General features: G+C 63.6%; 40 protein-coding genes and 2 pseudogenes (2 of these 42 only partly in view). 21 read left to right on the forward strand and 21 right to left on the reverse strand.

The features are described from left to right. A protein-coding gene (locus L1O02_RS28385; protein ID WP_173664399.1) for a lipopolysaccharide kinase InaA family protein crosses the window boundary here: on the forward strand, positions 1-45 show its 3' portion. It extends 522 nt beyond the left edge of the window; only the last 45 of its 567 coding nucleotides appear in the window; the start codon falls outside the window, past its left edge; the stop codon is at positions 43-45. Here the strand turns inward: L1O02_RS28385 and L1O02_RS28390 are convergent. From L1O02_RS28390 to glnE, 14 genes are all read right to left on the reverse strand, one after another. Further along, positions 34-1,128, reverse strand: coding sequence for a glycosyltransferase (locus tag L1O02_RS28390; protein WP_108545937.1), 1,095 nt, complete (start codon positions 1,126-1,128; stop codon positions 34-36). The genes L1O02_RS28385 and L1O02_RS28390 overlap by 12 nt on opposite strands. Positions 1,129-1,265: 137 nt before the next feature. Then, a complete protein-coding gene (locus L1O02_RS28395) occupies positions 1,266-2,222 on the reverse strand; it encodes a glycosyltransferase (RefSeq protein ID WP_060842301.1) in 957 nt (318 codons plus the stop codon). 85 nt (positions 2,223-2,307) lie between these two features. Further along, positions 2,308-3,711 (reverse strand): PIG-L family deacetylase, encoded by a 1,404-nt coding sequence (locus L1O02_RS28400; RefSeq protein ID WP_108545936.1) that lies wholly within the window; start codon positions 3,709-3,711, stop codon positions 2,308-2,310. 8 nt (positions 3,712-3,719) lie between these two features. After that, the gene (locus tag L1O02_RS28405) at positions 3,720-4,616 is read right to left on the reverse strand and encodes an antimicrobial resistance protein Mig-14 (RefSeq protein WP_060837225.1); all 897 of its coding nucleotides are present in this window, start codon (positions 4,614-4,616) and stop codon (positions 3,720-3,722) included. Further along, entirely contained in the window at positions 4,616-5,746 is a 1,131-nt protein-coding gene (locus L1O02_RS28410) for a glycosyltransferase (RefSeq protein ID WP_235759137.1), read from the reverse strand. Before L1O02_RS28410 ends, L1O02_RS28405 begins: the two co-directional genes overlap by 1 nt. After that, positions 5,730-7,487, reverse strand: coding sequence for a carbamoyltransferase (locus L1O02_RS28415; RefSeq protein WP_016968301.1), 1,758 nt, complete (start codon positions 7,485-7,487; stop codon positions 5,730-5,732). The genes L1O02_RS28410 and L1O02_RS28415 overlap by 17 nt, the downstream gene beginning before the upstream one ends. 201 nt (positions 7,488-7,688) lie before the next feature. Continuing rightward, positions 7,689-9,143, reverse strand: coding sequence for a lipopolysaccharide kinase InaA family protein (locus tag L1O02_RS28420; protein WP_235759139.1), 1,455 nt, complete (start codon positions 9,141-9,143; stop codon positions 7,689-7,691). Next, positions 9,143-9,895 carry a lipopolysaccharide kinase InaA family protein gene (locus L1O02_RS28425; RefSeq protein WP_060837222.1) on the reverse strand — a complete coding sequence of 251 codons (753 nt, stop codon included), beginning with the start codon at positions 9,893-9,895 and terminating at the stop codon, positions 9,143-9,145. Before L1O02_RS28425 ends, L1O02_RS28420 begins: the two co-directional genes overlap by 1 nt. Next, positions 9,892-10,626 carry a lipopolysaccharide kinase InaA family protein gene (locus L1O02_RS28430; protein ID WP_060837221.1) on the reverse strand — a complete coding sequence of 245 codons (735 nt, stop codon included), beginning with the start codon at positions 10,624-10,626 and terminating at the stop codon, positions 9,892-9,894. The genes L1O02_RS28425 and L1O02_RS28430 overlap by 4 nt, the downstream gene beginning before the upstream one ends. Then, positions 10,626-11,432, reverse strand: coding sequence for a lipopolysaccharide core heptose(I) kinase RfaP (gene rfaP, locus L1O02_RS28435; protein ID WP_060837220.1), 807 nt, complete (start codon positions 11,430-11,432; stop codon positions 10,626-10,628). Before rfaP ends, L1O02_RS28430 begins: the two co-directional genes overlap by 1 nt. Then, complete coding sequence (locus tag L1O02_RS28440; RefSeq protein WP_060837219.1) at positions 11,429-12,553, reverse strand: glycosyltransferase family 4 protein; 1,125 nt, start codon at positions 12,551-12,553, stop codon at positions 11,429-11,431. Before L1O02_RS28440 ends, rfaP begins: the two co-directional genes overlap by 4 nt. Then, positions 12,553-13,614: a lipopolysaccharide heptosyltransferase I gene (gene waaC / locus L1O02_RS28445; protein ID WP_108545934.1), complete on the reverse strand. Its 1,062-nt coding sequence runs from the start codon at positions 13,612-13,614 to the stop codon at positions 12,553-12,555. The genes L1O02_RS28440 and waaC overlap by 1 nt, the downstream gene beginning before the upstream one ends. Before the next feature lies 1 nt (position 13,615). Further along, positions 13,616-14,650 (reverse strand): lipopolysaccharide heptosyltransferase II, encoded by a 1,035-nt coding sequence (gene waaF / locus L1O02_RS28450; RefSeq protein WP_108545933.1) that lies wholly within the window; start codon positions 14,648-14,650, stop codon positions 13,616-13,618. Positions 14,651-14,783: 133 nt separating this feature from the next. Further along, complete coding sequence (gene glnE, locus L1O02_RS28455) at positions 14,784-17,723, reverse strand: bifunctional [glutamate--ammonia ligase]-adenylyl-L-tyrosine phosphorylase/[glutamate--ammonia-ligase] adenylyltransferase (RefSeq protein ID WP_235759141.1); 2,940 nt, start codon at positions 17,721-17,723, stop codon at positions 14,784-14,786. 383 nt (positions 17,724-18,106) lie between these two features. Here glnE and aceE point away from each other — a divergent pair, with 383 nt between their 5' ends. The 4 genes from aceE (at position 18,107) to msrA (ending at position 26,425) form a co-directional block, all read left to right on the forward strand. Beyond that, entirely contained in the window at positions 18,107-20,752 is a 2,646-nt protein-coding gene (gene aceE / locus L1O02_RS28460) for a pyruvate dehydrogenase (acetyl-transferring), homodimeric type (RefSeq protein WP_060837216.1), read from the forward strand. 11 nt (positions 20,753-20,763) lie between these two features. Further along, the gene (gene aceF / locus L1O02_RS28465) at positions 20,764-22,695 is read left to right on the forward strand and encodes a dihydrolipoyllysine-residue acetyltransferase (RefSeq protein WP_060837215.1); all 1,932 of its coding nucleotides are present in this window, start codon (positions 20,764-20,766) and stop codon (positions 22,693-22,695) included. A 312-nt stretch (positions 22,696-23,007) separates the two neighbouring features. Continuing rightward, positions 23,008-25,701, forward strand: coding sequence for a GGDEF and EAL domain-containing protein (locus L1O02_RS28470; protein ID WP_060837214.1), 2,694 nt, complete (start codon positions 23,008-23,010; stop codon positions 25,699-25,701). Positions 25,702-25,774: 73 nt separating this feature from the next. Further along, positions 25,775-26,425 carry a peptide-methionine (S)-S-oxide reductase MsrA gene (gene msrA / locus L1O02_RS28475; RefSeq protein ID WP_060837213.1) on the forward strand — a complete coding sequence of 217 codons (651 nt, stop codon included), beginning with the start codon at positions 25,775-25,777 and terminating at the stop codon, positions 26,423-26,425. 85 nt (positions 26,426-26,510) lie between these two features. On the opposite strand, the gene rlmJ is transcribed toward msrA, so the two are convergent. Further along, complete coding sequence (rlmJ, locus tag L1O02_RS28480; RefSeq protein ID WP_060837212.1) at positions 26,511-27,347, reverse strand: 23S rRNA (adenine(2030)-N(6))-methyltransferase RlmJ; 837 nt, start codon at positions 27,345-27,347, stop codon at positions 26,511-26,513. Positions 27,348-27,476: 129 nt separating this feature from the next. Here rlmJ and L1O02_RS31180 point away from each other — a divergent pair. The 3 genes and pseudogenes from L1O02_RS31180 to L1O02_RS28490 form a co-directional block, all read left to right on the forward strand. Further along, positions 27,477-27,632: pseudogene (locus L1O02_RS31180) on the forward strand (glycerol kinase); the annotation flags it as partial. A 198-nt stretch (positions 27,633-27,830) separates the two neighbouring features. Beyond that, on the forward strand, positions 27,831-29,102 hold the full coding sequence (locus L1O02_RS28485) for an aminotransferase class V-fold PLP-dependent enzyme (protein ID WP_108545930.1): 1,272 nt from the start codon (positions 27,831-27,833) through the stop codon (positions 29,100-29,102). Between the two features lie 128 nt (positions 29,103-29,230). Then, complete coding sequence (locus L1O02_RS28490; RefSeq protein ID WP_060837205.1) at positions 29,231-29,725, forward strand: DUF2165 domain-containing protein; 495 nt, start codon at positions 29,231-29,233, stop codon at positions 29,723-29,725. 507 nt (positions 29,726-30,232) lie between these two features. Here L1O02_RS28490 and putP read toward each other — a convergent pair. After that, the gene (gene putP / locus L1O02_RS28495) at positions 30,233-31,717 is read right to left on the reverse strand and encodes a sodium/proline symporter PutP (protein ID WP_060837204.1); all 1,485 of its coding nucleotides are present in this window, start codon (positions 31,715-31,717) and stop codon (positions 30,233-30,235) included. A 466-nt stretch (positions 31,718-32,183) separates the two neighbouring features. On the opposite strand from putP, the gene putA reads away from it, so the two are divergent. Both putA and L1O02_RS28505 read left to right on the forward strand, forming a co-directional pair. Further along, positions 32,184-36,137, forward strand: a complete 3,954-nt coding sequence (gene putA, locus L1O02_RS28500; RefSeq protein WP_060842288.1) for a trifunctional transcriptional regulator/proline dehydrogenase/L-glutamate gamma-semialdehyde dehydrogenase — start codon at positions 32,184-32,186, stop codon at positions 36,135-36,137. Positions 36,138-36,301: 164 nt separating this feature from the next. Continuing rightward, on the forward strand, positions 36,302-38,104 hold the full coding sequence (locus L1O02_RS28505; RefSeq protein ID WP_060837202.1) for an acyl-CoA dehydrogenase: 1,803 nt from the start codon (positions 36,302-36,304) through the stop codon (positions 38,102-38,104). A gap of 357 nt (positions 38,105-38,461) precedes the next feature. Here the strand turns inward: L1O02_RS28505 and L1O02_RS28510 are convergent, their stop codons facing one another. From L1O02_RS28510 to L1O02_RS28520, 3 genes are all read right to left on the reverse strand, one after another. Continuing rightward, positions 38,462-40,399: a methyl-accepting chemotaxis protein gene (locus L1O02_RS28510; RefSeq protein ID WP_235759143.1), complete on the reverse strand. Its 1,938-nt coding sequence runs from the start codon at positions 40,397-40,399 to the stop codon at positions 38,462-38,464. Between the two features lie 118 nt (positions 40,400-40,517). After that, positions 40,518-40,820 (reverse strand): cell division protein ZapA, encoded by a 303-nt coding sequence (locus L1O02_RS28515; protein ID WP_060837200.1) that lies wholly within the window; start codon positions 40,818-40,820, stop codon positions 40,518-40,520. Then, positions 40,817-41,047, reverse strand: a complete 231-nt coding sequence (locus L1O02_RS28520; protein ID WP_016962666.1) for a hypothetical protein — start codon at positions 41,045-41,047, stop codon at positions 40,817-40,819. The genes L1O02_RS28515 and L1O02_RS28520 overlap by 4 nt, the downstream gene beginning before the upstream one ends. Before the next feature lie 311 nt (positions 41,048-41,358). Here L1O02_RS28520 and L1O02_RS28525 point away from each other — a divergent pair, with 311 nt between their 5' ends. The 5 genes from L1O02_RS28525 to selO all read left to right on the forward strand — a co-directional run bounded on the left by L1O02_RS28525 (position 41,359) and on the right by selO (position 51,647). Further along, complete coding sequence (locus L1O02_RS28525; protein ID WP_235759145.1) at positions 41,359-42,984, forward strand: methyl-accepting chemotaxis protein; 1,626 nt, start codon at positions 41,359-41,361, stop codon at positions 42,982-42,984. Between the two features lie 196 nt (positions 42,985-43,180). Then, positions 43,181-44,806, forward strand: coding sequence for a methyl-accepting chemotaxis protein (locus tag L1O02_RS28530; protein ID WP_082729808.1), 1,626 nt, complete (start codon positions 43,181-43,183; stop codon positions 44,804-44,806). A 166-nt stretch (positions 44,807-44,972) separates the two neighbouring features. Then, on the forward strand, positions 44,973-46,715 hold the full coding sequence (locus tag L1O02_RS28535; RefSeq protein ID WP_060842284.1) for a potassium/proton antiporter: 1,743 nt from the start codon (positions 44,973-44,975) through the stop codon (positions 46,713-46,715). Between the two features lie 65 nt (positions 46,716-46,780). After that, positions 46,781-50,134, forward strand: a complete 3,354-nt coding sequence (gene mscK, locus L1O02_RS28540) for a mechanosensitive channel MscK (protein ID WP_060837196.1) — start codon at positions 46,781-46,783, stop codon at positions 50,132-50,134. A 49-nt stretch (positions 50,135-50,183) separates the two neighbouring features. Further along, positions 50,184-51,647, forward strand: a complete 1,464-nt coding sequence (gene selO, locus L1O02_RS28545; protein WP_060837195.1) for a protein adenylyltransferase SelO — start codon at positions 50,184-50,186, stop codon at positions 51,645-51,647. A 1-nt stretch (position 51,648) separates the two neighbouring features. Here the strand turns inward: selO and L1O02_RS28550 are convergent. Next, a pseudogene (locus tag L1O02_RS28550) lies at positions 51,649-51,950 on the reverse strand (transcriptional regulator); the annotation flags it as partial. A 119-nt stretch (positions 51,951-52,069) separates the two neighbouring features. Here L1O02_RS28550 and L1O02_RS28555 point away from each other — a divergent pair. The 4 genes from L1O02_RS28555 (at position 52,070) to trxC (ending at position 55,042) form a co-directional block, all read left to right on the forward strand. Next, on the forward strand, positions 52,070-52,510 hold the full coding sequence (locus tag L1O02_RS28555) for an IgaA/UmoB family intracellular growth attenuator (protein WP_060837194.1): 441 nt from the start codon (positions 52,070-52,072) through the stop codon (positions 52,508-52,510). An 84-nt stretch (positions 52,511-52,594) separates the two neighbouring features. Next, entirely contained in the window at positions 52,595-53,539 is a 945-nt protein-coding gene (locus tag L1O02_RS28560) for a hypothetical protein (protein WP_060842281.1), read from the forward strand. A 26-nt stretch (positions 53,540-53,565) separates the two neighbouring features. Beyond that, on the forward strand, positions 53,566-54,516 hold the full coding sequence (locus L1O02_RS28565) for a hypothetical protein (protein ID WP_060842280.1): 951 nt from the start codon (positions 53,566-53,568) through the stop codon (positions 54,514-54,516). A 91-nt stretch (positions 54,517-54,607) separates the two neighbouring features. After that, positions 54,608-55,042 carry a thioredoxin TrxC gene (gene trxC / locus L1O02_RS28570; protein ID WP_060837191.1) on the forward strand — a complete coding sequence of 145 codons (435 nt, stop codon included), beginning with the start codon at positions 54,608-54,610 and terminating at the stop codon, positions 55,040-55,042. A gap of 51 nt (positions 55,043-55,093) precedes the next feature. On the opposite strand, the gene L1O02_RS28575 is transcribed toward trxC, so the two are convergent. Beyond that, positions 55,094-55,864 carry a ParA family protein gene (locus L1O02_RS28575; RefSeq protein WP_060842278.1) on the reverse strand — a complete coding sequence of 257 codons (771 nt, stop codon included), beginning with the start codon at positions 55,862-55,864 and terminating at the stop codon, positions 55,094-55,096. Between the two features lie 345 nt (positions 55,865-56,209). Between L1O02_RS28575 and L1O02_RS28580 the strand changes: the two genes are divergently transcribed. Continuing rightward, positions 56,210-56,929 carry a beta-ketoacyl synthase chain length factor gene (locus L1O02_RS28580; protein ID WP_235759148.1) on the forward strand — a complete coding sequence of 240 codons (720 nt, stop codon included), beginning with the start codon at positions 56,210-56,212 and terminating at the stop codon, positions 56,927-56,929. Continuing rightward, positions 56,905-57,671, forward strand: partial view of a lysophospholipid acyltransferase family protein gene (locus L1O02_RS28585; RefSeq protein ID WP_060837188.1) — the 5' portion only. The gene runs 55 nt beyond the window's last position; 767 of the gene's 822 nt are visible here — the first part of the coding sequence; it begins with the start codon at positions 56,905-56,907; the stop codon falls past the right edge of the window. The genes L1O02_RS28580 and L1O02_RS28585 overlap by 25 nt, the downstream gene beginning before the upstream one ends.

Raw genomic sequence — 57,671 nt, forward strand, 5'->3', positions numbered from 1 at the left:
CGCTTTCCAATGCAGGCACTGGAACAAGCGCTGTTACCGGCATGAAAACAGCCGCCGCGAGGTTTCAGTGAAATCTGTCCAGGCCCGCTCCGGCGCCAGCGCTCGCGACTGACCGTCAAGGATCACCTCGGCAGACGCTGAAAATGCGCGCTCCATGAGGTTGCTCCAGGCACCGGCATCGTCCGGCGGCGCATACCAGCCGGCCTCAGCCAACTGCTCCCGGAATACCGCAAGCTCACTGGTGAGCACCGGAACTCCCGAGATCACCGCCTCTTGCAAGATCAAGCCCAGCCCCTCGTCCAGCGATGGAATGGCTACCCAGTCAAACGCTCGATAAAGCGTTGCGGCCTCTGGCAGATGACCTGGGAGAAAAACTTTGCCACTCAAGCCCAAACGCTCGATTCCGGCTTCAAACGAGAGCCGCTCGGGGCCCTCGCCGACAATGACCAAGCGCGCATCGGGTCGATGTACCGACGCGGCAGCAAAGGCCTCCAGCAGACAGGCAAAGCCCTTGCCACTCACCAAGCGGCCTACCGCACCCAGCACCGGCGAGGCTTCCAATGGCACTCCCAAGCGAGCTCGAGCCTGCTCACGAGACAGCGACCCGGCACGAAAAGCGACCGGGTCGTAGGCGCTGCGCAAGACTGCAACAGGCCGGCGCGTGTCACATTCAAGGGATTGGGCGAGAGTGTTCGACACAGCAACCAGCGTCAGCTCAGAGTCCGAGAACCTCTCAAACAGTTTGAGATCGCTCCCGCGCAGGCGAGTGGTGCCATGAAAAATGACCACAGCACGCACCCCTGGCACAGCCCTGAGTACTGGCAGTAACGCTCGCGCAACACCGATACCATCCAGAAGCACCACTTCCACGTCTTTCGGCAGGGCCTTTTTAAAACGCATGCGCATCCAGGGAGCCAGCAACTTCCAGATGCGCCGCTCCTTGAGCTGGTCAGAAGAAAGATTCCACTCGACAACGTGGTTGCCCAGATCGCCAACGCCCGCACTTCCTTGAAGCAGCCAGGTGTTGATCGATGCACAGCCCTCAACGCGAGAAAGTATCTGTTGATGTACCTTCTGCACCGAAGCAAAGGCAGAGCCGCCGGCCCACATGATGTTAAGAATGCTCATTGAAAAAATGACCTTGATACGTGGTTTCGCAAGCCCGCCATGTGCAATTCAGTGATGCCTGGTCGACCTTTGATCAAATAACTGAACCCGACGCGGACGATATCAAAAAGCCACTAAACATTCCCGACAAGTCGATATCAAACACCCAATCGCAACCGCAATCTTTCCACCAGACTCAAGGGAGCACGCGCTCTCAAGGGCGGTTGGAGCGCATCTACGATACGCCGGCCAATCTGGGCAAAACTGAACTGTTTGACCGCAAGTTCCTGTCCATTACGAGCAATATCTGCCGCCAGTAACGGATTCATGCGCAAGTGGACCAACTTCTCCTGCAACTGAGGGATGTCCTTGTAAAACACGACGTTGACCATGTCTTTGAAACCCAAGGCCTCATTCTCGGCAGCCCCTTGATCGAAGGCCAGCAAAACACAGCCACAAGCCATCGCTTCAAAGTTCTTGATCATGTACTCGCCCATACCCACGTCGGCACTGACGAAAAAACGAATCCGATTGAGGGTCGCGCAGTACTCTTCGCCTGACTTGGTTCGCGTGACCACCAAAGGTTCAACCCGCGCCAGCTCATCCAGCAATGCCTTGCGGCCGCTATAGGCAACACTGTTGGTACTGCCGACAAAGGCCAGTTCGATATCACGCTCACGCCCTTGCTCCTGCAAAAGCGCCTGATCGTAACCCTTGGGTACGAACACCGCGTCGAAACCTTCCTCGCGCAAGCGCTCGGTCACCATATGCCCTGAACTGATCACCCGCGCCCAAGGCAAGCGGCGGTAATGGGCACTGAACTTGCCCGTGTACTTGCAGGGAATGTAATTCTGATAAGCATCGTGCTCGAGAATCACCAAGTTGGGCACGGTGCGAATGAACCCGACCTGGCGTATCTCCTGCTTGAAGCGCAGGAAGAAGATGATGCGGTCATAACGGGAAACATCGACCTCCCGCCGGAAGTAACGACGCAAGTTGCGTTGCTCGTCGCTGCTCAGCCAGCGCACATCGCATTCACAATTCTCGGCGACGCCTTCGTACAAACGATCCAGGATGGCTCGCTGTTCTTTCTGCACCAGAAATAAAACCTTCATCATCTTCCTTTCGACGCTGAGCAGTCCGAGAAAAAAATCGACATTGCCCTGTTGTCTTGGCACAAGGCAGTTTTAAAGCAACAACTCACAAACGCCAGAACAACTCATGCCTGCGAACCGCCTTGCGGAAAAACTCGTTTTCACCGTAAGTCGACCCTGAACGGCCGGCCAACCAACGCTGCAGGTATCGTCGGACACGTCGTTTGAAGGGCGCTGATGGCTGCAAATCATGCATCATCCCCAGCGCCATCGCCTTGTCAAACTGCTCGGCCTGGGACAGCGACAGGCACCACGGACGCAAGGCGGCCGTCGCATCGAAGAGCGGTGGCAAGGCGACGCCGGCTCCAGAATCGCCCATGGGCCAGCGGTCGTTGTCATGCAGATGGTTGGCGTACCCGAGCACGCTGTGCGGTTGCCAGTCCAATCCTTGCAAGGCCTGCATCACCGCCGCCTGGGCGCAGATATGGTCGGGATGCGGGTCCAATGACGGGTGCGGCAGCACTATCACTTCAGGCCGGGCCTTGAGCAACAGCGCCCGCAGATCCGCCAGCAGGTTGTCCCAGGTCGGCAGGCCGTCCCGGTCAGCAGGCAAGGGGAACGGATTGAACTGACGGAACAGGCGGATATCGCTCAACTGCGCCTCACGCGAGGCTACCGGCTGCTGCGGATCGGCCTGCATGGCCGGCAGTTGCAGGCAGAAATACCCCAATTGCACGCAGTGAGCCTCGGGCACGCCGGCCCAGCGAGGCACGGCGATACTGTCCCAGGCCCGCAAGCGGCCCTTGATACGCGCCGCCTCGACCGGGCTCATGCCCATGGCCTGATAATGTTCGGCCTCGATTTCACCCGCCGTCAGGGTCACGATCCAGGCTTCGTCAGCCTGACTGTACAAGCCGAAGGCTGCCAGTTCGGCATCATCGGCATGGGGTGCGATCACCATCACCCGCTGACGCCGGTAGTCGGGGTCGCGCCAAGCCAGCAACCGAGGCTGGACCTGAATCCGGCAGAAGCGCCCGCGCAGTTGCAGCTCGCCGCGAACCAGGGGACCGGCCAGGCCACTGAGGTTGAGATAGCGCAGGCCATTGACCCCGCGCTCGAACGCCTGGCGATCAGCGCTCGGACCACCCAGCACCTCAATGGCCGGGTCGAGAAATCGCCCGATCCAGGAGCTCTTGACCTGCACTCCGAGAATCAGGGTTTCATCCGCGCCCAACTCTGGCGCCGGATCCAGCAACAAACGCCCCGCCTCCAGACGCACCGCGACCTGCCGGGCTTCATGACCGAAGTCGTAGCAGTAGTCATCCTTGGGCGAGTAGAACAGGTGATCGGCAAACCAGGCCTCATGAGCCAGCCAGCCAAGCACCGCCAACAGCAGCGGCAACCACCAGGCCACCAGCCCCCCCACCAGCAGCAACAGGACCAGACCCGCCAACAGGACGATTCGTTTGTTGCGCCGGTGGCGCTTGAGCAATTGCTGCTTGCGACTCATGGACGGACTCACACCTGGAAAACCGGCACAGGATTGCACCAACGATCCTTGTATTCACGATCGGCGCGACCGAAGGAAAAACGCAGCGGCTTGTTCAAGGCCCGGGCCTGCTCCCAGGCGCTCTGGGTATTGAGGAAACTCAGCACACTGCCGGGGCTGAACTCCCGCGTCTCGGGATCGACCCCCCCATTGACGTACTCGACGCTGATCCACTGCGGGGCTTCGACCCGGTAGATCAACTGCACGGCTATCGGCGCATCGTTGAGAAAGATCACCGAGCCAATCAGCAGCTCGCGCAGGCGCTCCAATACCTCGGCCATGCGCTCGGCCCCCGTCGCGGCAAAACCCCAGCGACGCTGGAACAGATCACAGTAGATTGCCGCCAGCTCAGCACTGCTGAAATCAGTGACTGCACGCACAACGCCGCCGGCCTCCTCCAGCAGGCGCAGTTCGCGGCGCTGGTTGTAGCGAAACTTCTTCGATAACTCTTCCGGAGTGCGGGCCATGGCCAATTGTTCGGCTTGGGGCCTGAGGGCGGTGAAGCGCCCTTGGTTGAGCGCGGAAAGATAACGTCCGCGATGGCGCAGCACGGCCTGGGCCTCCGCGGCGGCCGGCAGGATCAGCTCGGCATTGCCGATATCGAACAATCCCTTCTTGCCGGCACGCTTGAGCACGTCCTTGGACAGCGCCAGATCACGCCCCCACGTGGCGATGGCCGCCTGCAGCTGGCCGTTGTGTTCCCAGGCCAGATAACGCACGGGAATCTGCGCCAGGTCCGCCAGTTGCTCGACCACCAGCGGGTGAGTCGCCACGCTGCCACCAAAGCGCTGCCAGGCATCGGCATAGGTCGATGCGTCAATGACTGACCAGCCGCGTTCGCGCCAGCCTTGAAATCGATTGAGCATCAGCCCCTCGCGGTCAGATCGGTGACTTGTGGCAAACGCCAGAATACGTCGCGTACGGCACGGTCGGAGAAACGCTCACGCAGGCGATCAAGCATCAATTCGGCGCAGACCCGCCGCTGATGATCATCCATCGCGGCCAGGTGCTGCAGCCCTTGCGCCATGTGCTCGACGTCACCCAGCGGAAACAGGATACCCACACCCTCGACCACTTCCTTCGCACCACCACAGGCGGTGGCCAAAAGGGGCACGCCGGCGGCCATGGCTTCCAGCAGGACCATGCCAAAGGGCTCGTGGTCGGAGCTCAGGGCAAACACATCGAACGCGCGGAAGTAGCGCCGGGCCTGCGGCACCTGCCCAAGGAACAGCACGCGATCGGCGATTCCCAGTTCCCGGGCCAGGGATTTCAGCCCCTTCTCCAGGCGGCCGGTACCCAGGATCGCCAGCTGGCTGTGTGGCGGCAATTGCGGCACGGCGGCAGCAAAACCCCGCAGCAGAGTGGCCTGGTCCTTGTCCGGATGCAGGCGCCCGACATTGCCGACAATCCAGGCCTCAGCGGACAGGCCCAGCTCGCTGCGGGCCTGGGCCGCGCTCAGTTGTTCGGCTTGCAGCGCCTCAAGGTCGATACGGTTGTACAGGGTCTGAATGCGCTGCGCCGGCCATTTCGGCAGGCAGGCGCGCATATCGTCACGCACCGCATCCGACACCCCGAGCAGGCTCAAGCGTTTGCGGAACAGCTGGGCGAACAGCTTGCGGCTGCCACGCTTGTAATCGGAAAACGCATGATGGACGCCAATCACCGGCAAGCCCGTGCCCAGCAGGGCAATGTAGATCGGCTTGAAGCGATGAGCGATGCAGAAGCTGAAATCGCGCGAGGCCGCAATCTTGCGCAAGTCACGGATCGCGCCCAGCTTCAGGCCACGAATGGCCTTGGAACTGTATTCCATGAACAGCACTTCATCTGACGCACAGCCCGCCGCCACATCGGCATCGGCGGCCCCGGTCAGAAACACCGTGGTCACCCGATAGCCGCTGCCGGCGAACAGATTGGCGTATTGCCGGGCGCAGTCCAGGAACGGCCCGTCATAGCCGTGACAGAACTGCAGCACATGGCGTTCAGCCGAGCGTGTCATAAGGGTCCACGCCGTCTTTGACCACCAGAATGTCTTCCATGATCAGGTACTGCAGATCGGACCCATAGAACATGTTCAAGGCGTCGGTAGGCGAACAGATCATCGGCTCGCCGCGGCGGTTGAGCGAGGTGTTCAGCGACACGCCGTTGCCGGTCAGGACTTCCAGGGCCTTCATCATGTCGTAGTAGCGCGGGTTGTATTCACGCTTGAGCACCTGGGCCCGGGACGTGCCGTCCTCGTGGACCACTTCCGGCACGCGGGTCTTCCACTCTTCAGCCACTTCGAAGGTGAAAGTCATGAACGGCGCCGGATGGTCGACCTTGATCATTTGCGGACCAACGGTGTCGAGCATCGACGGGCAGAAAGGCCTCCAGCGCTCGCGGAACTTGATCTGCTCGTTGATCCGGTCGGCCACGCCCGTGGCGCTCGGGCAACCAATGATCGAGCGACCGCCCAGGGCCCGCGGACCGAACTCCATGCGCCCCTGGAACCAGGCCACCGGGTTGCCGTCCACCATGATCTTGGCGATGCGTTCCGGGGTGTTGTCGATCTGCCGCCAGGCCGGTTTGTTCGGGTGGCGGGCACAGGCGGCGATCACGTCTTCGTTGCTGTAGGACGGGCCGAGATAGACGTGTTCCATCTTCTCCACCGGCACCCCACGGGCATGGGAAACGTAGGCCGCGGCACCGACGGCGGTACCGGCGTCGCCGGACGCCGGCTGCACGAACAGTTCCTTGACCTCGGGACGGGCAATGATCTTCTGGTTCAGCTTGACGTTCAGCGCACAGCCACCGGCGAAGGCCAGCTTGCCGGTTTCCTTGAGGATGTCGCCCAGGTAGTGGTCGATCATCTGCAGGGCCAGCTTCTCGAACAGCGCCTGCATGCTCGCCGCGTAGTGGATGTAAGGCTCGTCGGCGATGTCGCCTTCGCGCTTGGGCCCCAGCCACTCGATGAGTTTTGGCGAGAAGTAGAAGCCCTTGCCCTTCTCTTTGTAGCGGCGCAGGCCGATGACGTTGGCGTAGTCGGTGTTGATCACCAGCTCGCCGTTTTCAAAGCTGGCCAGACGCGAGAAATCGTACTTGCTGGCATCGCCATAAGGCGCCATGCCCATGACCTTGAACTCGCCATCGAGCATTTCGAAACCGAGGAACTCGGTGATCGCGCCATAGAGGCCACCCAGGGAGTCCGGATCGAAGAACTCCTTGATCTTGTGGATCTTGCCGTTCTCGCCATAGCCGAAGAAGGTGGTGGCGTACTCGCCCTTGCCGTCGATCCCGAGGATCGCGGTCTTCTCCTTGAAGCCCGAGCAGTGGTAGGCACTGGAGGCGTGGGCCAGGTGGTGCTCCACCGGCTCGATCTTGACCTTTTTCGGGTCAAAGCCCAGTTGCTCCAGGCACCAGACGATCTTCTTGCGGTAGCGCTTGTAGCGACGGTTGCCCATCAGGATCGCGTCCAGGGCGCGGTCCGGGGCGTACCAGTAACGCTTGGCGTAGTGCCAGCGGGCCTTGCCGAACAGGCTGATGGGTGCAAAGGGGATCGCTACCACGTCAACGTCGGAAGGCTTGATCCCGGCCTGTTCCAGGCAGAACTTCGCCGACTCGTAGGGCATGCGGTTCTTTGCATGCTTGTCGCGCACGAAACGCTCTTCTTCAGCAGCCGCGATCAGCTTGCCGTCGATATACAGGGCTGCTGAAGGATCATGGCTAAGGGCGCCGGACAGGCCAAGAATCGTCAATGCCACAGGGGTCTAGCCTCGTTTAGTCTGCATGCGGGCGCGATGCGCCTTGAAAATAAAGTGTGCTCGCAAGGGGCGAGAAACAACGAAAGGGCGCGATTATAACTGAAAAGCAGGGGCAAGCCTCTAGCCGCAAGCGGCAAGCCAGGGCGCCGCGGCCACCAGGGCCCGCAGCCGCTGCCAGCAACAGCGGCCATGGGTCGCAGGTCAGGCTTGGGTGGAATGGACAGTCTTGGGCAAGCGCTGATCAATCACTTGATACAAATTGCTGCTTTCGGGCCAATTGCGCATGAAGCGCGCGCGATCCCGGGCATAAGCCGGGGCGAAACTGCTCAGGCTGGCGTGCTGGCACATGGAGTCAAGATCGATCAACGCCCAGCGATCCTGGTGCCAGAACAGATTGTGGCCCTTGAAGTCGCCATGACTGATGCGTTCCTTGATCAGCTCGGCAAACAGCCGGTCCAATGCCAGCAACTCCGATTCCGGCGCTGCGCCGCTGTCCACGAACGGCGCAAAACGCTCGATGATGTCGGGCCCCGGCAGGTATTCGGTGACCAGGTAGGCGCGCCGGCGCAACCAGAAACAGCGCTGTTCCAGCAGTGCCAGGGGCTTGGGGGTGGCAATGCCGAGAAACGCCAGGCGATTGCCTTCGCGCCAGGAGTGCCAGGCCCGGCTCGGGCGCCAGAAACGCTTGAGCCAATGGGCGAAGCCCTTGATGTTGTAGCGCTTGACCACCAGGGTCCGACCCGCCACCACGACCCGGCCGACGCTGGCCGCTCCGCCGGTCTTGTACAGATGGCCCTGGTCGAGCAAGGCATCGGCCTGCTCCAACACCGGCCGCATCGCCGCCTCTTCTTCGCGACGGATCGCCCGCAGGGCGAACGGCCCGCGCTGCACGCTGAACAGGGTGCAATCACGGCCGACCTTGTTGAGAAAATCCCGCAGCCGCCAGCCACGCACCTTGTTCACCTGTTTTTCCAGGGCTTCCAGGGGCAAGGCATGCTCGGCATTGCCGAGCAGGTAGTGCACCAGCAGCTCTTCGGTGAAGGGCTCCAGGCTCTTGGGCAACTGGGCGAAGAACACCCCAAGGTTCTCCAGCACCCGGGACCGGGACAGCGGCTTGCCGGCCTCTTCGACGCAAATCCCTGCGCCATCGATCAAATACAACTGGCCGGCATGGCGCAGCAGATTGTCCAGATGCAGGTCTTCCTGCCACAGGCCCTTGGCGTGCAACTGGGCAATCGCCCCGAGCGCCTCGGCCAGCACCGCCGTCTGCTCATCGGCCAGCACCGGCAGGTTCTCCACCTGCTGCCAGGCCTCGCCCAGGCTCTGCGCCCCTTGCAGAAACTCAAAGAGCAGCCAGCCGCCCTCGCCTTCCTGCAAGCCGTCGGCCAGCAGCAGAGGCGTGGTCAGGCCTTGCTGCGCCAGCAGGCGCACGCCGTTCAACTCTCGCTGAAAATGCCGCGCGGCCTTGGGCCCCACCAGCAACTTGGCCAGCACCGGGCGGCCTCGCCAGACCCCGGCGCCCACATAGCGCTGCCCCGGCAACACCCGCAGCAAACTCAGCAATTGCAGTTGCGCCGGGCCAGCGGCATCCGCCAGCTCCAGGCTCAGGGGCAGGGCCGGGCTGCGCCCGCTGTTCTTCAGCTCGGACAAACGCATCAGCGAGATTCCTTATGACTGCTGCGAGCACTGAGACGGGACAGCCAGGCCTGCACCAGGGAACTGTCTGGAGACTGATCCAGGTACGCAGCCAGCAGCGCGCGCACTTCGTCGCCGCTCCACACCGAAGCCCGGCGCAGCAAAGGCTCAAGATCCTTGACCCGATCACGCTGCCCGAACAATAGAGGCCGGGTTTTCTCCAGGTCGATCAACTGCGCCTGGTAACCATCGCCGTGGCCCCGCAGGAAAATATGCTTGGGATAGAAACAGCCATGCACCTGACGCAGGCTGTGCAGCTGCCGGGCCAGTTGCCCGCAAGCCTTGAGCACCGCCTGACGCTGCAGTTCGCTGAGCTCATCCCAACGCAACAGCAGCCCGTCCAGGTCGTCCCAACCGTCCAGGGCCCGGGTCAGGAGAATCGCCCGGGACTCGCCCGCCACCTTGCGCATGCCAAAGAACACCGCCTGCAAGGCCGGAATGCCCAGCAGCTGATAGCGCCGGATATTGCGGAACTCCCGAGCGAAACTCGGCTCGCCGAAAGGCCGGTGCAGGGTGCGGGTCAGGTAGTTGGTCTGACGCTTGAGATAGAACCCCTGCCCTTCCACATCCAGGCGAAAGACACTGCTGCTGCCGCCGCGGCTGGTATTGGGCTCATCCACCGCAGCCAATTGCACGGCCCACAGCTGGTCAAAAGTGCCGAGGCCGTTGCGCTCCAGCAGCGCACGCTCCTCCGGCGCCAGGAAATCAGTCATTCACGCCCCTCAAAAAATCTCACCACGTGGCGAATGCGCTCCTTGTCCGAGGCGCTCAGCCGGTTGCGCTCGCGGTACTGCAGATAGAAACGCAGGCGCTGAGTGGCCGACAGATGATATTTGGCCACCTTGTCCAGGCAGGCCAGATCCTTGGTGATCCGGTACTTGAGCCAGAATCCACGCCAGAAATCGCCGTTCGGACAGTCGATCAGGTACAAGCGGTCCTGGTCGTCGACCAGCAAGTTGCGCCACTTCAAATCGTTGTGGGTAAAGCGATGGTCGTGCATCACGCGGGTATGAGTGGCCAGCTGCTGGCTGATGCCATCGACCCAGCGCCGGTCCTTGAGCCGTGGATCATTGCGCTCGGCCAGCACCGAAAGGTCCTCGGTACGCGGCAACTCGCGGGTGATCATCGCGCCTCGGGAATAGGCCAGGCAGCGCCGCTCCAGACCCCAGGCCACCACATCCGCCGTGGGAATGCCCCACTTGGCGAAGCGCTTGAGGTTCTGCCACTCGAACTTGACCCGTGGCTTGCCCAGGTAGCGCCGCAGGTTCTTGCCGGCGCCGGTGTAGCGCTTGACGTAATAGTGAATGCCGCCCCGTTCGACGCGAATCACTTCGGACAGCGGATCACGGGTCAGGTGCTCGCCCTGCAGGGCGAATACCGCTTCCAGACTGCCGAAATCCTGCGTCAACTCCTGATAGGCGGGGTCCAGATTCCAACTCGCCATCAGAGTGCGTCTCCGTAACGTTGCTTGCGGGCGTAGAGTTTTTCCGCCTTGCCCTCGAGCCAGGACAGCAGCGCCGCCTCTTCGCCCAGAATCTGCCGCAGCGGCTGCTGGAAATAGCCCTTGAGGAAACGCAGCTTGTCGCGGCGCGTCAGACCGATGTCCAGGGCCGAGAAATACAGGGCCGCCAGGTCCTTGTTGCGCCAGCGCAAGGTGATCTTCGGCCGGGTCTGGGCCCGATGCAGATCGATCACCGAGAGCTTGAGGGTCTCCGGGGTGATGGGCCGGTCTGTGTGCAGCAGGAAATGACAGATGTAGCAGTCGCGATGGTTGACCCCGGCGCGGTGCATCATGCCGGTCATGCGCGCCACCTCGGCGATCAGCGCGCGCTTGAGGGCCGGCGCAGGGGGCTGCTTGACCCAGTCGATGCTGAAATCTTCCAGGCTGACGGTCGGCGCCAGCTCTTCGGTGACGATGAACGAATGCTGATCCGCCGGATTGCTGCCGCGCTCGCCGTAGGCCACCGCGGTCATGGTCGGCACGCCGACCTGATGCAGACGCTCCAGGGCCCGCCATTCCTGACCGGCGCCAAGCACCGGCAACTTGGCGGTGAGCAGATTCTTGACGATCTCACCCCAACCGATACCACGATGGATCTTCACAAAATAACCGCGGCCGGCGACCTCCGTACGCAAGGTACGGCGCGCTTCCAGCTCACGGTAGACCTGACCCTTCAGGCCCTCGACAGCATCGAACGCATCGCGTCCGGCCCACAGGCTCTTGAAGGGTTCGGCAAGCATCAACTTCATCGGTGTTGCTCCGCCAGAATCACATCCGCAGCATGCTGCGGCATGCTGTAAAGGTCGGCCGTCTCGGCGAACGCCAGGCCATTACGGCTCCAGGTCGCGCGTGCCGCGTCATCGGTCAACATGGTGTTGAGGTATTGATTGAGCTGGCTCTGCTCGAACGGCTCATCCAGCACCAGGCCGCTCTCGGCCTCGGCGATGTAGTGGGCATAGCCGCAGACCGCACTGACCAGCACCGGCAGCCCGGCCACCAGGGCCTCCAGCAGGACGGTGCCGGTGTTTTCGTTGTAGGCCGGATGAATCAGCACATCGGCGCCCAGCAGGAACCGCGGGATATCGCTGCGCCCCTTCATGAACTGCACCTGATCGCTCAAACCCAGCGCCGCACTTTGCACCTGGAATACCTTGGGGTCGTCCTGGCCGATTACAAACAGCCGGGTGCGTTTTTTCAGCGCCGACGGCAACGCCGCCAGCGCCTTCAGGCTGCGGTCCACGCCCTTGGTCTTGAACCCGGAGCCGATCTGCACCAGCAGCAACTCGTCATCCCGCAAGGCGAATTCGCGACGGAACTCGGCGCGAATCTCGGCGGCGTTGGCCGGGGCCCGGCGGTCCTGGGCGATGCCCGGCGGCAGTAGGTGAAAGCGCTCCAGCGGGGTGTCGTAGTGCTTGATGAACAGCGGCTGCTGGACCTCGGAGATCATCAGGATCTCGGTCTTGGCATCCCGGGCGAATACCGCCCGCTCGTACTCGGCAAAATGTCGGTAGCGGCCCCAGCGCCGGTACAGGGAATGGCGCAGGTTCTGCGCCTTGTCCTCGAAACAGCCGTCGGCGGCGTAGTACACGTCCAGCCCCGGCATCTTGTTGAAACCGATCAGTCGATCCACCGGACGCTTGGCCAGGTCGGCCTCCATCCAGGCGCTGAGCTTTTCATTGCGCCGATGGTTGAACAGCGCCTTGACCGGCGCCACCAGCACTTCGAAGCCGGGAGGCACATCGCCCTCCCAGATCAGGGTGTAGACGCGAATCTGGTGCCCGCGCCGCTGGCACTCCAGGGCAATGCGCATGAAGTCGCGTTGCAGGCCGCCAAAGGGAAAATACTTATAAAGGACAAAAGCCAATTGCATCAGCGCGGCTCCTCAGCCAGTAACAAGGCGCTCAGTCGGCTGGCGACACGCTCGGGATTCAGGCGAGTGAAGCACAGTGGCCACTCGCGCTTGATGTCATAGCGCTGCTGGTCCACAGCGGAGGGCTGGTAGGTGCATTTTTTCTGCAGGCACGGCGCGCAGGGAAAGTTGCTGCCCAGGTGGATCTGCACCTTGCCATAGGCGCCGGTGAGGCCCGGATTGGTCGGGCCGAACAACGAAATGGTCGGCACATCCAGAGCCGCGGCAAGGTGACCCAACCCGGTGTCGACGGCCACACAGGCCTGGGCATCGGCCAGCACCTTGGCGACCCCGGCCAGGTTCAGCTTGGGCAGCACCGTGGCATTTCTCAGGCCACTGGCGATGCGCTCGGCCCGGGCTTTCTCGGCGGCGTTGCCCCACGGCAGCTTGACCTCCACCCCGAGCATGCCCATGCGCTCGGTCAACTCGCGCCAATAGGCTTCGGGCCAGTGCTTGGTGTCCCAGGTGGTGCCGTGCAGAAACAGCACGAAGGGATTCTTGCGCGGCAGCTCCACCAGCTTCTCGACATTCAGACCGTAGTCGCCCAGGCCCTGCGGCAGGTCGTAGCCCAGGGCCACGGCGAACAGCTGACGCACACGCTCCACCGCGTGCTGCCCACGGGCCACCGCCAGGCGCCGCGAATAGAAACGCGACGCCAGGGGCTCACGGGCCGAGTTCTTGTCCAGCCCCGCCACCGGGGCACGCACGTAGCGAGTCAGCCAGGCGCTTTTCAGCAGGCCCTGGGCATCGATCACCAGGTCGTACTTGGTCGAGCGCACGCTCTGCTTGAAGCGGCGCCACTCGCCGCTCTTGATGGTCTGCCAGATGTTCTTGCGCCAGCGACGGATCGCCACCGGAATCACCTTGCCGACCGCCGGATGCCAGGTGGGGATCTCGGCAAAGCCTTCTTCCACCACCCAGTCGAACTTGATCCCGGGAATGGCTCGCGCGGCATCGGTCAGCGCCGGCAATGCGTGAATCACATCCCCCAGGGACGAGGTCTTGATCAACAGTACCCGCAACTTATTGAACCTCGACCGGGGAGCCCTGCAAGCGCTGCAAGGCTTCATTCACCGGCTGCGGCAACAACTGGCGCAGGCAGTTGTAATGGCCGAAGCGGCAAGTGCGGTCGAAACACGGGCTGCATTCGATGCCCAGGCGCACCACCTCGACCTGATCCGCCAGAGGCGGAGTGAAGCCCGGTGAAGTGGAGCCATACACCGCCACCAAAGGGCGATTCAGCGCCGCCGCCACATGCATCAACCCGGAGTCGTTGGACACCACCAAGTCGGCACAGGACAACAGGTCGATGGCCTCGGCCAGGGAGGTTTCGCCGCTGAGGTTGGTCGATTCCTCACGCAGCCCGGGAATCAGTCGCCCGCGAATCTCCTCCCCCACGGCATGATCGTTCTTCGAACCGAACAGCCACACCTGCCAGCCCTCGCGGATCTTGGCCTCGGCCACCTGGGCGTAATGCTCGGACGGCCAGCGCTTGGCCTCGCCGAACTCCGCCCCAGGGCACAGCGCCAGCACCGGACGATCCAGTACCAGGCCGAACTTGGCCAGGGCCGCCTCACGGCTTTGCGGATCGATCTGCAGGCTCGGCCGTGGATAAGGCTGGGGCAGTTCGGCACCCGGCTCATGGGCCAGGGCCATGAAGCGCTCGATCATCAGCGGGTAGCGCTCTTTGTCGAGCTTGCGCACGTCATTAAGCAGGCCGTAGCGGAACTCGCCGCGCCAGCCGGTGCGCTTGGGGATGCCGGCAAAGAACGGCACCAGGGCCGACTTCAGCGAGTTGGGCAGCAGGATCGCCTGATCGTACTGGCCGGCCAGGGACTTGCCGATCCGCCGGCGGGTGGCCAGCTCCAGGGCGCCGTGGCCCAGGGGAAAGCTCAAGGCCCGACGCACCTGGGGCATGCGCTCCAGGATCGGCCGGCTCCACTCGGGGGCCAGCACGTCGATCTCGCATTGTGGATGACGCTGTTTCAGGCACTCGAAGAGTGTCTGCGCCATCACCATGTCACCGACCCAACTGGGCCCAACGATCAGAATATTCATGTGGTTTCCATAAACGAGCCGGGGAGGCATATGCCTCCCCGCCTCGAGAATCCAGCACCGCGGCCTTCACCGCCGGTTCAGTTTGGGCGAGCCCACAAGGCTCGCCGAAATAGGAGTGGCCCTGTCAGGCCGCTTAGCTTAGCCCCAGCTCGCGCCAAATCCGTAACACTTCCCGTCGTTCGGTCACGAATTGATCACCGGTAATGATTCCGGCCTCATTCTGCAACGCCTGTCGGTGAGCCGCAGAACGATAGGCCTTGTAGACCTCGCGCAGCAGGCTGGCATCGCTCGCCGGCATCAGGCCGACCTGCTCCAGACCTTCCAGAATGCGGATGTTATCGGTGTAGCGCAGCAATGACGGGTGCTCTTCGGACCACGCCAGGGCCGCGTATTGCACCATAAATTCGATATCGACGATACCTCCGGCGTCCTGCTTGAGGTCGAACGGCGCCGTAGCTTCGAAGGCGTTGGCCGCGGTTCCGGCGGCGGTCAGGCGACTGCCCAGGTTGTCGCGCATCTTGGCCCGCATCTCACTGACTTCCTGGCGCAAGGTCGGCAGGTCGCGCTTTTTGCCCAGCACCACGGCCCGGACTTTTTCAAAGGCCTGTCCCACATCCTGGCTGCCCACCAGTACCCGGGCCCGGACCAGCGCCTGATGCTCCCAGGTCCAGGCTTCGTTCTCCTGATAGCGGGCAAAGGCCCCCAGGGAACTCACCAGCAACCCCGACGCGCCGGACGGCCGCAGGCGCATGTCCACTTCGTACAACTGGCCGGAGTTGGTCTGGGTGGTCAGCAGATGGATGATGCGCTGCCCCAGCCGGGTGAAGAACTGTGCACCATCGATGGGTTTCGGACCGTCGGTTTCGGCCTGGGGGTCGCCATCATGGATGAACACCAGGTCCAGGTCGGAGCCGTGGCTCAGCTCGATGCCGCCGACCTTGCCGTAGCCGACGATGATGAACCCCGGATCACACAAGGTGCCATCGCTGCGCTGTGGCGCACCGTATTTGGCCACGGTCTGGCGCCAGGCCAGGGCCAGCACCTGCTCCAGAATCGCCTCGGCGAGCCAGGTCAGGTAATCGCTGACCTTCATTAAAGGCAGGCTGCCGGCGATCTCCGAGGCGGCCACCCGCAACCGGTGGGCCAGCTTGAAGTGGCGCAGCGCCTCCATCTGCTGTTCCAGGTCGTCCTCGGGAATCCGCGTCAGGCGCTCGCGCAGCTCGGCCGCCAGTTCCGGCGCCAGGGGCGGCTTGAACAGGCGCCCTTCATTGAGCAATTCATCCAGCAGCAGTGGAAAGCGGGTGATCTGCTCGGCAATCCATGGGCTGGCCGCGCACAGGGTCAGCAAGCGGCGCAAGGCGCCAGGGTTTTCGGTGAGCAGCACCAGATAGGCCGAACGCCGGGCCACGGCCTCGACCAATGGCAGCACCCGTTCCAGTACCAGATCCGGATTGGCGTGCTCCACGGCCTGGGCCAGCAAGCGTGGAATAAAGGCATCCAGGCGTTCGCGCCCGAGGCGCTGCATGGCGCGCAACTGCGGGCTGCCGCGCAAACTGGCCAGGGCCCGCAGGGCCTTGGGCGCATCGACAAAGCCGCCCTCCTGCAACTGCCGGCAGGCTGCCTCCTCGTCCTGGGCCTCCTCCCACAGCGGCAGCCACTCGCCGCCCACCACCACTTCGCTCTCCGCGCCGTCATCGTCATCGGGATCGGCAATCACCTGGCGGAAGTGCCACTCCACCCGCCCGCGCCAGTACATCAACTGTTCATGGAAGGCGCTCCAGTCGGCAAAGCCGAGCATGAAGGCGATTCGCGCCTGGTCCTGGGGATTGTCCGGCAGCATCTGCGTCTGGCGATCGGCAATGGCCTGGATCGCGTGCTCGGTATAACGCAGGAACTCGTAGCCCTCGCGCAGCTCGCTGATCACTGCCGCCGGCAAATAACCCTGCCCCTCCAGCGTGCCCAGCACCTTTAATAAAGGACGCTGCTGCAGGCTCAGGTCGCGACCGCCGTGAATCAGCTGGAAGGCCTGGGCGATGAACTCGACTTCGCGAATGCCTCCCGAACCCAGCTTGATGTTGTCGGCCATGCCCTTGCGCCGCACCTCCTGCTGGATCAGCTGCTTCATGGTGCGCAGCGCCTCGATGGCGGAGAAGTCCAGGTAACGGCGATAGACGAAGGGCCGCAGCATGTCCAGCAATTGCGCCCCGGCCACCTGATCCCCGGCGACCACCCGGGCCTTGATCATGGCGTAGCGCTCCCAGTCGCGCCCCTGATCCTGGTAGTACTGCTCCAGGGCATTGAAGCTCAGCACCAGGGCCCCGGCGGAACCGTAGGGCCGCAGGCGCATGTCGACGCGGAACACGAAACCGTCGACGGTCATCGGGTCCAGGGCCTTGATCAGCCGCTGGCCCAGGCGAATGAAGAACTCCTGGTTATCCAGGGCACGCTTGACCCCCACCGTCTCGCCGCCTTCGGGGTACGCGAAGATCAGGTCGATGTCCGACGACAGGTTGAGTTCCACCGCCCCCAGCTTGCCCATGCCGAGGATGACCATCTGCTGCGGCTCGCCGCTGCGGCCACCGGTGGGCACGCCGAATTGCTGGGTATGACGCAGATACAGCCATTGATAGGCCTGGTCGATGCAGGCGTCGGCCAGATCGGACAGGTCGCGGCAGGTCTGCACCAGATCCGCCCGGCGGGTCAGATCGCGCCAGATGATCCGCACCTGCTGCCGAGTGCGCTGACGCCGCAGCACCCGCCCCAATTGGTCGTCGCTCTCGGCGGTGTGCACGGCTGCGGCAATCTGTGCGCACAACTCTCCGGGGGCGAAACCGCGATCGAGTTCGCCGCTGCGCACCAGCTCCAGCAACATCAAAGGGTCACGCAGACTCTGTTCAATGACGAAGTCGCTGGCGGCACCGACCCGGGCAAACTCGGCCCAGCGCTCGGCAGTCCAATCCGCGACGCCGGGGCTGTCTTCCAGGGCCGCCACCGCAGCGCGGAACGACTGCTCTGCACGGCTGACCAATGGCAGAAGAATCGCGGGAACTGGGGCAAGCGCGGGCAGACTCATGGGCTATCCTTGATCGGCGTGGAAAAGGCAGGCGGAGAGGGATATCGAGGGCAAGCAGCCTGATGGACTGTCGAACAAAAGTTAGAAATAGCTGAAAATAGGTTTTTTTTGGCAGCCGGCATTAATTTTTTACCTATTCCCGTTAGTCACCGACCAACAGTAACGATTATTCTCACAACGCAGCAGGAGGCCATAAGCCGCTCTTCTGTAGTTTTACTACTCGTATATACATTCGAAAGGCTGAAATGGCCGACGATTTGTAGTAAAACTACACGCCGCCGGATCAACCTCCGGCAATCCAAGAATTTATAATCGTCTGCCCACAAGGCCAGTCGCAAACTCAGGCAACCGATTCTGGAAGCCTTTCCGCCCTGGAGCAAGCCATGCAAGACCTCGATCCCGTCGAAACCCAGGAATGGCTGGACGCCCTGGAATCGGTTCTCGACAAAGAAGGCGAAGACCGTGCTCACTATCTGATGACCCGTATGGGCGAACTCGCGACCCGCAGCGGCTCGCAACTGCCCTACGCCATCACCACGCCGTACCGCAACACGATTCCCGTCACCCACGAAGCACGCATGCCTGGCGACCTGTTCATGGAACGCCGCATTCGCTCGCTGGTACGTTGGAACGCGTTGGCCATGGTCATGCGTACGAACCTGAAAGATTCTGACCTGGGCGGTCACATCTCCAGCTTCGCCTCCAGCGCCACCCTGTATGACATCGGCTTCAACTACTTCTTCCAGGCCCCGACCGACGAACACGGCGGCGACCTGATCTACTTCCAGGGTCACGCATCGCCAGGCGTCTACGCCCGTGCGTTCATGGAAGGTCGCATCACCGAAGAGCAAATGAACAACTTCCGCCAGGAAGTGGATGGCAACGGCCTGTCGTCCTATCCACACCCTTGGCTGATGCCTGACTTCTGGCAGTTCCCGACCGTTTCCATGGGTCTGGGTCCGATCCAGGCGATCTACCAGGCACGCTTCATGAAGTACCTGGAAGCCCGCGGCTTCATCCCGGCCGGCAAGCAGAAAGTCTGGTGCTTCATGGGCGACGGCGAGTGCGACGAGCCGGAATCCCTGGGCGCGATCTCCCTGGCCGGCCGCGAGAAGCTGGACAACCTGATCTTCGTCATAAACTGCAACCTGCAGCGCCTCGACGGCCCGGTTCGCGGCAACGGCAAGATCATCCAGGAACTCGAAGGCGTGTTCCGCGGTGCCCAGTGGAACGTCAACAAGGTGGTCTGGGGCCGTTTCTGGGACCCACTGCTGGCCAAGGACGTCGACGGCATCCTGCAACGCCGCATGGACGAAGTCATCGACGGCGAGTACCAGAACTACAAGGCCAAGGACGGCGCGTTCGTCCGTGAGCACTTCTTCAACACCCCTGAACTCAAGGCGATGGTTGCCGATCTGTCCGACGACGAGATCTGGAAGCTCAACCGTGGCGGCCACGACCCGTACAAGGTGTATGCGGCCTACCACGAGGCGGTCAACCACAAAGAACAACCGACCGTGATCCTGGCCAAGACCATCAAGGGTTATGGCACCGGCGCCGGCGAAGCGAAGAACACCGCGCACAACACCAAGAAAGTCGACGTTGAAAGCCTGCGTCTGTTCCGCGACCGCTTCGACATTCCGGTGAAGGACGACGACCTCGAAAACCTGCCGTTCTTCAAGCCTGAAGAAGGCAGCGCCGAAGCCCGCTACCTGAGCGAGCGTCGTGCTGCGCTGGGCGGTTTCGTGCCTCAGCGTCGCGCCAAGAGCTTCAGCATCCCGACTCCGCCACTGGATACCCTCAAGGCCATCCTCGACGGTTCCGGCGATCGCGAAATCTCCACCACCATGGCCTTCGTGCGGATCCTCGCGCAGCTGGTCAAGGACAAGGAAATCGGCCAGCGCATCGTGCCGATCATCCCGGACGAAGCCCGTACCTTCGGTATGGAAGGCATGTTCCGCCAGTTGGGCATCTACTCCTCCGTCGGCCAGCTCTACGAGCCAGTCGATAAAGACCAGGTGATGTTCTACCGCGAAGACAAGAAGGGCCAGATCCTCGAAGAAGGCATCAACGAAGCGGGCGCCATGAGCTCCTTCATCGCGGCCGGTACTTCGTACTCCAGCCACAACCAGCCGATGCTGCCGTTCTACATCTTCTATTCGATGTTCGGCTTCCAGCGTATTGGCGACCTGGCCTGGGCTGCCGGCGACAGCCGCACCCGCGGCTTCCTGATCGGCGGCACCGCCGGCCGTACCACCCTCAACGGTGAAGGCCTGCAGCACGAAGACGGTCACAGCCACATGCTGGCCGGGACCATCCCGAACTGCCGCACCTTTGATCCAACCTACGGCTACGAGCTGGCGGTGATCATCCAGGACGGCATGAAGAAGATGACCGAAGAGCAACAGGACGTCTTCTACTACATCACCGTGATGAACGAGTCCTACCAGCAGCCAGCCATGCCTGAAGGTGTCGAGGAAGGCATCATCAAGGGCATGTACCTGCTGGAAGAAGACACCCGCGAAGCCGCGCACCACGTGCAACTGATGGGCTCCGGCACCATCCTGCGCGAAGTCCGCGAAGCGGCGAAGATCCTGCGTGACGAGTTCAACGTCGCCGCCGACGTGTGGAGCGTGACCAGCTTCAACGAACTGCGTCGCGATGGCCTGGCCGTAGAGCGCAGCAACCGCCTGCACCCTGGCCAGAAGCCGAAGCTGAGCTACGTCGAAGAGTGCCTGAGCGGCCGCAAGGGTCCGGTCATTGCCTCTACCGACTACATGAAGCTGTTTGCCGAACAGATCCGCCAGTGGGTGCCGTCCAAGGAATTCAAAGTCCTGGGCACCGACGGTTTCGGCCGCAGCGACAGCCGCAAGAAACTGCGTCACTTCTTCGAAGTAGACCGTCACTTCGTGGTGTTGGCAGCCCTGGAAGCCTTGGCTGACCGTGGCGACATCGAACCCAAGGTCGTGGCTGAAGCCATTACCAAGTTCGGTATCGACCCGGAAAAACGCAACCCACTGGACTGCTGAGGAGACTTTCTGTGAGCGAACTCATTCGCGTACCTGACATCGGCAGCGGTGAAGGTGAAGTAATCGAACTGATGGTCAAGGTCGGCGATCGCATCGAAGCCGACCAGAGCATCCTGACCCTCGAGTCGGACAAGGCCAGCATGGAAATCCCTGCACCGAAGTCCGGCGTGGTCAAAAGCCTGAAAGTGAAGCTGGGCGACCGCCTGAAAGAAGGCGACGAACTGCTGGAGCTGGAAGTCGAGGGCGCCGCTGCTGCGGCCCCTGCCCCTGCCGCCGCTGCGCCAGCCCCTGCACAGCCAGCCGCTGCGCCTGCTGCTGCCGCTCCGGCTGCCGCACCGGCCAGCGCTTCGGTGCAACAGGTTCACGTGCCGGATATCGGCTCGTCGGGCAAGGCCCAGATCATCGAGATCCAGGTCAAGGTCGGCGACACCGTCGAGGCTGACCAGTCGCTGATCACCCTCGAATCCGACAAGGCCAGCATGGAAATCCCATCGCCGGCTGCCGGCGTGGTCGAGAGCATCAGCGTCAAGCTCAACGATGAAGTTGGCACGGGCGACCTGATCCTGGCCCTGAAAGTGGCCGGTGCCTCGGCGCCTGCCGCTGCCGCTGCCGCCCCGGCCCAGGCCGCCGCACCTGCGCCAGCCGCTGCACCCGCCGCCCCGGTGGCCGACAGCGTGCAGGACATCCACGTTCCGGATATCGGCTCGGCCGGCAAGGCCAAGATCATCGAAGTCCTGGTCAAGGCCGGCGACAGCGTGGTTGCCGACCAATCGCTGATCACCCTCGAATCCGACAAGGCCAGCATGGAAATCCCATCGCCAGCCGCCGGCATCGTGGAAAGCGTATCGATCAAGCTGGACGACGAAGTCGGCACCGGCGACCTGATCCTCAAGCTCAAGGTCAAGGGCGCCGCCCCGGCAGCCGCTCCGGCACCTGCCGCCGCCCCTGCCCCGGCGAAAGCTGAAGCTGCTCCTGCCGCCGCCGCGCCTGCCGCTGCAGCCCCGGTTGCCGCACCGGCCAAGCCTGGCGCGAAAGTTCACGCCGGCCCGGCCGTGCGTCAACTGGCCCGGGAATTCGGCGTCGAGTTGAGTGCCGTGAGCCCAAGCGGCCCACACGGTCGCATCCTCAAGGAAGACGTGCAGGTCTACGTCAAGGCCATGATGCAGAAGGCCAAGGAAGCACCGGCTGCCGGTGCAACCGGTGGCGCGGGCATCCCGCCGATCCCGGTCGTGGACTTCAGCCGCTTCGGTGAAATCGAAGAAGTGCCGATGACTCGCCTGATGCAGGCCGGCGCCGCCAACCTGCACCGCAGCTGGCTGAACGTGCCGCACGTGACGCAGTTCGATTCGGCGGACATCACCGAACTGGAAGCCTTCCGCGTTGCCCAGAAGGCCGTGGCCGAGAAGGCCGGCGTCAAGCTGACCATCCTGCCGCTGCTGCTCAAGTCCTGCGCCCACCTGCTCAAGGAACTGCCTGACTTCAACAGCTCCCTGGCCCCAAGTGGCAAGGCGATCATCCGCAAGAAGTACGTGAACATCGGCTTCGCCGTGGACACCCCGGATGGCCTGCTGGTGCCGGTGATCAAGAACGTCGACCAGAAGAGCCTGCTGCAACTGGCCGCCGAGGCCGCTTCCCTGGCCGAAAAAGCCCGGACCAAGAAGCTCTCCGCGGACGAGATGCAAGGCGCCTGCTTCACCATCTCCAGCCTCGGGCACATTGGCGGCACCGGCTTCACGCCGATCGTCAACGCGCCGGAAGTGGCGATCCTCGGTGTGTCCAAGGCCACCATCCAGCCAGTCTGGGACGGCAAGGCCTTCCAGCCGAAGCTGATGCTGCCACTGTCCCTGTCCTACGATCACCGTGTGATCAACGGCGCGGCCGCCGCACGCTTCACCAAGCGTCTGAGCGACCTGCTGGCGGACATCCGCACCATTCTGCTGTAACCCGCGAACCGGCCCTCCCGACATGGGCGGGCCGGTATCGCACGCTTTCCGAGCGCCACGCTCGTACCTCAACCCCGTCAATTTGGCGGGGCTTTTTTTTGCCGAAAAAACCTCGCCATTGGCCCGTCAATCCGTGAGGCAAAGGCCCAGAAAAGTAACTTTGCAGAAATACTTGTGCCTGCCGATACAGGTTTATAGCACTTAGCCTTCATCTCACTTGTCAGTCGATGCGCCATGATGCAACCTTGCCGCAGGCAACAGTAAAGAGGGCGTGAGCCCGGCGCGATCAGCAATTTCGAAGCGAGTTTCCCCATGAAAAGCCAACCCGATGCCGCCAGCCGTATGGCGGCCGAGGTAGTGACGCAGTTGCCCGTGCCCTCGCGGCTCGGCATGTTGCGTTTCGAACGGCTGAATGAAGCAAGCTGGGCGCTGCTATTTCTCGATCCCAATTGCGAACGCCAGTTCGGCCTGCCCGCCGTCGAACTCTGTGCCCTGGTGGGTTCGCCCTACGCCAGCCTGATGGAGCCCGAAGCGCGCTATCAACTGCACGACACCATCCAGGAACAGCTGAGCAGCAGCCCCCATTACCTGATCCGCTACACCCTGCACACCGGCCAGGGCCCCTTGAGCATCCTGGAGCTGGGGGAAGCCTACAAACAGCACAACCGGCACCTGCTGCGCGGCTACCTGCTGGTCGTCGACGGCCTGTTCAGCGGCTCCGCGCCCCTGCCGACCCAGGACCTGGAAACCCAGAACACCAGACTGCAGATCGCCCTGGAACTCAACCAGCGGGCCCAGCAGGAACAACTTCAGCACCTGGAACGGGTGCGTGCCCAGCAGGACCTGATTCTGCTGCTGACCCGCCAGCGCTACAGCAGCGGCAACTCCCTGAAGGAAGCCGCCGAACTGATCACCCGCTGCGCCTGTGATATCTACCAGATCGACTGTGCCAGCATCTGGAACCTGGAAGACCGGCAACTGGTGCCGATTGCCGCCTACCATCGCGGCCCGCAGGAATACCGCATGCCGGAGCCCATCGACGCCAGCAGCTTTCCCGATTATCTGGAAGCCCTGCACAGCTCCCGCGCCATCGATGCACAGAACGCCATGCGTGACCCGCGCACCCGGGAGATGGCCGAGAGCCTGCGCCCGAGGGACGTCAACGCCATGCTCGACGCCAGCATCCGTATCGATGGCCAGGTGGTCGGCGTCCTCTGCCTGGAACAGACCGGCATGACCCGCGCCTGGCAGTCCGACGAAATCGCCTTCGCCGGCGAGCTGGCGGACCAGTTCGCCCAGGTCATCAACAATCACAACCGGCGTGCCGCCACCAGCGCCCTGCATCTGTTCCAGCGCGCCGTGGAACAGAGCGCCAACGCCTTCCTGCTGGTCAACTGCGACGGCGTGGTGGAGTACGTCAACCCGAGCTTCACCGCCATCACCCAGTACAGCACCGAAGAGGTTCATGGCCATCGCCTGTCCGAACTTCCGGCCCTGGAGAACCTCAGCGAACTGCTGTTCGATGCCCCCTCCAGCCTGGCCAAGAGCAACAGCTGGCAAGGCGAGTTCAAGAGCCGGCGCAAGAACCTCGAGCCCTACTGGGGCCAGCTGTCGATCTCCAAGGTCTACGGCGACAATCGCGAGCTGACCCACTACATCGGCATCTACGAAGACATCACCCAGACCAAGCTGGCCCAGCAGCGCATCGAGCGCCTGGCCTACACCGACAACCTGACCAACCTGGGCAACCGCCCCGCGTTCATCCGCAACCTGGATGAGCGTTTCGCCCGAGACAGCGATACCCCGATCAGCCTGCTGCTGGTGGATATCGACAACTTCAAGCGGATCAACGACAGCCTCGGCCACCAGACCGGCGACAAACTGCTGATCAGCCTGGCCCGGCGCCTGCGCAACAGCCTGAGCCCCAGCGGCAGCCTGGCGCGTTTTGCCAGCAACGAGTTCGCGGTACTGCTGGACAACACCGACCTGGAATCCGGCCAGCAGATCGCCAGCCAACTGCTGATGACCCTGGACAAGCCGATGTTCGTCGACAACCAGCTGATCAGCGTCACCGGCTCGGTGGGCCTGGCCAGTGCGCCGCTGCACGGCCGCGACCCCCAGACCCTGATGCGCAACGCCGGCCTGGCCCTGCACAAGGCCAAGGCCAACGGCAAGCACCAGGTGCAGGTGTTCACCGAAGCCCTCAACGCCGAGGCCAGCTACAAACTGTTCGTCGAGAACAACCTGCGTCGCGCCCTGACCCAGAACGAGCTGGACGTGTTCTACCAGCCCAAGCTGTGCCTGCGCAGCGGCCGCCTGCTGGGCATGGAAGCGCTGTTGCGCTGGAATCACCCGGAAAAGGGCATGATCCGTCCGGATCAGTTCATCAGCGTGGCGGAAGAAACCGGCCTGATCATCCCCATCGGCAAGTGGATCGCCCGTCAGGCCTGCCGCATGAGCAAACAGCTGACCGCCGCCGGCCTGGGCAACCTGCACGTGGCCATCAACCTGTCGCCCAAGCAGTTCTCCGACCCGGATCTGGTGGCCTCCATCGCCAGCATCCTCAGGGAAGAACAACTGCCGTCCTCACTGCTGGAACTTGAGTTGACAGAGGGGCTGCTGCTGGAAGCCACCGAGGACACCCACCAGCAACTGGAACAGCTGAAAAAGCTCGGCCTGACCCTGGCCATGGACGACTTCGGCACCGGCTATTCGTCCTTGAGCTACCTGAAGAAATTCCCCATCGACATCATCAAGATCGATCGCAGCTTCATCCACGAGATCCCCGACAACCAGGACGACATGGAAATCACCTCGGCGGTGATCGCCATGGCCCACAACCTGAAGATCAAGGTGGTCGCCGAAGGCATCGAAACCGCCGAGCAGCTGGCGTTCCTGCGTCGCCATCGCTGCGACGTCGGCCAGGGCTATCTGTTCGATCGACCGATTCCCGGCACCGAGCTGATCGCCAAGCTCAAGCGCTATCCCCGCGGCCCAATTGCCTGACAGCGCTGTAACACTCGGGCAAACTGCGTGTCTGATTAATTACTCGATCCCACCCTGACTGAGAGGACTGATCATGGTTCTGCGCTCGGAAATTCTGGTGAAAAAAAACGTGCTACCTACCAAAGAACAAGCTCTGCCTGGCCGCGAAACCCCGATGACACTGCCTGAAAAGCACTTTGTCTTCGAAGACACCCCGCTGCTGGGTCCGTTCTTCCAGGACGTCGACTTCGCGATCTTCGGCCTGGGCTGCTTCTGGGGCGCCGAACGTCGCTTCTGGCAGCGCGAGGGCGTGGTCAGCACCGTGGTCGGTTACGCCGGCGGCTTCACGCCGAACCCGACATATGAAGAGGTCTGCTCGGGCTTAACCGGCCACACCGAAGTGGTACTGGTGGTGTATGACAAGGCCAAGGTCAGCTACAAAGAACTGCTGGCGATGTTCTGGGAACTGCACAACCCGACCCAGGGCATGCGCCAGGGCAATGACATCGGCACCCAGTACCGCTCGGTGATCTACACCACCAACCCGGCCCAGCTGGAGCAGGCGCTGCACAGCAGGGACGTGTTCCAGGCGGAGCTGACCAAGGCCGGCCTGGGCACCATCACCACGGAAATCGAAGAAGCGCCGACCGTGTACTTCGCCGAGGCTTACCACCAGCAGTACCTGGCGAAGAACCCTGAAGGCTACTGCGGGATCGGCGGCACCGGAGTGACTTGCCCCATTTGAAGCAGCTGCGAGCTGCAAGCCTCAAGCTGCAAGAGATTCATCGTCGACTTGAGGCTTGAGGCTTGAGGCTTGCGGCTTGTAGCTGCTACTCAGCTATGAGCCAGTCCATCTGCCAGCCACCCTGGGTCTGGCCGAGCTTCTTCGACAGCCAGGGCAGCAGCTCGCGCAGCTCCTCCTCCAGGCCCCAAGGCGGATTGGCAATCGCCAGGCCCGAGCCGTTGAGGCTGTTGGGCGTATCCAGCGGATGCACCAGCAACTCCACCCGCAGCAGTTTCGGCGCACCGGTGCCGGCCAGGTCCTGGTAGAAGCGCCGCAGGGCGCGCTGGTCCTTGACCGGGTACCAGATGGCCGCCACGGTCTGGCGCATGCGGCCAATGGCTTCCTTGAGCGATGCCGCACAGCGCTGCATTTCGTCCAGCTGTTCAAAAGGCGGGTCGATCAGCATCACCGCGCGCTTCTCCGCCACCGGCAGCAAGGCCCGGGCCACATGCCAGCCTTCCCCCAGGTGCACTGCCACCCGCCGATCGCCCTTCATGTTGTCCTTGAGCAACAGGCCGTCTTCAGGGTGCTTCTCGTTGAGCAGCACCCGGTCCTGGGAGCGGGTCAGGCGCCGCGCCAGCTCCGGCGACCCCGGGTAGTAACGCAGCTCGCCATCGGGGTTCATCTTGTGCAGCACCTGCATGTAGTCGGCGGTCAGCGCCGGCAGATCCTGTTCGCCCCACAAGCGGGCGATGCCTTCCAGGTACTCGCCGGTACGGCTCGCCTGATCGCCCTTGAGGTCATACAGACCAATGCCGGCGTGGCTGTCGAGGTAGGCGAACGGCTGCTCCTTGCGCGACATCAGGGCGATGAGGCGGGTCAGGGTCAGGTGTTTGAAGACGTCGGCGTGATTGCCGGCGTGGAAGGCGTGACGATAGTTCATGGTTGCTCCTGCGCAGGAGCGCAAGTTTACCTTGTGTGCAGCCTGTCGTCAGTTCACGACAGGCCCGCACCCGGCGCAGTCGACGACGGGTACGGGGGGAGGCAATTTCCCGCGACCCAGCCCCCCCCCGTTTAAGCCCTGTCCGGGCTTGCCTGCCCGCATCGGGACCGCAGCGCCGGGACGGTATGGATCGGCATGAACGACGCCGCAAGACGCCAGTACCTATGCCAGGCGGTACTGGAAAGTGTGGCCCTACACAGCGCTGAAGTAATCAGCACCATGGACGCCCGCGGTACCAACACGCCTGCGCTCCCCTTGCCGATCCGCCACGCCTATTGGACACTGACGCGCCCGCCCGCCACCGAGCGGCGGGCACATCAAGCGGTTGCTGGCGACTCAGACACACGGGACCACTGACTGCTGCGCGGGCACACGACCTGCCTGGCTGTGCTCATAAACGGATTGCTACTGAGTCGAGGATTTATGAAAGACGCAACGATTGCGCTGCACCATGGATTCAAGTCGGACCCGACCACCAAGGCCGTGGCCGTGCCCATCTACCAGAACGTCGCCTTCGAGTTCGACAACGCCCAGCACGGGGCCGACCTGTTCAACCTGGATGTGCCCGGCAACATCTATACCCGCATCATGAACCCCACCAACGATGTGCTGGAGCAGCGCATGGCCGCCCTGGAAGGCGGGATCGCCGGGCTGGCGGTGGCCGCCGGCAGCGCCGCGATCCACTACGCGATCCAGACCCTGACCCAGGCCGGCGACAACGTTGTTTCCACCCCGCAGCTGTATGGCGGCACCTACACCCTGTTCGCCCACCTGCTGCCCAGCTTCGGCGTCGAAGTGCGTTTCGCCCGGGACGATTCGCCAGAGGCCATCGCCGAGCTGATCGACGACAAGACCAAGCTGGTGTACTGCGAGAGCATCGGCAACCCGGCGGGCAACATCGTCGACATCGAGGGACTGGCCCAGGCCGCCCACGCCCGCAACGTGCCGCTGATGGTGGACAACACCGTGGCCACGCCGATCCTGTGCAAGCCGATCCAGTTCGGCGCCGACATCGTGGTGCACTCGGTGACCAAGTACGTCGGCGGCCATGGCAACTCCCTGGGCGGGGTGATCGTCGACAGCGGCAACTTCCCCTGGGCCGAGCATCCGCAGAAATTCGCCAGCCTCAATACCCCGGAGCCGGCCTACCACGGTGTGGTCTACACCGAAAAATTCGGCCCGGCGGCCTTTATCGCCCGGGCCCGCACCGTGCCGCTGCGCAACACCGGCGCGGCGCTGGCGCCGATGAACGCCTTCCTCCTGCTGCAAGGCCTGGAAACCCTGGCCCTGCGCATGGAGCGCCACACCGACAACGCCATCAAGGTCGCGCAGTTCCTCAAGGATCACCCGCTGGTGGCCTGGGTCAGCTACGCCGGCCTGCCCGATCACCCGCACCATGAACTGGCGCGCAAGTACATGCAGGGCAAGCCGTCGGCGATCCTGTCCTTCGGTCTCAAGGGCGGCTACGCCGCGGGCGTGCGCTTCTACGACGCCCTGCAGATCTTCAAGCGCCTGGTGAACATCGGCGACGCCAAGTCCCTGGCCTGCCACCCGGCCTCCACCACCCACCGGCAGATGAACGAAGAAGAGCAGGCCAAGGCCGGGGTCAAGCCGGAGATGATCCGTCTCTCGGTGGGCATCGAAGCCATCGAAGACCTGCTCGAGGACCTCGATCAGGCGCTGCGCCAGGCCTGACCCCGCAAGGCCCGCCGCCCGAGGGTGGCGGGCCCGTGTCCCAAGCATTGAGCAACCCGCGTCGGCACCGGCGCGCCCTCCCCACCGACAGCCCCCAGGAACCTCTCTTACCCGCAAAGGACTCAACCATGATTGTGCGTTACGTAAAGATCACCATGACCCTGGCTGTCGCGGCCTTCGCGCTGCTGGTGGCCTACAACAACATCAGCGACTACGGCTCCAACTTTGCCTTTGTCCAGCATGTACTGAGCATGGACAGCGTGTTCCCCGACAACACCGCCACCGACCGCGCCGTGACCCTGCCGCTGCTGTGGAACCTCGGTTACTGGCTGATCATCGGCGGCGAAGCCCTGACCGGTGTGCTGCTGGTCGTCGGCGCGCTGCGCCTGTGGCTGGCACGGCACGGCGTGGCCAGCTACTTCAACCGCTCCAAGGGCTGGGCCATTGCCGGCTTCTGCCTGGGCTTCTGCGTCTGGTTCTTCGGCTTCATGGTGGTGGGCGGCGAGTGGTTCATGATGTGGCAATCCAAGGTCTGGAACGGCCAGGACGCCGCCTTCAAGTTCTACATGGCGATCCTTGGCGTGTTGATCTTCCTCAACCAGCCGGACGCAGAACTGCACTAACCCTGCCGCCGCCGAGCCTGCAAGGCCTTGCCTGGCGATCCCCTGTCGGAGCTCATCGGCCTTGAGAGCGCCACGTCCCTTCGGGCCGTTCGCAGCCTGCGGCAGCGGCTACACCAATCTCGGATAGGCATTGGTTGTAGCCGCTGCCGAGCCATGGCGAGGCTGCGCAAAGGCCTGCAAGGCCTTGCCTGGCGATCCCCTGTCGGAGCTCATCGGCCGTGAGAGCGCCGCGTCCCTTCGGGCCGTTCGCAGCCTGCGGCAGCGGCTACACCAATCTCGGATCGGCATTGGTTGTAGCCGCTGCCGAGCCATGGCAAGGCCTTGCCTGGCGATTGCCAGACGAGCCTTGGCGTTCTTCAGAGCGCCGCCACCGCTGCGCCGGAATGCCGCCCATCAGGTTCGCAGCCTGCGGCAGCCGCTAGCCGAACCGCAAAAAAAACGGCCCGCTGCGATAACGCAGCGGGCCGTTGTTCAGCGCCCTGGAGAATCAGGGCCTGGCCTTCGTACTCAGTGGTTGAGCTTGAAATCCTTCTCGGCCGCTTCGAAACGCTGAACCATGCCAGCGGTCGGCGCGCCCATCTTGCTCACCAGCAGGATCGCCAGGCTGGCGAAGATGAAGCCCGGGATGATTTCGTACAGGCCCAGCAGAGCGAAGTGCTTCCACAGGATCACGGTGACGGCACCGACGATGATCCCGGCCAGCGCGCCGTCGCGGGTCATGCCTTTCCACATCACCGAGATCAGCACCACAGGACCGAAGGCGGCGCCGAAACCGGCCCAGGCATAGCTCACCAGGCCCAGTACGCGGTTTTCCGGGTTGGCCGCCATGGCGATGGCGATCAGCGCCACCACCAGCACCATGGCGCGACCGACCCATACCAGTTCCAGCTGCGAGGCGTGCTTGCGCAGGAAGGCCTTGTAGAAGTCTTCGGTCAGGGCACTGGAGCACACCAGCAACTGGCAGCTCAGGGTACTCATTACCGCCGCCAGGATGGCCGACAGCAGCACACCGGCAACCCACGGGTTGAACAGCAGCTTGGCCAGTTCGATGAACACCCGCTCAGGGTTTTCGCTCACAGGGCCGGCCACGTCCGGATGCGCCGAGAAGTAGGCGATGCCGAAGAAGCCCACGGCCACGGTGCCACCCAGGCACAGGATCATCCAGGTCATGGAGATGCGACGAGCGTTGGCGATCGATTTCACCGAGTCCGCCGCCATGAAGCGCGCCAGGATGTGCGGCTGACCGAAGTAGCCCAGGCCCCAGCCCATCAGCGAGATCACGCCGATGAAGGTGGTGTTCTTGAGCATGTCGAAGTTGGTCGGGTCCTGAGCCTCGATGGCCAGGAAGGTGGTGTCGACGCCACCGGTGGCCAGCAGCACGATGATCGGGGTCAGCAGCAGGGCGAAGATCATCAGGGTGGCTTGTACGGTATCTGTCCAGCTCACTGCCAGGAAACCACCGACAAAGGTGTAGGCAATGGTCGCGGCCGCGCCGGCCCACAGGGCTGTCTCGTAAGGCATGCCGAAGGTGCTTTCGAACAGACGGGCGCCGGCAACGATGCCCGAGGCGCAATAGATGGTGAAGAACACCAGGATCACCACCGCAGAGATGATCCGCAGCAGGCCGCTCTTGTCTTCGAAACGGCTGGAGAAGTAGTCCGGCAGGGTCAGGGCATCGCCGTTGTGCTCGGTCTGTACCCGCAGGCGACCGGCCACGAACAGCCAGTTAAGGTAGGCGCCGACGATCAGGCCGATGGCGATCCAGCTTTCCGACAGACCAGACATGTAGATGGCGCCCGGCAGGCCCATCAGCAACCAGCCACTCATGTCGGAAGCACCGGCGGAAAGCGCGGTCACCACGCTGCCCAGGCTACGGCCGCCCAGAATGTAGTCGGAAAGGTTGTTGGTGGAGCGATAGGCCATGAAGCCGATCAGCACCATTGCTGCGATGTAGATCACGAAGGTGATCAGGGTGGGATTGCTTGCACTCATTGAGTTACGCCCTGGCTTTGTTTTTATGGTGCGGCGGTCACTGCCCGCCGACGCCAAACGATGGTATTTGGCAGACGGTCAGGCGAGCCGCGCATTTATGACTGATGTTTCCCCAGGAAAGCCATCAGCCGATGAACCACCCCAAAAAGGGGTCGGTTGCACCTTGGGCGCGAATCCTATGCAACAAAATGAACAAGGTGCAACCAATTTGCGGCGATTAAGTTGCACCTTGTCGAATAATCGGCTGCCAACGACGCTTTTGCTCCCTTTTGGAGCAAGAAACCGGTTTTTCAGAAGTAAATGCACCATCAGGAGGCAAGCCGGATCAGGCAGGAATTTTATTCCTGACAAGCTGCGGTTTTTTCCGTCCGAAAATGGGTTGCACCCGGTTGCACCTATTTCAGCGCGCGGATAATCTTGCCGCCAGCTGATGCCACACGTGCGTGGCAAACATGAGGATAAAAATATGGCTACCACCACCCTCGGGGTCAAACTCGACGACCCAACCCGCGAGCGCCTCAAGGCCGCCGCGGCCTCGATCGATCGTACGCCGCACTGGCTGATCAAGCAGGCGATTTTCAATTACCTGGAAAAACTCGAGGGTGGTGCAACCCTGTCCGAGCTGAGCAGTGTCACCGCCAAAGACGGCGATGACGCCGGCGAAGTGCAGACCGATCACGCTCACCAATGCTTCCTGGAGTTCGCCGAGAGCATCCTCCCGCAATCGGTGCTGCGCGCGTCGATCACCGCCGCCTACCGTCGTCCGGAGCCGGAAGTGGTGCCGATGCTGCTGGAGCAGGCGCGCCTGCCGGCCGCCACCGCCGAAGCCGCGAACAAGCTGGCGGCCTCGATCGCCGAGAAACTGCGCAACCAGAAGAGCGCCGGCGGCCGTGCCGGTATCGTCCAGGGCCTGCTGCAGGAATTCTCCCTGTCGTCCCAGGAAGGCGTGGCGCTGATGTGCCTGGCCGAAGCCCTGCTGCGCATTCCCGACAAGGGCACCCGTGACGCGCTGATCCGCGACAAGATCAGCACCGGCAACTGGCAGCCGCACCTGGGCAACAGCCCGTCGCTGTTCGTCAACGCCGCGACATGGGGCCTGTTGCTCACCGGCAAGCTGGTGTCGACCCACAACGAGGCCGGCCTGACCTCTTCCCTGAGCCGCATCATCGGCAAGAGCGGCGAGCCGATGATCCGCAAGGGCGTGGACATGGCCATGCGCCTGATGGGCGAGCAGTTCGTCACCGGCGAAACCATCGCCGAAGCCCTGGCCAACGCCAGCAAGTTCGAAGCCAAGGGCTTCCGCTATTCCTACGACATGCTCGGCGAAGCGGCACTGACCGAGCACGACGCGCAGAAATACCTCGCCTCCTACGAGCAGGCCATCCATTCCATTGGCAAGGCCTCCCACGGCCGCGGCATCTATGAAGGCCCGGGCATCTCGATCAAGCTCTCGGCCCTGCACCCGCGCTACAGCCGCGCCCAGTACGAGCGCGTGATGGAAGAGCTGTACCCGCGCCTGCTGTCCCTGACCCTGCTGGCCAAGCAGTACGACATCGGCCTGAACATCGACGCCGAGGAAGCCGACCGCCTGGAGCTGTCCCTGGACCTGCTGGAACGCCTGTGCTTCGAGCCGCAACTGACCGGCTGGAACGGTATCGGCTTCGTGATCCAGGCCTACCAGAAGCGCTGCCCGTACGTGATCGACTACGTGATCGATCTGGCCCGTCGCAGCCGTCACCGCCTGATGATCCGCCTGGTGAAAGGCGCCTACTGGGACAGCGAGATCAAGCGCGCCCAGGTCGAAGGCCTGGAAGGCTATCCGGTCTATACCCGCAAGGTGTACACCGACGTTTCCTACATCGCCTGCGCACGCAAACTGCTGTCGGTGCCGGAAGTCATCTACCCGCAGTTCGCCACCCACAACGCCCACACCCTGTCGGCGATCTACCACATTGCCGGTCAGAACTATTACCCCGGCCAGTACGAGTTCCAGTGCCTGCACGGCATGGGCGAACCGCTGTACGAGCAAGTGGTGGGCAAGGTCGCCGATGGCAAGCTGAACCGTCCGTGCCGCGTGTACGCACCGGTCGGCACCCACGAAACCCTGCTGGCCTACCTGGTTCGCCGCCTGCTGGAAAACGGCGCCAACACCTCGTTCGTCAACCGTATTGCCGACCAGTCGATCTCGATCCAGGAACTGGTGGCCGACCCGGTGAGCCAGATCGAGCAGATGGCCACCCTGGAAGGCGGCTTCGGCCTGCCGCACCCGCGCATTCCGCTGCCGCGTGACCTGTATGGCGCCGAGCGCGCAAACTCCGCCGGCATCGACATGGCCAACGAACACCGCCTGGCGTCGCTGTCCTGCGCGCTGCTGGCCACCGCCCACAACAACTGGAAGGCCGCGCCGATGCTCGGTTGCGCCGCCAGCAACGAAACCCCGGCGCCGGTCCTCAACCCGTCGGACCACCGCGATGTGGTGGGCCACGTCCAGGAAGCCACGGTCGAAGACGTCGACAACGCCATCCAGTGCGCCCTCAACGCCGCGCCGATCTGGCAGGCCACGCCGCCGGCCGAACGCGCCGCAATCCTGGAACGCGCCGCCGACCTGATGGAAGGCGAGATCCAGCCACTGATGGGCCTGCTGGCCCGCGAAGCCGGCAAGACCTTCGCCAACGCCATCGCCGAAGTGCGTGAAGCCGTGGACTTCCTGCGTTACTACGCGGTGCAGGCTCGCAATGACTTCAGTAACGACGCCCATCGTCCGCTGGGTCCGGTGGTGTGCATCAGCCCGTGGAACTTCCCGCTGGCGATCTTCAGTGGCCAGGTTGCCGCCGCCCTCGCCGCCGGCAACCCGGTACTGGCCAAGCCGGCCGAACAGACCCCGCTGGTGGCGGCCCAGGCCGTGCGCCTGCTGCTCGAAGCCGGGATTCCCGAAGGCGTGCTGCAACTGCTGCCGGGCCAGGGCGAAAGCGTCGGTGCCCGCCTGGTTGGTGACGAGCGCGTCAAGGGCGTGATGTTCACCGGTTCCACCGAAGTCGCGCGCCTGCTGCAACGCAACATCGCCGGGCGCCTGGACAACCAGGGCCGCCCGATCCCGCTGATCGCCGAAACCGGCGGCCAGAACGCGATGATCGTCGACTCCTCGGCCCTGACCGAACAAGTGGTCATCGACGTGGTGTCCTCGGCCTTCGACAGCGCTGGCCAGCGTTGCTCGGCCCTGCGCGTGCTGTGCCTGCAGGAAGATTCCGCCGACCGCGTGATCGAAATGCTCAAGGGCGCCATGGCCGAAAGCCGCCTGGGCAACCCGGAGCGCCTGTCGGTGGACATCGGCCCGGTGATCGACGCCGAAGCCAAGGCCGGCATCGAGAAGCACATCCAGGCCATGCGCGACAAAGGTCGCAGCGTGTACCAGATGGCCATTGCCGACAGCGAAGAATGCAAGCGCGGCACCTTTGTCATGCCGACCCTGATCGAGCTGGAAAGCTTCGATGAGCTGCAACGCGAGATCTTCGGCCCAGTGCTGCACGTGGTGCGCTACAAGCGCAAGGACATCGACCAGCTGATCGCCCAGATCAACGCCTCCGGTTATGGCCTGACCCTGGGTGTGCACACCCGGATCGACGAAACCATCGCCAAGGTGGTGGACAACGTCCACGCCGGTAACGTCTACGTCAACCGCAACATCGTTGGTGCCGTGGTCGGCGTGCAGCCGTTCGGCGGCGAAGGCCTGTCGGGCACCGGCCCGAAAGCCGGCGGCCCGCTGTACCTGTACCGCCTGCTGTCGACCCGTCCGGTGGACGCCATCGAGCAATCCTTCGCCCGCGCCGATGCCGCCAACGCTCCGGACCTGCGCCTGCGCGAAGTCCTCGGCAAGCCGCTCAATGCCCTGCAAGCCTGGGCCGAGAGCAACAAGCTGGCGGAACTGGCGACCCTGTGCAAACAGTTCGCCGGCCAATCGCAAAGCGGCATCACCCGGCAACTGACCGGCCCGACCGGCGAACGCAACAGCTACGCCATCCTGCCTCGCGAGCACGTGCTGTGCCTGGCGGACATCGAAGGCGATCTGCTGACCCAACTGGCGGCCGTGCTGGCAGTCGGCGGTTCGGCGGTGTGGCCGGAAAGCGAGCTCAGCAAGGCACTGTTCGCCCGTCTGCCGAAGGACGTGCAGGCACGCATCCAGCGTGTGGCCGACTGGACCAAGGACGAGGTGGTGTTCGACGCGGTCCTGCACCACGGCGACTCTGACCAACTGCGCGGCGTTTGCCAGCAAGTGGCCCAGCGTGCCGGCGCCATCGTCGGCGTCCAGGGCCTGTCCCAGGGCGAGACGGCGATTGCCCTGGAGCGCCTGGTGATCGAGCGCGCCCTGAGCGTCAACACCGCGGCGGCCGGCGGCAACGCCAGCCTGATGACCATCGGTTAAGAGCAGCGACAAGCTGCAAGCTACAAGCGGCAAGTAAGGGTGCAACGCCTTTGCTTGTAGCTTGTAGCTGCTTCTGCCCCTCCATCACCTTCATCAATCTTTCTATTCAGCCTTTATTCACGCGCCTAGACTCGGTCCATTCCCTAACCAACAGGTATGCCGCCATGTCCGAGACGCTGCTCAGTTCCCGCAATCTGGCTTTCGAACTGTATGAGGTGCTCGACGCCGAGGGCCTGACCCAGCGCGAGCGGTTTGCCGAGCACAATCGCGAAACCTTCGATGCCGCCCTGGGCACCGCGCGCAACATCGCCGAGAAGTACTTCGCCCCGCACAACCGCAAGGGCGATGAACACGAGCCGCGCTACGAAGACGGCCAGGCGGTGCTGATTCCTGAAGTGAAACCGGCGGTGGACGCCTTCCTCGAAGCCGGCTTCCTCAACGCCGCGCGCAGTTTCGACGCAGGCGGCATGCAGTTGCCGACCCTGTTGTCCCAGGCCTGCTTCGCCCATTTCCAGGCGGCCAACGCGGCCACCACGTCTTACCCGTTCCTGACCATGGGCGCGGCCAACCTGATCGAAAGCTTTGGCACCGACGAGCAGAAACAACGCTTCCTGCAACCGATGATCGACGGCCGCTTCTTCGGCACCATGGCCCTAACCGAGCCCCATGCCGGCTCCTCGCTGGCCGATATCCGCACCCGCGCCGAACCGGCAGGCGATGGCAGCTACCGGCTCAAGGGCAACAAGATCTTCATCTCCGGCGGTGACCACCCGCTGTCGGAGAACATCGTGCACATGGTCCTGGCCAAGCTGCCGGACGCGCCGCCCGGGGTGAAGGGCATTTCGCTGTTTATCGTGCCCAAGTTCCTGGTCAACGACGACGGCAGCCTGGGGCCGCGCAACGACGTGCTGCTGGCCGGGCTGTTCCACAAGATGGGCTGGCGCGGCACCACCTCCACCGCGCTGAACTTCGGCGATAACGGCCACTGCGTCGGCTATCTGGTGGGCCAGCCGCACCAGGGCCTGAGCTACATGTTCCAGATGATGAACGAGGCGCGGATCGGCGTCGGCATGGGCGCGGTGATGCTGGGTTATGCCGGCTACCTGTATTCCCTGGAATACGCCCGTGAACGCCCGCAAGGTCGCCTGCCGGACAGCAAGGACCCCACCACCGCACCGGTTTCGATCATCCAGCACGCCGATGTGCGACGCATGCTGCTGACCCAGAAAGCCTACGTCGAAGGTGCCTTCGACCTGGGGCTGTATGCGGCGCGGCTGTTCGATGACACCACCACCCTGGCCGACGACGGCGAACGCCAGCAGGCCCACGAACTGCTGGACCTGCTGACCCCGATCGTCAAATCCTGGCCGTCGGAGTTCTGCCTCAAGGCCAACGAGCTGGCGATCCAGATACTCGGCGGCCACGGCTATACCCGGGAATACCCGGTGGAGCAGTACTACCGCGACAACCGCCTGAACCCGATCCATGAAGGCACCCACGGCATCCAGTCCCTCGACCTGCTGGGCCGCAAGCTGGCGCAAAACGGCGGCGCCGGGCTCAAGCGCCTGATCCGCCTGATCGCCGAGACCGGCGAGCGGGCCCGCGCCCATCCGTCGCTGGATGCCCTGCGCCAGCCTCTGGAGCAACTGGTGTCGCGCCTGCAGGGCGTGACCCTGGGTCTGCTGGGGGATCTGGCCACTGGCAAGGTCACGGCGACCCTGGCCAACTCGGCGCTGTATCTGAAGGCCTTCGGTCACGCGGTGATCGGCTGGCGCTGGCTGGAACAGGCGATCAGGGCCGAGGAAGGACTGGCCCGGGAAGTGGCGGCGGATCGGGATTTCTATCGGGGCAAGCTGCAGGCCGCGCGCTACTTCCTGACCTGGGAAGTGCCGGCCTGCCAGCATGAGCTGACCCTGCTGGAAGCACGGGACGCCACCTGCCTGGAGATGCAGGACGCCTGGTTCTGAGGCCCAGGCGACCTGACACACCGCGGCGCGCAGCTCGCTGGCAAGCCAGCTCCTACCAGAACTTTCACTCCACACCCGTAGGAGCCGGCTTGCCGGCGAAAGCGTCAGGCCTGGCACTACGCGGCGCGCAGTTCGCTGGCAAGCCAGCTCCTACCAGAACTTTCACTCCACACCCGTAGGAGCCGGCTTGCCGGCGAAAGCGTCCGGCCTGGCATTGCGCGGCGCGCAGTTCGCTGGCAAGCCAGCTCCTACCAGAACTTTCACTCCACACCTGTAGGAGCCGGCTTGCCGGCGAAAGCGTCCGGCCTGGCACTACGCGGCCCGAGGTTCGCTGGCAAGCCAGCTCCTACAGGCTGGTCAGTGCAGCTTGAAACCACCCACCTGGCGCACCAGATCCTCGGCCAGGCGCTGCAGGGTCCGGCAGTCTTCACGGCAGCCATGCACTTCGGCCGCCGTGGCCCGGGCCAGATCGGAAATTCCCTGCACCGTGCGGTTGATCTCTTCGGTCACCGTCGACTGCTGCTCCGTGGCCGTGGCCACCTGCTGATTCATGTCGCTGATGCGCTCCACCTGCCCGGTGATCGCGGTCAGCGAGGCGCCGGTGCGCTGGCTGGATTCAACGCCGGTGCCGGTCGCCGTCTGCCCGGCATGCATCGAGGACACCGCGTTCTCCGCGCCTTGCTTGAGGCCCTGGATCATTTGCTGGATTTCATCGGTGGAGGTCTGGGTGCGCTGGGCCAGGGTGCGCACTTCATCGGCGACCACGGCAAAGCCACGGCCCATCTCGCCGGCCCGGGCCGCTTCGATGGCGGCGTTGAGGGCCAGCAGGTTGGTCTGTTCGGAAACCCCGCGAATCACCGCCAGCACCTGGTCGATGGAGGCCACCTGTTCCGCCAGCTCGCTCACGGCGCCGGCGGCCAGGGCAATATCCCCGGACATGCTTTCGATATGCCGGATCGAGCCGCCCACCACCTCCCGGGCCTGCAAGGCTTCGTCCCGGGCCGCCTGGGAAGCGTCCGCCGCTTGCCCCGCATTGCGCGCAATGTCCTGGACCGTCAGGCCCATCTGGTGCACCGCGGTGGCCACCGTGTCGGTCATTTCCTGTTGCTGTCCGGAGCGCTCGGCGGTGTTCTCCACCACCGCCGCCACCTGGCTCACCGAGGAACGCAGGCGTTCGGTGGTGGCCAGCACCTCGCCGATCATGCCGCGCTGGCTGTCGAGGAAGCGGTTGAACCCCCGCGCCAGGTCCCCCAGTTCGTCGGCGCGGCTGGCGTCCAGGCGCAGGGTCAGGTCACCGCCACCGCTGCCGATGGCCACCAGCCCCTCGGTCACTTGCCGGACCGGACGCACCAGGCCACGGGCCAGCAGCACCACCAGCAACAGGCAGACCGCGGCAATGCCCAGGCCGATCAGGCTGGTGAGCCAGATCGCCCGATGCGCCTCGGCGTAGATCTGCTCCTGCGGCACCTCGGCCACCAGGCTCCAGCCAAAGCCGCGCAGGGGCAGGCTCAGGGCCAGGTAGTCTTCGCCGTCACGCTCGAAATGACTGCTGGTCAGCCCGTCGTGCCCCATCAGCGCCTCGGCGGCGGTCGCGCCGATCTGCTCGGACAACTGTCGCTTGCCGCTGAATTCGGCGTCCGGATGGACCTGGATCAAACCATCGCTGCGCACCAGAAACACCCGGCCGCGCTCGCCAAAGCTGTAGTCGTGAATCAGCTTCGACAGCTCGGTCATGCGCAAGCCCAGGCCGGTGACGCCCACCAGCGCACCGTCCTTCTCGACCCGGTAGTTGATGAACAGCGCCAGCTCGCCGCTGGCAACGTCGATATCGATGTTCAGCACTCGCGGCTTGCCGCTGTCGATAAAGCGATAGAACCAGGCGTCCTTGGGATTGTCCCGGCTGAGGGTCCGGTCCAGGCCTTTCTGGTTGTAGTAATGATGGCTGAGCGGGCTGGCCATCATGGTGGTGAACGCCTGGTTCTCGGCGCGGATGTCTTCCAGGTAGCTGATGAAGCTCTGCGCCCGAGCCGGGTCTTCGCCCGCCGCCAGCCAGTCGCGCAGCATGCCGTTGCCGGCCAGGTCCCGGGCGGCGGTCAGCGGCTGGGTGAGAATGCGCTCGATATCGTTGCGCATGGCTTCGATGCTCGAAGGTAGCGCCCTGTCCACCAGATAGTTCTGGGTCAGGTGATTGATCAGTACCGTGTAGATGGCTACTACCACCAGCAGGCTGACCAACAGGGCCGACCCCATGCTGAGGATCAGCTGCCATTGAATACTGCGTCGCCAGAATTGCATGGAACACCTCTTTCTTATGGTTATAAGAGGCTGAGATACCGCGCCAGCCGCGGGAAGCTGTATACAAACATTGACCCTGCTTGTCCAACCCGTTACCCGTCGGCTGTGTGCACTTCCATCAATTCTGTTGAATGGTCTTGGCGATCACCTCGACGGTGGCGCTCACCTGCTCCTCATAACGGGCCAGTTCCTGGGCATGGCGCTTTTGCATCTCGATCTGCTGCGAGCACAGGTTCATCGCCGCCAGCACCAGCAGGCGCTCGCCAATCAGCGTCGGGTATTTCTTCTTGGTGTCGGCCAGGGCCGCCTTGAGCATCAGCGCGGCGTCCATGAGGGTCTGCTCCTCACCGGCCGGGGCCTTGATCGAGTAATCCTCGCCCAGGATCGAGATCACCTTCACCCCATCGATATGGTGTCTCATGGGTTGGCCGGGCTCGCACTGACGCGCTCAACCAGGGCCTGGATGCGGGCTGCGGTCGCGCCTTGTTTCTCTTCCTGTTCCATCAGGCTCAATTGCAGGCTTTCGTTTTCATCCTTGGCCTGGGCCAGTTGTTCCTTGAGGGCTGCGTTCGTGCCGAGCAGCTCCTGGTTCTGTAGCACCAGGTCGCTGACCAGCTGTTCCAATTGGCTGAGGGATGCTTCCAACATTTTGATCTTCCGGGCTTTTTGCAAAGGGCGCGTACGATAAAGAAAAGTCACCTTGGATACCAGGGTTATCCAGGCGCAAGGCCTTGATTTTACTGGCGATGACCCTTCCGCGAGAGCTGCTAGAGACTGTCATTCGCCCCGTGGGTTCCTGACGCTCCGTCGGGCCGTCGGGACTTTTCTGAAATTTCCCAACGAGCACTCAGACTTTTCTGAAACTGCTCCTGACGATTCAAGAAGCATTTTTTCAACGCGATAGCACAGGTACTTCCCAGCCCCACACGCGCAAGCTGCGCACATCCGAGGTAGGTTCAATGTCCCTGCGTACCCTGAATATCGCTCCGAGGGCATTCCTCGGTTTTGCCCTGATAGGTGGCTTGATGCTGTTTCTGGGGATCTTTGCCCTGAACCAGATGAGCAAGATCCGCGCGGCGACCGAACGCATCACCCAGGACACCATCCCCAGCATCAAGAGCGTCGACGACTTCACCCAACTGAGCCTGCGCCTGCGGGTCCAGGCCTATCGACTGCTGCTCAACCGCGACCCCGAGGAACAGCAAAAGACCCTGGACTCCATCAGCCAGCGCAACCAGAAGATCGATGAAACCCGGGCCCGCTACCAACAGCTCATCAGCAGCCCCGAGGAAAAAGCCGCTTACGATCAGTACCTGGAGCTGCTGAGCCACCACCGCCAACTGGAAGCCCAGTTGATCGAGCTGTCGCACAACAACCAGCTCGAAAGCATGCAGCAGTTGCTCAACACCGAACTGATGGCCAGCGCCGAAAAGATCAACGCCCTCCTCAACCAACTGGTGGAGATCAACACCCAGTACTCCCAGGCCGCCGATCAAGACGCGGCCGAGCAATACACCACCGCCTTCAATCTGGTGGTGAGCCTGCTGGTACTGGCCAGCGCCCTGACCCTGCTGTTCGCCTGGCGACTGATTCGCAGCATCACCCTGCCGATCGCCAACGCCCTGCATGCCGCCGAAACCATCGCCGAAGGCAACCTGACCCAACCGATCACCGTGGATGGCCGCGACGAAGCCGGCCGCCTGTTGCAGGCCATGCTCACCATGCAGGAAAAGCTGCGGGACACCCTGCAACGCATTTCCGCCTCCGCCGGCCAGCTGGCCTCGGCGGCCGAGGAACTCAACAGCGTCACCGACGAAAGCGCCCGCGGCCTGACCCAGCAGAACAACGAGATCGAACAAGCCGCGACGGCGGTCAATGAAATGACCAGCGCCGTGGAAGAAGTGGCACGCAATGCCGTCAGCACCTCCGAAGCCTCGCAGAACGCCACCCAGTCCGCCGGGGACGGACGGGACATGGTTCAGGAAACCGTCGCCGCCATCGAGCGCATGACCGGCGACGTGCAAAGCACCGCCAGCCTGATCGGCGATCTGGCCAACGAGTCGCGAGACATCGGCAAGGTGCTGGACGTGATCCGCGGCCTGGCCGACCAGACCAACCTGCTGGCGCTCAATGCCGCCATCGAAGCCGCCCGTGCCGGCGAGGCCGGCCGCGGCTTTGCCGTGGTCGCCGATGAGGTGCGCGCCCTGGCCCACCGCACCCAGCAGTCCACCAGCGAAATCGAACGCATGATCGGCAGCATCCAGAGCGGCACCGAACATGCCGTGGACTCCATGCGCAACAGCACCGAACGCGCCGAGTCGACCCTGAACATCGCCCGTGGCGCCGGTCTGTCCCTGGACACCATCAACAGCGCCATCATCGAGATCAACGAACGCAACCTGGTGATCGCCAGCGCCGCCGAGGAACAGGCCCAGGTGGCCCGGGAAGTGGACCGCAACCTGGTGAACATCCGCGACCTGTCGGTGCAATCCACCACCGGGGCCAACCAGACCCGCTCCGCCAGCAGCGAATTGTCGGGCCTGGCCGTGGACCTGAACAATCTGGTGACCCGGTTCCAGCTGTAACACCCCCCCTTGCGTCCTGCTCCAGCCCTCTAGTGCGGGGGCTGGAGCCAGGGGTAGCGGCGCTTGGCGCTGCCGGGGCGGTGCATGGGCGGGCGGCTAAATCCGCGGCGTGACTCAAGACTTTAGTCGTACGACCGATATGTCACGGTAGATCAGTCTCAAGCCCCGCACGGATGCGCCCTTTTTGGTACTCACCATGTCCCTTCGTAATATGAATATCGCTCCGCGGGCCTTCCTCGGTTTTGCCATGATCGGCGGCTTGATGCTGATCCTCGGGGTGTTCGCCCTGAATCAGATGAGCAAGATCCGCGGTGCCGCCGAGGACATCACCCTGAGCAGCGTGCCGAGCATCAAGAGCCTCGACGAATTCACCCAGCTGACCCTGCGCCTGCGGGTGCTGTCCTACCGTTTGCTGGTCAACCGCGAGCCGGATGTGCAGCAAAAGACCGTGGAACTGCTGGAGATGCGCAACCAGCAGATCCGCACGGCCCAAACGACCTATGAAAAGCTGATCAGCAGCCCGGCGGAAAAAGCCGCCTATGACCAGTACGTGCAGTTGCTGGGCCAGTACCGGCAGATCGAAGAGCGGATGAAGAGTCTGTCCCGCAGCAATCAGGTGGACGAGTTGCGCAACCTGCTCAACACCGACCTGCTGAACAACTCCGAAGCCATGAACACCGTGCTCAACCGCCTGCTGGAGATCAACACCCAGCAGACCCTGGACACCAACCAGCAAGCCGCCGAGCAGTACTCCTCGGCCTTCGCTCTGGTGGTGGGCCTGCTGGTGCTGGCCACCGCCCTGACCCTGCTGTTCGCCTGGCTGCTGACCCGCAGCATCACCCTGCCGATCGCCAACGCCCTGAGCGCCGCCGAAGAGATCGCCGAAGGCAACCTGACCCGGCCGATCCGGATCGACGGCAGCGACGAGGCCGGGCGCCTGTTGCAGGCCATGGCCAAGATGCAGGAAAAACTGCGCGACACCCTGCAACGCATCTCCGGCTCCGCCGGCCAACTGGCCTCGGCGGCCGAGGAACTCAACAGCGTCACCGACGAAAGCGCCCGTGGCCTGACCCAGCAGAACAACGAGATCGAACAAGCCGCGACGGCGGTCAATGAAATGACCAGCGCCGTGGAAGAAGTGGCCCGCAACGCCGTCAGCACCTCCGAAGCCTCGAAGAACGCCACCACCTCCGCCGGCGACGGTCGCGACCTGGTGCAGGAAACCGTGTCCGCCATCGAGCGCATGAGCTCGGACGTACAGAGCACCGCCAGCCTGATCGGCGATCTGGCCAACGAGTCGCGGGACATCGGCAAGGTGCTGGACGTGATCCGCGGCCTGGCCGACCAGACCAACCTGCTGGCGCTCAATGCCGCCATCGAAGCCGCCCGTGCCGGCGAGGCTGGTCGCGGCTTTGCCGTGGTCGCCGATGAAGTGCGCGCCCTGGCCCACCGCACCCAGCAGTCCACCAGCGAAATCGAACGCATGATCGGCAGCATCCAGAGCGGCACCGAACATGCCGTGGACTCGATGCGCAACAGCACCGAACGCGCCGAGTCGACCCTGAACATCGCCCGTGGCGCCGGTCTGTCCCTGGACACCATCAACAGCGCCATCATCGAGATCAACGAACGCAACCTGGTGATCGCCAGCGCCGCCGAGGAACAGGCCCAGGTGGCCCGGGAAGTGGACCGCAACCTGGTGAACATCCGCGACTTGTCGGTGCAATCGTCCACCGGCGCCAACCAGACCAGTGCAGCCAGCAACGAGCTGTCGCGCCTGGCCGTGGACCTCAACAGCCTGGTGGCGCGCTTCAGCCTTTGAAGCACCGGGCCAGGCTCGGCAAAGACCCGGCGCACAGCACGTGCGCCGGATCGGCCGGTGCCATTGAAAGCTTTTTGACAGCGGCACATTTCAACAGGTTAGAATCGCTGGCACGCAGACTGCATGGTCAGTTTGCGCCCGCCTTTTTCACCCTGGAGTACTGCCTTTGAATGCGACGACCATCAACAGCCTGTTCTTGATCGGCGCGTTGCTGGTAGGTGCGAGCATTCTGGTGAGTTCACTGTCCTCCCGGCTCGGCATCCCGATTCTGGTGATCATCCTCGCCGTGGGCATGACCGCCGGGGTCGACGGCGGCGGCATCATCTTCAACAACTACCCGACCGCCTACCTGGTGGGCAACCTGGCCCTGGCCGTGATCCTGCTGGACGGCGGCCTGCGCACCCGGGTGGCGAGTTTCCGCGTGGCCCTGTGGCCGGCGCTGTCCCTGGCCACGGTGGGGGTGCTGATCACCACCGGGCTGACCGGCATGGCCGCGGCCTGGCTGTTCGACCTCAACCTGATCCAGGGCCTGCTGATCGGCGCCATCGTCGGCTCCACCGACGCCGCGGCGGTGTTCTCGCTGCTGGGGGGCAAGGGCCTCAACGAACGGGTCACCGCCAGCCTGGAGATTGAGTCCGGCAGTAACGATCCGATGGCGGTGTTTCTCACCGTGACCCTGATCGACATGCTCGCCAGCGGCCACACCGGCCTGCACTGGGGCCTGCTGGGGGACCTGGTCCGCGAATTCGGCATCGGCGCGGTGATCGGCCTGGGCGGCGGCTGGCTGATGCTGCAACTGGTCAACCGCATCCACCTGGCCAACGGCCTGTACCCGATCCTGGTGATCGCCGGCGGCCTGGTGGTCTTTGCCCTGACCAACGCCCTGCACGGCAGCGGCTTTCTGGCGGTGTACCTGTGCGGCCTGATGATCGGCAACCGCCCGGTGCGCAGCCGCCACGGCATCCTGCACATGCTCGACGGCATGGCCTGGCTGGCACAGATCGGCATGTTCCTGGTGCTGGGGCTGCTGGTCACCCCCCACGACCTGCTGCCCATCGCCCTGCCGGCCCTCGGCCTGGCGCTGTGGATGATCCTGTTCGCCCGGCCGCTGTCGGTGCTGGTGGGCCTGGCGCCGTTCAAGGCCTTCCACGGCCGGGAAAAGGCCTTTATCTCCTGGGTCGGCCTGCGCGGCGCGGTGCCGATCATTCTCGCGGTGTTCCCATTGATGGCCGGGCTGCCCAACGCCCAGCTGTACTTCAACCTGGCGTTCTTCATCGTGCTGATCTCGCTGCTGGTGCAGGGCACCAGCCTGCCGTGGGTGGCCAAGTGGCTGAAGGTCACGGTGCCGCCGGACCCGGCGCCGATCTCCCGATCGGCCCTGGAAGTCCATGTCACCAGCGAGTGGGAGATGTTCGTCTACCGCCTGGGAGCGGAAAAGTGGTGCATCGGCGCCGCCCTGCGGGAGCTGAAGATGCCCGAAGGCACGCGGATTGCCGCGCTGTTTCGCGGCCAGCAACTGCTCCATCCGTCGGGTAGTACCGTGCTTGAGGCCGATGACTTGCTGTGCGTGATCGGCCATGAACACAACCTTCCGGCCCTGGGCAAACTCTTCAGCCAGGCGCCGGAGCGCGGGCTGGACCTGCGCTTCTTCGGCGACTTCGTCCTCGAAGGCGACGCCCAGCTGGGCGCGGTGTCGGCGCTCTACGGGCTCAAGCTCGACGGCCAGGACGCGGACATGCCGCTGGGGGCGTTCATCGCCCAGAAGGTCGGCGGTGCACCGGTGGTCGGCGACCAGGTGGAGTGGAACAACACCATCTGGACCGTGGCGGTGATGGACGGGAACAAGATCGGCAAGGTGGGCGTCAGATTCCCCGAAGGAAGTCGCCCCGGCCCCGGCCTCTTCCTCTAAACTGCGGAGCGCGTCGGACCTGGTCGCGACGCGTCCCCCCATTCCTATTTGCTTGACCGACTTCTATGCCTAACCTGCGTAAATTCTTCGCTGTTGCCCTGCTGGGCCTGAGTCTCTCTGTCGGCGCCGCACAGGGCGGCGATCCGCCCAGTGCCGAGTCGGTCCAGCAAAGCCTGGACAAGATCGCCGAACGCAAATTGCCGGAAGCCGATCAGAAGGCCCTGCAGACCCTGCTGCAAAACACCCTGAATCAGCTGAACAACAAGCAGGACTACGAGCGACGCCTCAGCGACCTGCGCCAGCAGTTGAGCAACGCGCCGCGCCAGACCACGGAAAACCAGCGGGAACTGGCACGCCTGAAGGCCAGCAAAGTGGTGCCGGTGGCCCAGCGCTACGGCTCGCTGGCGGTGTCGCAACTGGAGCAACTGCTGAGCGAACGCACCACCCTGCAAGGGGAGCTGCAAAAGGCCCTGGCCGACGCCAACACCCTGACCATCACCGCCCAGACCCGGCCCGAGCGGGCCCAGGCGGAAATCAGCAGCAGCCAGACCCGCATCCTGCAGATCAACGCCGCACTCAAGTCCGGCAAGGACGGCGGCAAGCTGCTCGGCGCCGATCAACGCAACCTGCTGAATGCCGAACTGGCGGCGATCAACGCCCTGATTCCCCTGCGCCGCCAGGAATTGGCGGGCAACAGCCAGTTGCAGGATCTGGGCAGCAGCCAGCATGACCTGCTGATGGAAAAGACCGCGCGCCTGGAGCAGGAAATCCAGGACCTGCAGACCCTGATCAACCAGAAGCGCCTGGCCCAGTCCCAGGAAACCGTGACCCAGCAGTCCATCGAGGCGCAGAAGGCCGGAAGCAGCAGCCTGCTGGCCACCGAAAGCGCCACCAACCTCAAGCTCTCCGACTACCTGCTCAAGAGCACCGACCGCCTCAACGAACTGACCCAGCAGAACCTGCAGACCAAACAGCAGCTGGACAGCGTGACCCAGAGCGATGCGGCCCTGGACGAGCAGATCAACGTGCTCAAGGGCAGCCTGCTGCTGTCGAAGATTCTCTACAAACAGAAACAGGCCTTGCCACGCCTGAAACTGGACCGCGACCTGGCGGACGAAATCGCCGATATCCGCCTCTATCAATTCGAGGTCAACCAGCAGCGGGAACTGCTGGGCAGCCCCAGCACCTACGTCGACAACCTGCTCAAGAGCCAGCCGCCGGAGCAGGTCACGCCGCAACTGCGCCGGACCCTGATCGACCTGGCGATGACCCGCGCCGATCTGCTGGAGCGCCTGAACCGCGAACTCAGCGCCCTGCTCAACGAGTCCATCACCCTGCAGCTGAACCAGAAGCAGTTGCTGAGCACCTCCCAGAGCCTGCGGGCGACCCTCGACGAGCAGATGTTCTGGATCCCCAGCAACAAGCCCCTGGACGCCGAGTGGCTGCAGGAAGTGCCCCAGCGCCTGCAGAAACAGGTCACCACCCTGCCCTGGGCCTCCAGCCTCAGTGAACTGACCGACGGCCTGGCGCAGCGGCCGTTGCTGTTCCTGCCCCTGGCGCTGCTGATCGGCGCCCTGCTGTGGCGGCGCAAGAACCTCTACGCGCGCCTGAGCAAGGTGCACAAGGACATCGGCCACTTCAAACGCGACAGCCAGTGGCACACGCCGCTGGCGATCCTGGTCAACATTCTCCTGGCGATGCCGGTGACCCTGGGCCTGGCGCTGTGCGGCTATGCCCTGCAGATCGACGCCCGGGGACAGAACGCCAACCTCGGCGCGGCGCTGCTGCAGATCGCCCAGGCCTGGCTGGTGTTCTACACCGCCTATCGGATCCTCGCCCCTGGCGGCGTGGCGGAACTGCATTTCCGCTGGGAAAAACCCCAGGTGGAATTCCTCCAGGGCTGGGTCCGCCGCCTGGGGCTGGTGGTCCTGGCGCTGGTGGCCGTGGTGGCCGTTGCCGAGCACCAACCCGCGGCCCTGGCCGATGACGTGCTGGGCATCGCCGTGGTGCTGACCTGCTACGGGCTGATGGCCTGGCTGCTGAGTCGCCTGCTGCTGAGCAGCCCGGCCCACGAGAATGCCTCGCTGTTCCGCAAGGCGGTGGGCCTGCTGTTCACCCTGCTGCCGATCGCCTTGTTCATCGCCGTGTGCTTCGGCTACTACTACACCGCGCTCAAGCTCAGCGACCGCCTGATCAACACCCTGTACCTGCTGATGTTCTGGCTGGTGATCGAGGCCACCTTCGTTCGCGGACTCGGGGTTGCGGCGCGGCGCCTGGCCTACCAGCGGGCCCTGAGCAAGCGCCAGGCGGCCAAGGAAGCCGGGGAAAGCGGCGACGCGGTGGTCGAAGAGCCGACCATGGACATCGAGAAGGTCAACGAACAGTCCCTGCGCCTGATCCGCCTGGCCCTGCTGGGCGGCTTCATCGCCGCACTGTACTGGGTCTGGTCGGACCTGATCACGGTGTTCTCCTACCTGGACAACATCACCCTCTACGAATACACCAGCGGCACCGGCGCCAACATGAGCATGGTGCCCATCAGCATCGGCGATGTGATCGGCGCACTGATCATTGTCGGCATCACCTTCGCCCTGGCGCGCAACCTGCCAGGGCTCCTGGAAGTGCTGGTGCTGTCCAAGCTGAACCTGGCCCAGGGCAGCGCCTACGCCACCACCACCCTGCTGTCCTACGCCATTGCCGGGGTCGGCTTCGTCTCGACCCTGGCCACCCTCGGCGTCAGTTGGGACAAGCTGCAGTGGCTGGTGGCGGCCTTGTCGGTAGGCTTGGGTTTCGGCATGCAGGCGATCTTCGCCAACTTCATCTCCGGCATCATCATCCTGTTCGAGCGGCCGGTGCGCATCGGCGACACCATCACCATCGGCAACCTGTCGGGCACGGTGAGCAAGATCCGCATCCGCGCCACCACCATCACCGACTTCGACCGCAAGGACATCATCGTCCCCAACCAGACCTTCATCACCGGGCAACTGATCAACTGGTCGCTGACCGACACCGTGACCCGGGTGACCCTCAAGCTCGGCGTCGACTACGGCTCGGACCTGGACCTGGTGAAAGAGCTGCTGCTCAAGGCCGCCCGGGACAACCCGCGGGTGCTCAAGGAGCCGGAGCCCCATGTGTACTTCCTCAACTTCGGCGAAAGCACCCTGGACCACGAACTGCGCATGCACGTTCGCGAACTGGGGGACCGCAACCCGGTGGTGGACGAGGTCAACCGCTTCATCAACCGCGAGTTCAAGAAGCAGCACATCAACATCTCGTTCCGGCAGATGGAGGTCTACCTGAAGAACCTCCACGGCCAGGAATACAAGATGGTGCCCATCGAGCCGGAGGCCAAGACCATCGTCCCGGTGGCCGAAGGCAAGCCGCTGCAGGAACCGCCGCCAAGCAAACTCGACTAAGGCCTCTATCCCTAGCAGAATGCTCGGACATTCTGCTGGGAGATGGCCGTTGAAAGCCCTCGACGAACTGACCTTCGACAACCGCTTCGCTCGCCTGGGCGACGCCTTCTCGACCCACGTACTGCCCGAACCCCTCGACAACCCCAGGCTGGTGGCAGCCAGCCCGGCGGCCATGGCGCTGCTGGACCTGGACCCGGCCGTGGCCGAAAGCCCGGTGTTCGCCGAGCTGTTCGGCGGACACAAGCTGTGGGCCGAGGCCGAGCCCCGGGCCATGGTCTATTCCGGGCATCAGTTCGGCTCCTACAACCCGCAACTGGGGGACGGTCGCGGCCTGTTGCTGGGCGAGGTCTACAACCAGGCGGGAGAACACTGGGACTTGCACCTGAAGGGCGCCGGGCAGACGCCCTACTCCCGCATGGGCGATGGTCGTGCCGTGTTGCGCTCGTCGATCCGCGAGTTCCTCGCCTCCGAGGCCCTGCATGCCCTGGGCATTCCCAGCAGCCGCGCGCTGTGCGTGATCGGCTCGGACACCCCGGTATGGCGCGAGAAGCAGGAGCGCGGGGCGATGGTCCTGCGCCTGGCGCCGAGCCATGTCCGCTTCGGCCATTTCGAGTACTTCTACTACACCAAGAAACCCGAACAGCAGAAGCAGTTGGGGGAGCATGTGCTGACGCTGCATTTCCCCGAGTGCCTGGAGCAGCCGGAACCCTACCTGGCGATGTTCCGCGAGATCGTCGAACGCAACGCCGAGCTGATCGCCAAATGGCAGGCCTACGGCTTCTGCCACGGGGTGATGAACACCGACAACATGTCGATCCTGGGCATCACCTTCGACTTCGGCCCGTTCGCCTTCCTCGATGATTTCGACGCCCACTTCATCTGCAACCACTCCGATGACCAGGGTCGCTACTCCTTCAGCAATCAGGTGCCCGTCGGCCAGTGGAACCTCAGCGCCCTGGCCCAGGCCCTGACCCCGTTCATCAGCGTCGAGGCATTGCGGGAAAGTCTCGGTCTGTTCCTGCCGCTGTATCAGGCTCACTACCTGGACCTGATGCGTCGGCGCCTGGGCTTCACCCAGGCCGAGGACGACGACCAGAAACTGGTGGAACGCCTGCTGCAACTGATGCAGAACAGCGGCGTCGACTACAGCCTGTTCTTCCGCCACCTGGGGGACCAGGCGCCGGAGCAGGCGCTGGCCCGGCTGCGGGACGATTTCGTCGACCGCGACGGCTTCGATGCCTGGGCCGAGCAGTACCGGGAACGGGTCGCCCGGGATCCGATCCAGGGCCAGGACCTGCGCCGGCAGCGCATGCACGCGGTCAATCCGCTGTACATCCTGCGCAACTATCTGGCGCAGAAGGCCATCGACGCCGCCGAGTCGGGGGATTACTCGCAAGTGCGGCGCCTGCACCAGGTGCTGAGCCGGCCTTTTGAGGAACAAGAGGGCATGCAAGGGTATGCCGAACGTCCGCCAGAGTGGGGCAAGCACCTGGAAATCAGCTGCTCGTCCTGAGTCAGACGAAGGTCTCCATCGACACCTTGAAGCGCTCGGCCAGCCAGCGGACCTGCCGCAGGTTGAGCTGGCGCTTGCCGCTGAGCACTTGCGACACCACCGACTGCGCGCCCACCCCGGGCAGGTCGCTTTGAGTCAGGCCATGTACACCCATCAACGAACGTAGAACCTCCACGGCGCTGACCGCCGGCATCGGATGGTGCTCTTCGTCGTAGGCCTCGATCCAGTCACCCATGATGTCCACCAGCGAAGCCAGTGGGTGCGATTCGTCTTCGCCATGATGTCCAACAGCTCATCGAGTGCCAGGGCCAGCGCCTCGGCCATCGTGCAGAAAAGCGCCAAACACAAGATTGCGCATGGACCCGTCGGCAGCGGATGCGGATAATGCCCGCCCCTGATGTCCAGTACCTGCAAGGATGCGCATGAACCTGTTCCTGACCCTGGTCACCCTGGCTTTGGGCGTGATCACCCTGGTGTCGGCCGTCATCTACCTGAGCCGCCGCGCCAAGTACCGCATGAACCTGCAGGACCTGCGCCTGCACGGTAAACCGCACCGCACCATTACCCAGGCCGAACGGGACGAACTGACCAAACAGACCGCCAGCCTGCAACGTATCCAGGGCAGCGGCGGCATCTCCTACGAGCCGATCAGCGACAGCGTCTATCTGATTAGCGGCGGCACCGCGAGCGACGGGCTGGACCTGCAGGCGCTGTCGATAAAACACGTGTCGATCGCCGGTATTCCCGTGGAATTCCCCTACCCGATGGCCAGCTTCCTGGCTGAAAGCAACCAGGCCGAAGTGGTGATCGCCAAGACGTTCGCCGTGGTCATCGGCCTCAACGGGCATCGCCTGGCCCTGTGACGCACCGGCGGCCCGACTGCCACCTTCACCACTCGCCCATGCCACGAGCCCTGTCCCCCCGTCGACACCCTGCAAGAGTCCGCCATGAAACCTCGCTACCTGCTGCTGTTGCCCCTGCTGTTCGCCCTGACCGGGTGCAAGGAAGACTTCGCCACCCTGCACTTCCAGGATTCGGTGCGCTCCGATCCCAAGGCCGGCCCGCAATACTCCGACCAGTTGGTGCACGAGGCGTACAAGCAGAGTATCTACACGGCGCTCCGTGCCCAGGGCCTGGACCCGGATGCCATTGCCCTGGAGCGCGACAAGGAGGATGACAAGGTGATCCAGCTGCGCCTGGTGGACTACTCCCTGAGCCCGGAGCAACGGGGCCGCCTCCGGGCCGTCTTCGAGCAGGTCACCGAGGCGCGCAAGGCCAGCTCGATGAACCTGCACCTGGAACTGGACAACGCCCAAGCCAAGGTCACCCCGTCGGGCAGCAGCGACTTGCCGGACAGCCTCGACGCCGGCCTGGCGTTCGAGCCGGAGTTCGGCATGCTACTGGACCGCAGCTACGAAGACAGCATGCAGGCCATCGTCAACGCGAGCGAAATCCAAGGCCCGGTCAGTTGCAAGATCACCGCGCGCCTGACGCTGCCCATGCCCTTGAAACTGATCGCCTACGAAGCCCTTGAACAGGACAACAGCGAGCGCGGCCTGATCTCCTTGCTGACCCGCAGCGGCAGCATTGCCAAGGTGCCACTCAAGGTGCATTTCGATGACCCGGACCTGAACCGGCTCCTGCAGCAGAAAACCGTCCAGGCCTGGCCATCCAGCTCGAAGATCACCCGGCCCGCACCGGTGCCCCTCGACGAATTCGCCATCGTCATCGGCTCCATCGGCGTCCAGACCCTGACCTCGGCCCTGCCCTTCGACACCCGCAAGGACGAGCTGCAAGCGCTGTGCGATCAAAAGATGCAGACCCTGGGTCGGCCATTCACCTTTCAAATAGGCCGGACCCTGGATCGCTTGACCAGCGTCGACTTCCGCTAAGCGCCATTGCGCAACAAGGACCTCCATTGAACCGACGCCTCTGCACGGCAGCCCTGCTGCTGATGCTGCTGACCGGCTGCAAGCAGACCTACCTGACCCTGCATTTCCAGGACGAAGTGGGCGACCCCAAGCAGGCCCGGATCGTGCCGTACTTTGCAGAGACCATCACTCAGATGGCCACTGGGATCGGCATCGAGCCCGACGCCATCGGCCTGGAGATGGACCGCAAGGACGACAAGACCCTGCATATCAGCCTGGACAGCAGCGTGCCCGACAGCCAGCGCCAGCGTCTGCGGGCGCTGTTTAACGAAATTGTCGAGGCGCGCGCAGCCGGCACCTTCGAGGCCGTTCTGGAGATCGCCCCGGAAACCGGGAAATACACCAGCCCCGAGTACCGCAAAAGAGCCATGGCCTTGCCGCGCCACTTCTCCCTGGCGCTGGAGCCGGTGAAGTACGCCGCGGTGATGTTTCATTACTCGATGGAGGAATTGATCAGCGGCAAGCTCTCGGCCACCGGCACGCCCAACGAGGCGTTTTGCCAATACCAGGCCACCCTCCAGGCGCCGGGCATGCCGTTCAGCCAGATGGGCAGCAAGGCCGGGAGCGGACCAGGGGACTACAACGTGTATCTGGAGTGGAAAGACCACAAGCGCGAACCGGCGCAGTTCTTGTTCGGCAACATCAGGTTCGCCAACCCCACGCTCAACCAGATGCTGTTCGACAACCGCATCCAACTGTCCGCGATCAAGACCTCCTGGGGCTCGCGAGTGGATCGCCGCGCCGACCGCGTCGGCTTCAGTGTCGGCTCCCTGGGCTTGCAGTACCACGAGGATGGGGAGATTTCTCCGTTTCAGCACATAGGCTTCATGGGCAGGTGCGAGGGCATGGCCATGGAGCTTGGCCGGCCCTTTACCTTCTACATCGGCCGCTCCATGGACCGTCTGCTCAGCGTCGAACTGGCCCCGCCCAGCACGTGAGGCCATGGCGACATCTGCCCGGCGGACGCCAACTTGATATTCACCCCGGGCGCCGCCATCTAAGGCGCTCCACCTATTTGCGGAGCCCATCATGTCCGAGCCACTGCTGATTCCCTGCCCGCACTGCAACGGCCTCAACCGCATCCCCGGCGAACGCCTGGGCGATCACCCCAAATGCGGACGCTGCAAGGCCGAGGTCTTGCTGAGCAGGCCTTTTGACTTGAAACAGGGCGACTACGCCAGCCAGATCAAGGGCGACCTGCCGCTGCTGGTGGACGTATGGGCCGACTGGTGCGGGCCGTGCAAATCCTTTGCGCCGATCTTCGCGCAGGCCGCCGCGCAACTGAGTGGCAAGTGCCGGCTGGCCAAGCTGGACAGTGAAGCCAACCCGCAGCTATCGGGGCAATTGGGCATTCGCTCGATTCCCAGCCTGATCCTGTTCAAGAACGGCCGGGAAGTGGCCCGGCAAAGCGGCGCCTTGCCATTGCCACAACTCTTGGGCTGGTTGCGCAGCCAGGGGATCTAACGCGACGTCATGAGCCGCAGGACACGGCCTGCGCTCACGAGGACTTGAGGGTCAGGCGTTTTCCAGCAGGTTGTGCAGGTCGACGAACTGCTGGGTCAGCTTGTGCCGTGGGTCGAGATGGATCAGCGGCATGCTGGCCTGGTGCGATTCACGCATGCGCACCGAACTGCCCAGGTACACCGGCAGCACCGGCAGACCTTCGCTGATCAACTCATCGAGCATCTGCTGCGGCAGGCTGGCCCGGGCCTGGAACTGATTGACCACGATGCCCTCGACCTCCAGGCCCTCGTTGTGGTCTTCCTTCAACTCTTCGATCTCCGCCAGCAGGCCGTACAGCGCCTGACGGGAAAAACTGTCGCAATCGAAGGGAATCAGCACGCGATCAGCGGCGATCAGCGCCGATACCGCATAAAAATTCAGGGCCGGCGGGGTGTCCAGGTAGATCCGGTCGTAATCCTCGGCCAGCTCGTCCAGCAGTTTGCGCAACTTGTTGATCTTGTGCTTGGCCTCGAGCTTGGGCTGCAGGTCCGCCAGCTCGGCGGTGGCAGTCACCACGTGCAGGTTGTCGAAAGGCGTTTCGTAGATATCCACCTGGTTCTTCTTGGCGAACGGCCCGGACGACAGGGTCTGCTTGAAGAAATCGGCAATGCCCATGGGAATGTCCTCGCCGGTCAGGCCGGTGAGGTACTGAGTCGAGTTGGCCTGGGCATCCAGGTCCACCAGCAAGGTGCGATAGCCCTCGCTGGCGCTGACCGCCGCCAGATTGCAGGCAATGCTGGATTTGCCGACGCCACCTTTCTGATTGAACACCACACGCCGCATGTCTAGACCTCCCTGTATCAAAGATCACCGAGTGTAGTAGGCCACGTCGGCCCTTAGCTACCTCGACAGCGCAAGACTTTGCGCAGTCCTGGCAGCGCCGGGTCGGGCCAGGCCAAGGCTTGGCCACGGCGGCTTGCGCTCGGAGCGGTCCTCGATAGTGGCAAATGGACACCTTCTCTCAGATCAGATTCGGCGTTTTTGCGACCAACAACCCAAGCAGCATTTGCTACAAGCCAGTCGCACCGGGATAATGCGCGCCACTGACGCCTTCGCGTCACCCAGGTCAATCGCCAATCGAAGCGATACACCGCGTCAAGGAAGCCCGCAGGGGCGGGATGAAATCAAGTGATCAAGTTCAACATCGCTCAATGGCGTGCGTGGGCCCCTGGGCTCGAAAGCGTGGACGCCTGGCAGGCCTGGAGCCACCAGCCGACCCTGCCGGAAAGCAGCGATGCCGCTCCCGATGTGTCCTTTCTGCCCGCCATGCAGCGCCGGCGCCTCAGCCGCCTGGCGCGCATGGCCTTCAGCGTCGGCTGGCCCCTGGCCGAGGGCCTGGAGCAGTTGCCGCTGGTGTTCATTTCCCGGCATGGCGAAACCCCGCGCACCTTCGACATCCTCAGCGACCTGGCCGCCGAGCAGCCGCTGTCGCCCACCCAGTTCAGCCTGTCGGTGCACAACGCGGTGATCGGCCTGTGGTCGATCATGCGCGGCGAAACCAGCGAAATGACCGCTCTGGCCGCCGCCGGCGATGGCCTGGAACACGGCCTGCTGGAAGCCGCCAGCCTGCTGGCCGACGGCGCGCCCCACGTGTTGCTGGTGATCACCGAGGAGCAGCCGCCCGAAGCCTATGCCAGCTGGATCGACGACGTGCCGTTCCCCTACGCCCTGGGCCTGCTGCTGACGCCGGGCGACGACTGGCAGCTGTCGCTGGGCAGCGACGACGGTCAAACCCCCAAGGCCCCGTGGCCCCACGCCCTGAACCTGCTGCGCCTGCTGCTCGGTGCACAGAACACTTGCCAACATGCCTGGATGAATCGTGTATGGACCTGGCAACACAAGCACTGAGCGCCAAGGGCCGCAATGCCTACCACTGGCGCCTGATGGCCACCGCTCTGAGCTTTGCACTGTTCGGAATAGGTGGTTTGTGCCTGCGCCTGGTGATTTTCCCGCTGCTTGCCTGCCTGCCCGGCGATGCCCACAGCCACCGCCAGCGGGCGCGCAACACCGTGAGCCGGCTGTTCTGGCTGTTCATCCGCTTCATGGCCAAGAGCGGCGTGCTCACCTATGAGGTGCAGGGCGCCGAGCGGCTCGGACGACCGGGGCAGATGATCATCGCCAACCACCCGTCGCTGATCGACGTGGTGTTCCTCATCGGCCTGGTGCGCGACGCCAACTGCGTGGTGAAGCAGAGCCTGTGGAGCAACCCCTTCACCCGCGGCCCGGTGCGCGCCACCCAGTACATCAGCAACGACGGCAGCCTGGACATGCTCGATGCGGCCTCCGGGGCACTGCAGGAAGGCCAGACCCTGATCGTCTTTCCCGAAGGCACCCGCACCCAGCCCGGCAGCGCCCCCGCCTTTCATCGGGGGGCTGCGGCCATTGCCCTGCGCGGTGCGAAAATCATCACGCCGGTGGTGATCCGGGTCAGCCCCACCACCCTGACCAAGGCCGAGCCCTGGTACCGCATTCCACAACGCCGTGTGCACTTCAGTTTTCACGTCGGTGCCGATATAGACCCACAGACCTTTGCAGCCCAAGGCCCGGCGCCCCAGGCTTCGCGCAAGCTCAATGAGCACTTGCACCACTA

It is taken from the genome of Pseudomonas sp. BC42 (genome assembly GCF_021560055.1).
Classification (GTDB): domain Bacteria; phylum Pseudomonadota; class Gammaproteobacteria; order Pseudomonadales; family Pseudomonadaceae; genus Aquipseudomonas.

Excerpts from the sequence above, each read along its gene's own strand:
- L1O02_RS28575 (WP_060842278.1), bottom strand. The coding sequence starts at position 55,864 with ATGCGGCGTGTGGTGTTCAATCAGAAAGGTGGCGTCGGCAAATCCAGC.
- L1O02_RS28510 (WP_235759143.1), bottom strand. The coding sequence starts at position 40,399 with ATGCAATTCTGGCGACGCAGTATTCAATGGCAGCTGATCCTCAGCATG.
- rfaP (WP_060837220.1), bottom strand. The coding sequence starts at position 11,432 with ATGAAGTTGATGCTTGCCGAACCCTTCAAGAGCCTGTGGGCCGGACGC.
- L1O02_RS28470 (WP_060837214.1), top strand. The coding sequence starts at position 23,008 with ATGAAAAGCCAACCCGATGCCGCCAGCCGTATGGCGGCCGAGGTAGTG.
- L1O02_RS28440 (WP_060837219.1), bottom strand. The coding sequence starts at position 12,553 with ATGCAATTGGCTTTTGTCCTTTATAAGTATTTTCCCTTTGGCGGCCTG.
- putP (WP_060837204.1), bottom strand. The coding sequence starts at position 31,717 with ATGAGTGCAAGCAATCCCACCCTGATCACCTTCGTGATCTACATCGCA.
- L1O02_RS28555 (WP_060837194.1), top strand. The coding sequence starts at position 52,070 with ATGAACCTGTTCCTGACCCTGGTCACCCTGGCTTTGGGCGTGATCACC.
- glnE (WP_235759141.1), bottom strand. The coding sequence starts at position 17,723 with ATGAGTCTGCCCGCGCTTGCCCCAGTTCCCGCGATTCTTCTGCCATTG.
- L1O02_RS28410 (WP_235759137.1), bottom strand. The coding sequence starts at position 5,746 with ATGACACGCTCGGCTGAACGCCATGTGCTGCAGTTCTGTCACGGCTAT.
- putA (WP_060842288.1), top strand. The coding sequence starts at position 32,184 with ATGGCTACCACCACCCTCGGGGTCAAACTCGACGACCCAACCCGCGAG.
- L1O02_RS28490 (WP_060837205.1), top strand. The coding sequence starts at position 29,231 with ATGATTGTGCGTTACGTAAAGATCACCATGACCCTGGCTGTCGCGGCC.
- rlmJ (WP_060837212.1), bottom strand. The coding sequence starts at position 27,347 with ATGAACTATCGTCACGCCTTCCACGCCGGCAATCACGCCGACGTCTTC.
- L1O02_RS28425 (WP_060837222.1), bottom strand. The coding sequence starts at position 9,895 with ATGACTGATTTCCTGGCGCCGGAGGAGCGTGCGCTGCTGGAGCGCAAC.
- mscK (WP_060837196.1), top strand. The coding sequence starts at position 46,781 with ATGCCTAACCTGCGTAAATTCTTCGCTGTTGCCCTGCTGGGCCTGAGT.
- L1O02_RS28400 (WP_108545936.1), bottom strand. The coding sequence starts at position 3,711 with ATGAGTCGCAAGCAGCAATTGCTCAAGCGCCACCGGCGCAACAAACGA.
- L1O02_RS28430 (WP_060837221.1), bottom strand. The coding sequence starts at position 10,626 with ATGGCGAGTTGGAATCTGGACCCCGCCTATCAGGAGTTGACGCAGGAT.
- L1O02_RS28405 (WP_060837225.1), bottom strand. The coding sequence starts at position 4,616 with ATGCTCAATCGATTTCAAGGCTGGCGCGAACGCGGCTGGTCAGTCATT.
- L1O02_RS28485 (WP_108545930.1), top strand. The coding sequence starts at position 27,831 with ATGAAAGACGCAACGATTGCGCTGCACCATGGATTCAAGTCGGACCCG.
- L1O02_RS28505 (WP_060837202.1), top strand. The coding sequence starts at position 36,302 with ATGTCCGAGACGCTGCTCAGTTCCCGCAATCTGGCTTTCGAACTGTAT.
- L1O02_RS28395 (WP_060842301.1), bottom strand. The coding sequence starts at position 2,222 with ATGAAGGTTTTATTTCTGGTGCAGAAAGAACAGCGAGCCATCCTGGAT.
- msrA (WP_060837213.1), top strand. The coding sequence starts at position 25,775 with ATGGTTCTGCGCTCGGAAATTCTGGTGAAAAAAAACGTGCTACCTACC.
- L1O02_RS28390 (WP_108545937.1), bottom strand. The coding sequence starts at position 1,128 with ATGAGCATTCTTAACATCATGTGGGCCGGCGGCTCTGCCTTTGCTTCG.
- L1O02_RS28420 (WP_235759139.1), bottom strand. The coding sequence starts at position 9,143 with ATGCGTTTGTCCGAGCTGAAGAACAGCGGGCGCAGCCCGGCCCTGCCC.
- waaF (WP_108545933.1), bottom strand. The coding sequence starts at position 14,650 with ATGAATATTCTGATCGTTGGGCCCAGTTGGGTCGGTGACATGGTGATG.
- L1O02_RS28530 (WP_082729808.1), top strand. The coding sequence starts at position 43,181 with ATGTCCCTTCGTAATATGAATATCGCTCCGCGGGCCTTCCTCGGTTTT.
- L1O02_RS28525 (WP_235759145.1), top strand. The coding sequence starts at position 41,359 with ATGTCCCTGCGTACCCTGAATATCGCTCCGAGGGCATTCCTCGGTTTT.
- L1O02_RS28560 (WP_060842281.1), top strand. The coding sequence starts at position 52,595 with ATGAAACCTCGCTACCTGCTGCTGTTGCCCCTGCTGTTCGCCCTGACC.
- aceE (WP_060837216.1), top strand. The coding sequence starts at position 18,107 with ATGCAAGACCTCGATCCCGTCGAAACCCAGGAATGGCTGGACGCCCTG.
- trxC (WP_060837191.1), top strand. The coding sequence starts at position 54,608 with ATGTCCGAGCCACTGCTGATTCCCTGCCCGCACTGCAACGGCCTCAAC.
- L1O02_RS28515 (WP_060837200.1), bottom strand. The coding sequence starts at position 40,820 with ATGAGACACCATATCGATGGGGTGAAGGTGATCTCGATCCTGGGCGAG.
- L1O02_RS28520 (WP_016962666.1), bottom strand. The coding sequence starts at position 41,047 with ATGTTGGAAGCATCCCTCAGCCAATTGGAACAGCTGGTCAGCGACCTG.